51 protein-coding genes (1 of these 51 running past the window's edge) are annotated in these 57,329 nt (G+C 70.6%); 17 read left to right on the forward strand and 34 right to left on the reverse strand.

Annotation, left to right across the window (positions count from 1 at the left end; all coding sequences use genetic code 11):
* Positions 1–169: 169 nt before the first annotated feature.
* On the forward strand, positions 170–598 hold the full coding sequence (locus HHL19_RS35190) for a hypothetical protein (protein ID WP_169094482.1): 429 nt from the start codon (positions 170–172) through the stop codon (positions 596–598).
* Between the two features lie 191 nt (positions 599–789).
* Here HHL19_RS35190 and HHL19_RS35195 read toward each other — a convergent pair whose 3' ends face one another.
* On the reverse strand, positions 790–1,299 hold the full coding sequence (locus HHL19_RS35195) for a hypothetical protein (protein ID WP_169094483.1): 510 nt from the start codon (positions 1,297–1,299) through the stop codon (positions 790–792).
* 181 nt (positions 1,300–1,480) lie between these two features.
* Positions 1,481–1,741: a hypothetical protein gene (locus HHL19_RS35200; RefSeq protein ID WP_169094484.1), complete on the reverse strand. Its 261-nt coding sequence runs from the start codon at positions 1,739–1,741 to the stop codon at positions 1,481–1,483.
* Between the two features lie 242 nt (positions 1,742–1,983).
* Here HHL19_RS35200 and HHL19_RS35205 point away from each other — a divergent pair, with 242 nt between their 5' ends.
* The 4 genes from HHL19_RS35205 to HHL19_RS35220 are packed head-to-tail and all read left to right on the forward strand — an operon-like array spanning position 1,984 to position 4,166.
* A complete protein-coding gene (locus tag HHL19_RS35205) occupies positions 1,984–2,667 on the forward strand; it encodes a sigma-70 family RNA polymerase sigma factor (protein ID WP_169094485.1) in 684 nt (227 codons plus the stop codon).
* On the forward strand, positions 2,651–3,055 hold the full coding sequence (locus tag HHL19_RS35210; RefSeq protein ID WP_169094486.1) for a hypothetical protein: 405 nt from the start codon (positions 2,651–2,653) through the stop codon (positions 3,053–3,055). The genes HHL19_RS35205 and HHL19_RS35210 overlap by 17 nt, the downstream gene beginning before the upstream one ends.
* Positions 3,052–3,942 carry a hypothetical protein gene (locus HHL19_RS35215; RefSeq protein ID WP_169094487.1) on the forward strand — a complete coding sequence of 297 codons (891 nt, stop codon included), beginning with the start codon at positions 3,052–3,054 and terminating at the stop codon, positions 3,940–3,942. Before HHL19_RS35210 ends, HHL19_RS35215 begins: the two co-directional genes overlap by 4 nt.
* Positions 3,943–3,953: 11 nt before the next feature.
* Positions 3,954–4,166 (forward strand): hypothetical protein, encoded by a 213-nt coding sequence (locus tag HHL19_RS35220; protein WP_169094488.1) that lies wholly within the window; start codon positions 3,954–3,956, stop codon positions 4,164–4,166.
* A 143-nt stretch (positions 4,167–4,309) separates the two neighbouring features.
* On the opposite strand, the gene HHL19_RS35225 is transcribed toward HHL19_RS35220, so the two are convergent.
* The 3 genes from HHL19_RS35225 to HHL19_RS35235 form a co-directional block, all read right to left on the reverse strand.
* Positions 4,310–4,705 (reverse strand): hypothetical protein, encoded by a 396-nt coding sequence (locus HHL19_RS35225; protein ID WP_169094489.1) that lies wholly within the window; start codon positions 4,703–4,705, stop codon positions 4,310–4,312.
* 280 nt (positions 4,706–4,985) lie between these two features.
* On the reverse strand, positions 4,986–5,438 hold the full coding sequence (locus HHL19_RS35230; RefSeq protein WP_346768576.1) for a single-stranded DNA-binding protein: 453 nt from the start codon (positions 5,436–5,438) through the stop codon (positions 4,986–4,988).
* A 113-nt stretch (positions 5,439–5,551) separates the two neighbouring features.
* Complete coding sequence (locus HHL19_RS35235; protein ID WP_169094490.1) at positions 5,552–6,592, reverse strand: peptidoglycan-binding protein; 1,041 nt, start codon at positions 6,590–6,592, stop codon at positions 5,552–5,554.
* A 179-nt stretch (positions 6,593–6,771) separates the two neighbouring features.
* Here HHL19_RS35235 and HHL19_RS35240 point away from each other — a divergent pair, with 179 nt between their 5' ends.
* A complete protein-coding gene (locus HHL19_RS35240; RefSeq protein WP_169094491.1) occupies positions 6,772–7,335 on the forward strand; it encodes a matrixin family metalloprotease in 564 nt (187 codons plus the stop codon).
* Positions 7,336–7,337: 2 nt separating this feature from the next.
* Entirely contained in the window at positions 7,338–7,829 is a 492-nt protein-coding gene (locus HHL19_RS35245) for a hypothetical protein (protein ID WP_169094492.1), read from the forward strand.
* 22 nt (positions 7,830–7,851) lie between these two features.
* On the opposite strand, the gene HHL19_RS35250 is transcribed toward HHL19_RS35245, so the two are convergent.
* A complete protein-coding gene (locus HHL19_RS35250) occupies positions 7,852–8,487 on the reverse strand; it encodes a hypothetical protein (protein ID WP_169094493.1) in 636 nt (211 codons plus the stop codon).
* A 17-nt stretch (positions 8,488–8,504) separates the two neighbouring features.
* Positions 8,505–9,137 carry a hypothetical protein gene (locus tag HHL19_RS35255; protein WP_169094494.1) on the reverse strand — a complete coding sequence of 211 codons (633 nt, stop codon included), beginning with the start codon at positions 9,135–9,137 and terminating at the stop codon, positions 8,505–8,507.
* 427 nt (positions 9,138–9,564) lie between these two features.
* Between HHL19_RS35255 and HHL19_RS35260 the strand changes: the two genes are divergently transcribed.
* From HHL19_RS35260 to HHL19_RS35290, 7 genes are all read left to right on the forward strand, one after another.
* Positions 9,565–10,164, forward strand: coding sequence for a hypothetical protein (locus tag HHL19_RS35260; RefSeq protein ID WP_169094495.1), 600 nt, complete (start codon positions 9,565–9,567; stop codon positions 10,162–10,164).
* A gap of 59 nt (positions 10,165–10,223) precedes the next feature.
* Positions 10,224–10,505: a hypothetical protein gene (locus HHL19_RS35265; RefSeq protein WP_169094496.1), complete on the forward strand. Its 282-nt coding sequence runs from the start codon at positions 10,224–10,226 to the stop codon at positions 10,503–10,505.
* Positions 10,502–11,587, forward strand: a complete 1,086-nt coding sequence (locus HHL19_RS35270) for a hypothetical protein (RefSeq protein WP_169094497.1) — start codon at positions 10,502–10,504, stop codon at positions 11,585–11,587. The genes HHL19_RS35265 and HHL19_RS35270 overlap by 4 nt, the downstream gene beginning before the upstream one ends.
* A complete protein-coding gene (locus HHL19_RS35275; protein WP_169094498.1) occupies positions 11,584–12,501 on the forward strand; it encodes an ATP-binding protein in 918 nt (305 codons plus the stop codon). Before HHL19_RS35270 ends, HHL19_RS35275 begins: the two co-directional genes overlap by 4 nt.
* A 107-nt stretch (positions 12,502–12,608) precedes the next feature.
* On the forward strand, positions 12,609–13,880 hold the full coding sequence (locus HHL19_RS35280) for a DUF2637 domain-containing protein (protein WP_240982070.1): 1,272 nt from the start codon (positions 12,609–12,611) through the stop codon (positions 13,878–13,880).
* A gap of 78 nt (positions 13,881–13,958) precedes the next feature.
* Positions 13,959–14,372, forward strand: a complete 414-nt coding sequence (locus tag HHL19_RS35285; protein WP_169094500.1) for a hypothetical protein — start codon at positions 13,959–13,961, stop codon at positions 14,370–14,372.
* Between the two features lie 117 nt (positions 14,373–14,489).
* Positions 14,490–16,196 (forward strand): hypothetical protein, encoded by a 1,707-nt coding sequence (locus HHL19_RS35290; RefSeq protein WP_169094501.1) that lies wholly within the window; start codon positions 14,490–14,492, stop codon positions 16,194–16,196.
* Positions 16,197–16,746: 550 nt separating this feature from the next.
* Here HHL19_RS35290 and HHL19_RS35295 read toward each other — a convergent pair.
* The 13 genes from HHL19_RS35295 to HHL19_RS35355 form a co-directional block, all read right to left on the reverse strand.
* Positions 16,747–17,568: a hypothetical protein gene (locus HHL19_RS35295; protein ID WP_169094502.1), complete on the reverse strand. Its 822-nt coding sequence runs from the start codon at positions 17,566–17,568 to the stop codon at positions 16,747–16,749.
* Positions 17,569–17,927: 359 nt separating this feature from the next.
* Positions 17,928–18,251, reverse strand: coding sequence for a hypothetical protein (locus tag HHL19_RS35300; protein WP_169094503.1), 324 nt, complete (start codon positions 18,249–18,251; stop codon positions 17,928–17,930).
* A 75-nt stretch (positions 18,252–18,326) separates the two neighbouring features.
* Entirely contained in the window at positions 18,327–18,734 is a 408-nt protein-coding gene (locus HHL19_RS35305; protein ID WP_169094504.1) for a hypothetical protein, read from the reverse strand.
* A gap of 122 nt (positions 18,735–18,856) precedes the next feature.
* Positions 18,857–19,219 (reverse strand): hypothetical protein, encoded by a 363-nt coding sequence (locus HHL19_RS35310; protein WP_169094505.1) that lies wholly within the window; start codon positions 19,217–19,219, stop codon positions 18,857–18,859.
* A 14-nt stretch (positions 19,220–19,233) separates the two neighbouring features.
* Positions 19,234–22,521 carry a hypothetical protein gene (locus HHL19_RS35315; protein ID WP_169094506.1) on the reverse strand — a complete coding sequence of 1,096 codons (3,288 nt, stop codon included), beginning with the start codon at positions 22,519–22,521 and terminating at the stop codon, positions 19,234–19,236.
* Positions 22,522–22,578: 57 nt separating this feature from the next.
* Positions 22,579–23,778: a hypothetical protein gene (locus HHL19_RS35320; protein WP_169094507.1), complete on the reverse strand. Its 1,200-nt coding sequence runs from the start codon at positions 23,776–23,778 to the stop codon at positions 22,579–22,581.
* A 1-nt stretch (position 23,779) separates the two neighbouring features.
* Positions 23,780–24,874, reverse strand: coding sequence for a hypothetical protein (locus tag HHL19_RS35325; protein WP_206325885.1), 1,095 nt, complete (start codon positions 24,872–24,874; stop codon positions 23,780–23,782).
* Positions 24,875–24,959: 85 nt separating this feature from the next.
* A complete protein-coding gene (locus HHL19_RS35330) occupies positions 24,960–25,931 on the reverse strand; it encodes a hypothetical protein (RefSeq protein WP_169094508.1) in 972 nt (323 codons plus the stop codon).
* Entirely contained in the window at positions 25,921–30,012 is a 4,092-nt protein-coding gene (locus HHL19_RS35335) for a hypothetical protein (protein WP_169094509.1), read from the reverse strand. The genes HHL19_RS35330 and HHL19_RS35335 overlap by 11 nt, the downstream gene beginning before the upstream one ends.
* Positions 30,013–30,288: 276 nt before the next feature.
* Complete coding sequence (locus HHL19_RS38340; protein WP_169094510.1) at positions 30,289–30,828, reverse strand: hypothetical protein; 540 nt, start codon at positions 30,826–30,828, stop codon at positions 30,289–30,291.
* 101 nt (positions 30,829–30,929) lie between these two features.
* Positions 30,930–31,523, reverse strand: a complete 594-nt coding sequence (locus HHL19_RS35345) for a hypothetical protein (RefSeq protein ID WP_169094511.1) — start codon at positions 31,521–31,523, stop codon at positions 30,930–30,932.
* 71 nt (positions 31,524–31,594) lie between these two features.
* A complete protein-coding gene (locus HHL19_RS35350; RefSeq protein WP_169094512.1) occupies positions 31,595–32,020 on the reverse strand; it encodes a hypothetical protein in 426 nt (141 codons plus the stop codon).
* The gene (locus HHL19_RS35355; protein ID WP_169094513.1) at positions 32,020–32,298 is read right to left on the reverse strand and encodes a hypothetical protein; all 279 of its coding nucleotides are present in this window, start codon (positions 32,296–32,298) and stop codon (positions 32,020–32,022) included. The genes HHL19_RS35350 and HHL19_RS35355 overlap by 1 nt, the downstream gene beginning before the upstream one ends.
* Before the next feature lie 141 nt (positions 32,299–32,439).
* Here HHL19_RS35355 and HHL19_RS35360 point away from each other — a divergent pair, with 141 nt between their 5' ends.
* Complete coding sequence (locus HHL19_RS35360; RefSeq protein ID WP_169094514.1) at positions 32,440–33,225, forward strand: hypothetical protein; 786 nt, start codon at positions 32,440–32,442, stop codon at positions 33,223–33,225.
* Here HHL19_RS35360 and HHL19_RS35365 read toward each other — a convergent pair.
* From HHL19_RS35365 to HHL19_RS35420, 12 genes are all read right to left on the reverse strand, one after another.
* Complete coding sequence (locus tag HHL19_RS35365) at positions 33,222–33,758, reverse strand: hypothetical protein (protein WP_169094515.1); 537 nt, start codon at positions 33,756–33,758, stop codon at positions 33,222–33,224. The two genes, HHL19_RS35360 and HHL19_RS35365, sit on opposite strands and share 4 nt — an antisense overlap.
* Positions 33,758–34,090: a hypothetical protein gene (locus tag HHL19_RS35370; protein WP_169094516.1), complete on the reverse strand. Its 333-nt coding sequence runs from the start codon at positions 34,088–34,090 to the stop codon at positions 33,758–33,760. Before HHL19_RS35370 ends, HHL19_RS35365 begins: the two co-directional genes overlap by 1 nt.
* A 16-nt stretch (positions 34,091–34,106) precedes the next feature.
* On the reverse strand, positions 34,107–34,973 hold the full coding sequence (locus HHL19_RS35375; protein ID WP_169094517.1) for a hypothetical protein: 867 nt from the start codon (positions 34,971–34,973) through the stop codon (positions 34,107–34,109).
* Positions 34,970–35,500: a hypothetical protein gene (locus tag HHL19_RS35380; RefSeq protein ID WP_169094518.1), complete on the reverse strand. Its 531-nt coding sequence runs from the start codon at positions 35,498–35,500 to the stop codon at positions 34,970–34,972. Before HHL19_RS35380 ends, HHL19_RS35375 begins: the two co-directional genes overlap by 4 nt.
* 145 nt (positions 35,501–35,645) lie before the next feature.
* Positions 35,646–36,107: an IPT/TIG domain-containing protein gene (locus HHL19_RS35385; RefSeq protein WP_346768575.1), complete on the reverse strand. Its 462-nt coding sequence runs from the start codon at positions 36,105–36,107 to the stop codon at positions 35,646–35,648.
* A 118-nt stretch (positions 36,108–36,225) separates the two neighbouring features.
* Positions 36,226–36,969: a hypothetical protein gene (locus HHL19_RS35390; protein WP_169094519.1), complete on the reverse strand. Its 744-nt coding sequence runs from the start codon at positions 36,967–36,969 to the stop codon at positions 36,226–36,228.
* A gap of 38 nt (positions 36,970–37,007) precedes the next feature.
* Positions 37,008–38,249 (reverse strand): hypothetical protein, encoded by a 1,242-nt coding sequence (locus tag HHL19_RS35395; protein WP_240982071.1) that lies wholly within the window; start codon positions 38,247–38,249, stop codon positions 37,008–37,010.
* On the reverse strand, positions 38,246–38,521 hold the full coding sequence (locus HHL19_RS35400; RefSeq protein ID WP_169094521.1) for a hypothetical protein: 276 nt from the start codon (positions 38,519–38,521) through the stop codon (positions 38,246–38,248). The genes HHL19_RS35395 and HHL19_RS35400 overlap by 4 nt, the downstream gene beginning before the upstream one ends.
* Positions 38,522–38,603: 82 nt before the next feature.
* Positions 38,604–39,902, reverse strand: coding sequence for a phage major capsid protein (locus HHL19_RS35405; RefSeq protein ID WP_169094522.1), 1,299 nt, complete (start codon positions 39,900–39,902; stop codon positions 38,604–38,606).
* Positions 39,903–40,124: 222 nt separating this feature from the next.
* Positions 40,125–42,056 carry an NUDIX domain-containing protein gene (locus tag HHL19_RS35410; RefSeq protein ID WP_169094523.1) on the reverse strand — a complete coding sequence of 644 codons (1,932 nt, stop codon included), beginning with the start codon at positions 42,054–42,056 and terminating at the stop codon, positions 40,125–40,127.
* Between the two features lie 60 nt (positions 42,057–42,116).
* Positions 42,117–42,329: a hypothetical protein gene (locus tag HHL19_RS35415; RefSeq protein ID WP_169094524.1), complete on the reverse strand. Its 213-nt coding sequence runs from the start codon at positions 42,327–42,329 to the stop codon at positions 42,117–42,119.
* 12 nt (positions 42,330–42,341) lie between these two features.
* Positions 42,342–42,917, reverse strand: coding sequence for a hypothetical protein (locus HHL19_RS35420; RefSeq protein WP_169094525.1), 576 nt, complete (start codon positions 42,915–42,917; stop codon positions 42,342–42,344).
* Between the two features lie 1,051 nt (positions 42,918–43,968).
* Here HHL19_RS35420 and HHL19_RS35425 point away from each other — a divergent pair.
* Both HHL19_RS35425 and HHL19_RS35430 read left to right on the forward strand, forming a co-directional pair.
* Entirely contained in the window at positions 43,969–44,451 is a 483-nt protein-coding gene (locus tag HHL19_RS35425; RefSeq protein ID WP_169094526.1) for a MarR family transcriptional regulator, read from the forward strand.
* A complete protein-coding gene (locus HHL19_RS35430) occupies positions 44,451–44,777 on the forward strand; it encodes a replication initiation protein, RepL2 (RefSeq protein WP_240982072.1) in 327 nt (108 codons plus the stop codon). Before HHL19_RS35425 ends, HHL19_RS35430 begins: the two co-directional genes overlap by 1 nt.
* Before the next feature lie 166 nt (positions 44,778–44,943).
* Here HHL19_RS35430 and HHL19_RS35435 read toward each other — a convergent pair whose 3' ends face one another.
* Positions 44,944–45,192, reverse strand: coding sequence for a hypothetical protein (locus HHL19_RS35435; protein WP_169094527.1), 249 nt, complete (start codon positions 45,190–45,192; stop codon positions 44,944–44,946).
* A gap of 11 nt (positions 45,193–45,203) precedes the next feature.
* Positions 45,204–57,329, reverse strand: the 3' portion of a protein-coding gene (locus HHL19_RS35440; protein ID WP_169094528.1) for a UvrD-helicase domain-containing protein. Its footprint extends 1,575 nt past the window's final position; the window shows 12,126 of its 13,701 coding nt (coding positions 1,576–13,701); the start codon falls outside the window, past its right edge; its stop codon occupies positions 45,204–45,206.

Here is a 57,329-nt window from a genome sequence, read left to right on the forward strand (position 1 = left end):
TGAGCCCGACCTCCGGGTCAACATGAGCCCGGGGTCGGGTCAGGTTGAGCCACTAACCGTCACTGATCCACCACAGAACCCTCAGGGAACCGTCCGTCCCTCCGTAGGTTCCACGGCAGCGGGAGAGGACGGAGGGACGGACAGGGTCCAGGCGCCTGGGGAGAACCAGGTGGGGGTGACCTTCCTTCAGCAGTTGGGGACGGCGGACCCGCGGCTGATGATCACCGGCAAGCCGCTGCGGGATCAGGGGAGTGTGGTCGAGGCGCTGTTCGCGCTCGGCTGGCCCGAGCGCATCGTCTGGGAGGTCCTGCAGCGGCCGCTGCCGCAGCCGCTGCGCAAGGACCCCAGCGCGATCATCGCCAAGCGGCTGCGCGACATGCTCGAGGCTCCGGTACCGGTGCCTCGCCAGATGACGCAGGACGGCGAGATGTGGGAGGAGGACCGGCCGACGCCGACTCCGCGTCAGTACCGGTCGGGTGACTCGGTACTGGGCGCGCGCTATGAGTGCGACGGTGACGAGGGCTTGTGCGGCCGTCCGGTGGCGGTGCAGGGGGAGTGGTGCGTCGTGCATGCCCACGAACACGAGCCGGCGTGGTGAACGGCCAGGGCTTCGGGGGCGCCGGGGGAGCGGGGCAGCAGCCCCGCGCCGTGCGAAGGTACGCGGGGCCCGCCCGAACGGCGCCCATCGGGAGCGACACGGCGACCGTACGACGCCTCGCGTGGGTGCGCCTGTCCAGCGGAGCCTTCCCGGGGATCTTTGGTCCCCGGGCGGAGTACGTCGCGCGGCGGTCAGGCGGAGCGCATGCGGTTGGCGGTGTCGGCCATGGTCTCGGCGACGTCGAGGGTTTCGTACCAGGCGACCGGGAGGTCGCGGTCGTGGGTGTCGACGATGGCGTAGGGCTGGAGGCGGCCGGCGACGACGACGTTGTCCTGCGGGCGGTAGGCGGCGCGGTAGCGGCCCGCGGGCCGGTCGTCGTCCTCGGGCCGCAGCCGCGCGAGTCGGCCGAGAATGCGGGCGGTGTCCGCGGCTGGGGGAGCGGGGCGTCGCCGTCCGGGCGGCTCGGGCAGGTCCTCCGGCCGGACACCGAGCCCCCGCAGCACCTGGGGCAGGACGCCGAGGAAGCGCGGGAAGATGTAGGCGTTCTGCTCCTCGGGGGTTCCCACGTTCCGGGTTCCCAGGCGGGTGTACAGGGTCAGCAGTTCGCGCAGCGCTTGGGCGGCGGCGGTCTCGTCGTTGCGGGCACGGGCGGCGTGGATCCGCGCGACGAGCACGCTGCTCTCCTGGGTGAACTCGGACACGAGTGGCTCCTACCCACCTCGAGGATCGGGACGCGCCACGCTACTACCCTCAGCTCTATGGATAACGGGCCTGGGCGACCCCCTCTCCTAGGTGATTTCGCGCGCCCAGGCCGCGCGCCTCGCGGCGCGGCTGACAAGAAGAGGGGGTCGCCCAGGCCCGTTATCCGAAAGATCTGTCAGGTCAGGTCCTCGGGGGGCGCTGGGGAGCCTGGTGGATCCGCATCACGAAGGCCTGGTGCTGCCCGGGCTCGGTCCGTGTCTTCAGGACCCCTCGCCGGCGGCCCTCACGGAGCACGAGGGACAGGCAGTTCGTGGGCAGGCCCAGCTCTCGCAGCTCGGCCGCCACCTTCGGCACCAGGACCCACTGCTCGTAGGGAAGTCTCATCAGCGCCTCGTCGATCCTCTCGGCGGGGATACGGGCACGGGCGGGCGGGCGGGGCACGGGCGCTCCTCGTTTCGGTGGGCGCGCATCGGGTGCTCTCCCGAGGGCGCCGGGGGTCGCCAGATTACGTTATACCAAGGGAAATTGACTATCGGTCAACCGTTCGATGTCGGGCGGTGGATGGCCGGATATGCTGCTGGGGCGCCAGAGTGGAAGATGATCCTCCTGTGCCTGGTCGGGGGGCCTGGGCACCTCGTCGCACAGGTGGCGCCCGGCAAACGCACTGGGGGGACAGCAAAGCCGTGACCGAACCAACAGCCACCATCGACCAGCTCATCGCCCGTATCACCGCCCGAGGCGCAGACGGCCCCGAGGCCATGAACGCGCTCTACTCCCGTCTGCAGTCGACCGTGCACTACTGCGTCCTGCAGATCGTCAGGGACCCGCACCAGGCCGAGGACCTGGCACAGGAGGCGTGGCTCAAGGCGCTGCAGCACATCGACAGCTACCGCCCGGGGACGAACTTCGTCGCCTGGATCAAGGCCATCGCGAAGAACACCGCCCGCGACCACCTGCGTAAGGAGAGCCGGCGCCCGGCCGAAGTCCTGCACGCCGACCACCTCCAGCTCGACCGGCCCCGCCCGGGGCTGTCGGTCGACGAACAGGTCGAGAGCCGCCAGCTCGCCGCGGCCGTCGCCACGCAGATGAACCGGCTGAAGCCCGACCAGCACACCTGCTTGCAGCTGCGCTTCCTCTACGGTCACAGTCCGGCCGATACGGCGCTGATTATGGGCCGGACCGAGGGTGCGATCCGCGCGCTGACGGTACGGTCTCTCCGCAGGCTCGCCCGCGTCTTGCCCGACGGAGACTCCGCCGCCGAACTGGTGGAGGAACTGCTGAGCATCGCCGCGGGCAGGGGACGAGTCGTCGGTGTACGGATCACGACCACACAGGAGAGGGCGTCAACGCATGTTTCGACGCGCTGACAAAGGCGAACGTGCTGGCAAGGGCGAGCGCCTCGAGCAGGCGCTCGAGGGCACCCTGGCCCCGCAGGACCCCGAGACCCGCCGACTCATGGCGGCCGCCGGCTCCCTGGCCCCGTCCTTCGCCCGCGACCCTGCCCGTATCGAGCAGACACGCCAGTCCGTGATGGCGGCCTACCTCCGGACCTTGAACCCGGAGCCCGCCCGCGACGAGGCCGGCAGTGACGACGGCCTGGAGCAGGTGGACCTCCACCGCGCCGAGGTCGAGCTACCCGGCGGGGGCCGGGTCGTGATCTCCGACATCGAGGAGATCACCCCCGAGCGGCTCAACGAGACCACCGCGGCGATGGCCGAGATACTCGCGCGCAGGGCGAGGGACCGACAGAGTTGAACGGCCGCCCCACCGAAAAGTTCGACATCGTCGTCGAGAAGAAGTTCCCCGCCGACGTCGCGCTGATCAACCTGAACGGCGTGCAGACCCTGTTCCTGCGGCCGCAGACGTTTCGTTCCGCCGTCGAAAACGTGCGCAACGCGGTAGCTGGGGTCACCCTCGAGGCCGCGGAGGCGATGATCCGGGAGCAGTGCCCGGAGTTCGTCGACATCGACAACCTGCTCGGCACGTCCCTCCCCGCGCCGCCCCCCGTGGACCGCACGCCCGCCCCGTCGGCGCCCGACGTCGCCAAGCGGCGGCCACCGCGGCGCAGCGGCGTCCGGCGCCGCCAGGCGCTCCTCGTCGCCGCGCTCCTGCCCGCTCTCGCCGCGAGCTGGGCCCTGGGCCGGTACACGCACGTGATCGACGCCCCGACCGCCGCCGGCAGCCCGAGCAGCGCCCCCGCCCCGGCCGGGACCGCCCCAGGAGCGCCGGCCGCGCCGTTCAAGGACAAGAGGTTCCAGTTTTTCTCCGATATCAGCAGCATCGACTGCAACCCCGTCAGCACGCTCGCGGCCGAATGCACGGACGCAGACGGCATGGTCATGTCCACCAAGGCGGCGACCGGGCCCGACTCGACCGTCTTCACCTTCTCGTACGGCAGCGAAGGCATCGGGCTGCGGGTCTTCTACGACGAGGAGTACGCGCGCACCTGGGCGCGCCAGGACGGCTCTCGGGAGATGTATCCCAACCTGCGGCAGGACGGCCGGTATGTGCTGTGGGGGACGGACAAGGAGCGGATCGGGGAGTACACGAAGCTCCTGCAGGAGGCGGACCGGGGAGGGCACTCGGACGCTTCCCGGGCTCGGGACCGAAAACCGTTTGCCGCGCCCCCTCACCCTATTTGAAAATGAATCCCATGAACGAGATACAGGTGAGCACCTCCCCCAGCGCGACCGGCACCAGTCTGACGGTGTCCATCCCCCAGTCCGTCCTCGACGCCCTCGCGGCGAATGCGCTCTACAAGACCCCGGTCACGGAGCGGGCGACGCCCGAAGGAACCGATCCGGTCGGGATCGACCAGATCACCATCACGGTCTTCCCGGACGAACCGGAGGACACTGACGGGTAGATGGCCCGATGCGCGGGAGCCCCAGCCTATTCGGCTGGGGCTCCCGCGCATTCGCCAGTCGGCCGTGGCCTTGTGTCCGGGGGTTGAGGAACAACCGTGTCGGACCACTGCCGCACGATCCGGCACGGTTGTTCCTCAACCCCCTACCACCCACTACCGCCCTCCAGGGGGTCCGGCAGCGCGGCCCTAGCCGCGGCCACGTCTGACCAGATCTCGGGAAGGCGGCCGTGCCCCGGACCGTCGTGCACGATCTCCCCGGCCCGCACGAGGGTGATCACACCGGGCCCGGCATCCCGCGTCGCCCACGGCATCCACAGGTTCGAGCCGTCGAACTCCCCCGACGGGTCCTCCTGTACGTCCGGATTGGTGAGCGGGTAGTCGTGCATCACCAGGTTGAGGACCAGCTCCCCGGACGAGTATGGCCCGGCGTCCAGCACCACCCGATAGACGTCTGACCAGGCGACGCCGAAGCCAGCGGGCCCCCGCCACACGATCAGATGATCTCCCTCCACGGGCGGATAGCCGGGCAGCACGGCCAAGTTGTTTGCAGTAGTCATACCGGCCCAACGACGTCTCCGGACGCTCGTCACGCCAGCCGGCTGGCAACCCGGGGCCTCACCCCGTCCGTCATCTTCGCCACGTTCATTGAGACGAGCGGCGCACGGCTCGCCGGCTACAGCGGACGCTCGCCAGATACCCGGAGACCGGATAGCAGGACACCGCTCGGTAGGAGCTGGGAGTTGAGGAACATCCATTTATCTGCGGCAAGGCCGTTGGCGCCGGTTTCCGGTCTGCTGTTCTCCAACCCCCAGCTTCGGGTCAGAAGGGCGGTTCGTCGCGAGCCGCCCACGGATCGTCGGCGGCCGGACCGCTTTGGGTCGGGGCGGCCGCTGGCCGCTGTGTGCTGCCGGTGGTCTTGGTGACCTTGGCGGAGGCGTTCTTGAGGCTGGGGCCGACTTCCTCGACGTCCAGCTCGAAGACGGTTCGCTTGACGCCCTGGTTGTCCTCGTAGGACCGCTGCTTGAGGCGCCCCTGGACGATTACGCGCATGCCGCGCTGGAGGGAGTCGGCAGCGTTCTCGGCCACCTGGCGCCATACGGAGCAGGTGAGGAAGAGGCTCTCGCCGTCCTTCCATTCGTTGGTCTGGCGGTCGAAGACGCGAGAGGTGGACGCGACGCGGAACTTCGCCACGGCGACGCCGGAGGGGGTGAAGCGGAGCTCGGGATCGTCGACCAGGTTGCCGGTGACGGTGATGACGGTCTCGCCTGCCACGGAGGGCCTTTCGTGTGAGCGTGGAGGTCAGCGCAGCGGGCTGGCCAGAGAGGTGACGCAATGCATCTCAACTCCTTTCCAAGATGAGATGAGATGCATTGCATGGGGCGGGGTCAGGAGAAGAGGAGCTTCCAGGTCTTCGGGCCGGGCAGGCCGTCGGCGCCGGATCCCTTCCAGCCCTGCGCGCGCTGGAAGGCCTCGACGTTCTTGCGGTCCGCCTCGCTCCACTTCGGCCCGGGGCCATCGGCGTAGTGCTTGCCGAAGCCCTTCTTGACGAGCTGCTTTCCGAGCAGCGTGATGTGCGCGTTGTTCCGGCCGGGGCCGAAGCGGGTGGTGCCGGGGAAGGGCGGGGCCGGCGTGGGGGGCTTGGCCGGCAGGGTGCCGAGGAGCTTGCGGAGGGAGGTCTCGCCCGGGACGCCGTCGGCGTCGTCGCCCTTGTAGCCCAGTGACTTCTGGTAGGCGGCGTAGTTCCGGGTGTCGGCGTCCGTCCACACGGGGCCGGGCCCGCTGGTGTAGTTGGTCCCGAAGCCCTTCTTGACGAGCGCGCGGCCGACGGTGGTGACGTGGCTGCCCTTCGCGCCGTAGCCGTAGACGAGGCCGTTGATGGTGACCCGCTTGCGGGAGACGGAGCCGTTGGGGAGGGCGCCGCCGGGGGCTGGGGCCGGGGTGTAGTCGTCGGCGGGCATTCCGGCCTTCACCCACGCGTACAGGTGCTCGCCGGGGCAGGCGGTCGCGAAGCCGTCCTTGTGGCCGCGCTTGGCGAGGGTGCGGCCGGTTCGCCGGTTGGCCTCCTCGTACAGGGCGCGGCACGCGGCGAGCGCGGCCTTGCTGGGCTTCTGGTCGCCGCCGATGGCGACCTGGACGCCGATGCCGGAGATGTTGTGTCCGGGGCAGTGGGCGCCCTGGAGTGTCCAGCCGCGGCCCTCGTAGATGGTGCCGGCCTGGTCGATGACGAAGTTGTAGCCGACGCCGGCCCAGCCTTTGCGCAGGTGCACGGCCTCGATGGCGCGGAGGACGGCGTAGCCGGTGCGGGTGATCTGGTGCGCGCCGTCGTAGTGGATGTAGAACTCGGTGCGCTGCGTGAGCGGGACGGTGTCCGGGGTTCCCTTCCAAGGGGTGGCGCCCCAGGTGGTGCGGGAGATGATCGAGACCATGGGTGGTGCCCTCCGATGCTGGTGATCTGGAGGGCGCACCGTGGCGTGAGCGGGTGCCTTGTGTCGCGTGCTGGCCATCCCGGCCTTGGGTGACGACGGACCAGAGGATGCCTCCCCTGGAGAGTGACCTCCGCACCTACCACCACTGACACCTGTGAGTAACCATTACGCTCCGCAGCGTGAACAATCGATCGTTACCGCTCGCGCTCGCCGCGGCGGCCTGCCTGACTCTGACCGCTCCTCCGCCGGCGTACGCGGCCGTGCAGCCCGCGCCGTGTGTCGGCGGCGCGACTGAGACCAAGGGCTTCTCGGCCGTTGACGACGGAGAGATCCGGTGGACCGACAACACCGCCTATGACGACGCGCGTAAGTTCGCGATCTCGGCGTGGCAGTACCGGGGCTCGAAGATCAAGGTGGTCGCCGATTCGGCGATCACCTCGAACGACCTGGAGTTCAAGGACGCCAACCTCGGCACACGGGACACCGACCCTCTCGGCCGCTACGAGCGCCACGGCTCGATCGGCGCGACCGACTACATCGTCTTCAACAAGCAGAAGCTCCGTGGCGCGTCGAAGGAACGGATCCGGTACGTCGCGCTGCACGAGCTCGGGCACGCGCTCGGCCTGTGCCACAAGGCCGACAACGTCGTCTCCCTGATGTGGAAGAACGCGCCGTCGCCCGGTTACGAGATCACGTGGATCCCTGACGTCGACAAGGCCAACTACAAGAAGCTGTGGGGCTGACCATGAACAAGAACGTCATCGGGGCCACCGGCCTCGCACTGGTGGCCGCGATGGGCATCGGCGGCTACGCCTACCTCCAGCAGGACGAGGATGTGCACGTCGAGGCGTTGTGCAATCCGACGCAGACAGATGCGGCCGAGGCCGCCCGTGCGCAGAACCTCGCCCTGGTCGACGTCGTCGAGCGCGGCCGGCTCGTCTCCAAGGGCCCCGACGCCGGCATGCAGACCTTCAAGGTCCGCACTCTCGCCGTCTACAAGGGCACCTTGCCCACCGAGGCGGAGGTCGGTCTCCCGGAGGCCTCGGCTGTCAAGCTGCAGCCCGGCAGCCGCTATGAGGTGTCCGTCCTCGGGCCCGAGGACGGTACGTGGATCGCGCGCTTCACCCGCCCGGTTCCGGCCGGGAAGACGGCCGATGCGCTCGCCGCGCACTGGAAGACGGAGATCGGCAAGCAGTTCGTGGAGCCACCGTGCTCCGATACGACCACGGCACCGTAAGCCTGGGATCGGTGGCAGAGTGTTAGTCGACGACTTCGGCGTCGATGACTTCGGGTCCGCTCTCGAGTTCGGGGAAGACGACCGAGAACAGGGACTGGTCCAGGCGCTCGGCGATGGCGTCGAGGTCGACGGCTGATTCGTCCTGGTTGCTGGTGATGTCGCCCAGGCCGGTGATCTCGACGGCGATGGTCGCGTCCTTGCCGTACTGGTCACGGTGCTGTCGTTCGAGGTACCAGGCGTCGGCGCGCCAGTCGGGGGGTGTGCGGTCCTCGGTGGTCTCCTCGACGATCTCGCCGGAGACGGGGTCGCGGAAGCGGCGGGTGACGACCTTGGTGACGATGCCGCCGTCGGCGACGCGCCGAATGTTGGCCATGGCCCGGGCGGCGGCCGTGGCGCGGGCGGTGCGGACCTTCTCGTACAGGGCGGCGTACTCGCTCTCGGCGGGGTCGGGTTCGTCGCCGGCGGCCCGGGCGTCGGATTCGGCGCGGCCGCGGGCCATCCACGCGAGGAAGGTGGAGCGGGAGATCCCTGCCATCTCGGCGGCGAGTTCGACGGCGATGCCCGTACGGGAGGCGCCCACGAGGCGGGCTTCGACTTCCTCGGACAGCAGGCGGGGGCGGCCGGCGGCCCGCTTGGCCCGGCGGTCCTTGCGTGACATGGGGTTCCTCGGGGCGGTCAGCGGTTGGCGGTGAAGGCGTGCCCGCAGGCGGGGCACGTGGTGTGGGGGGCGCGGCCGTCGTCGTCGGGGCTGAGCCCGGGGTCGTGCTCGTCGTCGGGCAGGTGGAGGAGCGGGGGTTCGTCTTCGCGGCCGCCACCGGGGAGGGTCTCGGGGTCGATCTGGGCGAAGAGCTTGTCCATCTCGTCGGAGGGGATGGCCAGGGAGTCGAAGAGCTCTGCGTCGCCGGTGGCGAGGTCCTCGAGGATCTCGGCGAACGCGCGAGGGTCCCAGCCGCCCTCGCCCGGGAGGCGGTTGAGCTTGATGGCCAAGGCCTCGGCTTCGGCGTCGGAGCGGGAGGCCCAGCCGCGCAGTACGGGGACAAGCCAGCCACCGTCCTCGTCGATGACGACGCCGCTGGGGGCGCGCATCCCGCGGGCCTGCATCTCGATCAGGGACTCTCGGCGGCCGTGGCCGTGGAGGGTCTTGTGGGTGCGCTCGTCGACGACCGGAATCTCCACCAGGCCGTGCATGTCGATCGACGCGATCATGAGCTCGAGATCATGCCGCTTGGGGTTACGGTCGGCCGGCGTCAGGTCGGTGAGCGGGATGTAGGCGGTGAAGCGCGGGGCGTTGGCGAGCGTCTCGGTCACGGCGTGTGCGGTCCTCTCCCAGTGCGGCAATGTCCGGCGGCGGGCGAGGGCTGCGAGCCCGCGGACTTCTACCGCAGCGCCCCGCCTCGCGCGCGGGGCATGCCGTCATGGCGTCCCCTCGCCCGTCGCCGGCCGGCGCCGCCCTCGTTCCGGATGGGGCGGAGCCGGGGCCACGCAGTCCTTGGTGACGTCGCCATGGGCTGCAGGGCCGCGCGGAAGGTAGGGGGCGGGATGAGCTTGTGTCCCGCACTACCACCAACATTTCCGTTGGTATAGCATTCTTCTCGGCTGGGAGAGCACTCAGCTGCTTGGGCCTAGGTGTCACAGAAATCGGGCCGGCGACGTATCTATATGCGACGCCCTCGAGACACCCCGCCCGGGAACACCGTCACCTGGGCCATGGCGTCCAGGGCAGAGAGGAACACCCATGTCGAACGACGCCTCCGACAACGTGCAGTCGGACGAGCCCGTCGAGCTGTCCCTCCAGGACATCGGACTGCGCGGAGCCCTCACGCGGGCCATCAAGGAGCACCAGCTCAAGGAGCTCGGCCCGCACGTGGAAGCGCCGCTCCAGCGGATGCTTGCCCTCTTCCAGGAGGGCGGGCAGAGCGATCTGGTCGTGCAGATCGATGGTGAGACGGTGGGCAAGTACAAGGTCAACCAGACCCGGGCCCACTTCGAAGTGGCCGATGCCGACGAGTTCCTCGCCTTCGCCGAGGAGCGGGGCGAGGTTGACATCGTGATCACCGTGAAGCCGTCGTTCAAGGCAGCGATGCTTCAGCGGGCCCGACGGGTCCCCGGGTCGGACACGGTCTTCGACAGCGAGACGGGCGAGGAGCTGCCGGGCATCCGGTTCGTCCCCGGCGGCAGGGCCACCGGAACGGTCACCTGGACCTGGGAGAAGCACCAGGGCGTGGAGATCGGGCGCGAGGTCCTGATGAGGGCGGCCCAGGACGGAAGGCTCGACCACCTGCTGCACGCCGTGCCGGAGCTGATGCCCGCCACGCCGTCCGCCGACACCGAGTGACCGACGCCCGACGGGCCCGACCCTCGGCGGCCGGGCCCCTTCCCTCAGGGACCTGCACCATGACGACCCCTCAGGCGGCACAGGCCGCCCCGAAGCTGTCCGACCGCGCCCGCCTCGCCCTCATCGCCCTCGGCCTCCACGAGGACGGCGAATGGGTCGACTACCCCTCACTGTGCGCCCGCCTCGACATGAACTCCCACGAGGTGCGCAGAGCGGTCGCCGACCTCTGCGCGGCGGGGATAGTCCAGCGGCGCCGCCGGTATGGGCGCACGCCGGACAGGCGCCGGACGAACCTGACGTTCTTCCGGCTGACCGCCGACACCAGCCAGGTGAGCGCGTGAGCGTCTCCGCCGGCGGCGGCCTGCGGCACGAGCAGAACCGCCCGCCGTTCCTGTTCCTGGAGTCCAGCACGGTCCGCGACACCGGCCTCAGCTTCCGCGCCCTGGGGGTGCTCGCGTTCCTCGCGGACCAGGCCGAGGGATGGAACGTTCGGTCCGAGCAGCTGAGCCGGGGCGAGGGGCGGGAGGGGCGTGCGGCCGTCCGTTCCGCACTGCGCGAGCTCGCCGAGGCCGGGTACTACCGACTCGAACGCCGCAGGCTCATCGGCGGGAAGCACGTGATGGGCACGGCCATATCCCGGGTGCCCCAACCGGAGTGGGCGCGGCAGCACGCCCTCTTCAGCGCGGGCCAGGACTCGATCGTGCCGATTCCCGTGGTGGAGCAGGAGGACGGGTCTTTCCGCGTCATCTACCCGGACGGCGGCCCGGGCCTTGAGGTCGACGGCGCGCCGTTGGAGACGGAGCAGCCCGAGGACAAGCCACAGCCGCCCGTCGCCGCGAGGAAGGCGCCGCCTGCGGTCAGGACGAAGCCCGTCGCGGCGCCCAAGCCCTCCGACGCCGGGCGGCCGTGGACATCCCCGGAGTGCGCGAGGTACCTGGGGATCCAGCCGGCGGAGTGGCGCAAGTTGGTCAGCGACGGCTACGTCCCGGAGCACACCGGCATGAAGGGTGCGAAGACGAAGGTCTGGAATCCCGAGGTGGTCAAGTTGGTGGACCTCAAGGAGATCCACGCCAAGCGGGCCAGGCTCCTCCAGGCCGCGAGTGCCGTTGCCGACTGGTGGTGGAAGGACGCGGCGGAACACATCGGCCCGTACGTGGGACGGGCCAACGGTTACCTCGCGGTGCGCGGGATGATCGAGAAGGCGCTGCGGGCGAACTACACCCAGATGCAGTGTGCGAAGGCGCTGCGGAAGGTGCGGCAGTACGTCCCGAGCGCTCAGCAGTGGCAGAACGCCCTGTCTGCGATGTCGGGCCACAAGGGGGCCGTGCCTGGTGGGCGGGAGACGTACGACGACGCGGCCACCTGGGGCGTACAGACCGGCGGCGGTGACCCTGCCGGGGCCACGTTCGACTTCACGACATGAGCGAGAGGAGCGATCCGATGTCCGTGGGCGCGGAAGTCGCCTTCCGGCCGCAGCCGGAGAGCAGCGCGGAAGTCGCGCTCTCCGGTCCGGCGCGGGGGTTGAACAGCTTCGCCGGCATCAGCGAGCACGTGATGCGGGTCCTGCAGCGGCGCGGCGTCGACATGGCGGTGCTCGGCGTCCCGCCGCAGCCGGAGCCGGAGGACGGTCTCTGGGAGGACGTGGCCGTACCTCAGGCGCGCGCCCATCTGAACCTGTGGCGCCAGAGCATCAGGGACGCCTCCCAGGACGACTACCTGCGGTTCCGCTTCCCACGTCGGGAGGGGGAAGAGCCGCTGGCCGACGGGTTGCAGGCGCTCGACGAGATGCAGCAGCCCGACTTCCTCCGCAGCTGGCTCGACGCCCTGGTCAAGGCGAAGGCGCAGAAGAAGCGGCCGGAGCTGCTCAACCTGATCGTGCCGGGGAACATCGGCAGCGGGAAGTCGGCGCTGGCGTGCGGGGTCGGCAACGAGGCGGCCGCCCGGGGGCTGTGGGTGATGTATGTGAAGCATTCGACATACCTGACGTGGCGGCGGCCGGACTCCGCCCCCCGCGGCATGTCGGCGTGGGAGGTGCAGAAGCGGTTCGTGGAGTGCGATCTGCTGATCCTGGACGAGGTGTGCGGCGGGATGAACTCCCTCGCCACCGACTTCGTCGAGCGGGAGTCGACCGACCTCGTCGACGCGCGCGGCGCCGCCGGCCGCCCCACCGTCTACACCACGAACCTGCGCGGCCGCAGGAAGCCGAACAGCGGTGCGGGCGTGGTCATCGCGGACATCCTCGGCGAACGGTTCGTGTCGCGGCTGGAAGACCGCGCCCACGTGCTGCGGGTGGTGGGCCCGGACCGGCGCACGCCCAGAAAGCAGCTCGACTGGTAAGAAGCCGTGGTGGGGCGGGCGCGGAAGGCGGAGCACGCTATATCGTTTAGGCCATCCGGAAGGCCATGAGCATACGCCGACCGGGTGGCCGAACGAGAGGACGTGTCTTGAACCCGACGTTGCTACCTGCCCGCGCAAACCAGGAGCAGGAGACCACCGCCAAGCCCGCTGTCCCGCCTCTCAGCGGATGGGAGCGGCTCGGTGCGGGCCTGACCGTGCTGGGCGGCGCCGCCGTCGGCGGGCTTGGGTTCTACGCGTCCTTCGACGGGGTGTCAGACGCCGCCGCGGCCTGGGGGTTCAGCGACCCGTGGGTGCTGCCCGCGGCGATCGACTCTGCGATCCCCGTGTTCACCGTCGCCGGCCTGCTGCTCATCCGGATGGGCATGCCGCTGTGGTGGGCGCGGATCGTTCCCTGGGCCCTGAGTCTGATCACCTGTGCGCTGAACGTCGCGGTCGGCACCACCCTGTGGTCGAAGATCGCGCACGGCTCCATGGCCCTGCTGTGGGTGGCGGTCTCCGAGATAGCCGCCCACGTGTACGCCGCGCGGATCGGGGCGTACACGGGGCGCCGCCGCCAGATGGACAAGGTGCGGTGGGCGCGCTGGTTCCTCTCCCCTGTACCGACTTTCCGCCTGTGGCGCCGCATGAAGCTGTGGGAACTCACCTCCTACGACGAGGTCCTGCGTCTCGAGCAGGAGCGGCTCTTCTACCGTGCGCTCCTGCACGGCCGGTACGGGCGGGCCTGGCGCAGGAAGGCGCCCGTCGAAGCGGTGCTGCCGCTCCAGCTCGTCAACGCCGGCATCCCCCTGTCCGAAACCGCGCACGCCGGACTGCGGGCCGCGGACATCGAGCCGACCGGCGTCTTCGCCCGCCCCGTCGATCCGGTCGAGACCCTGCCCGCCCCGGCCCCTGCAGCCGAGACCGCACCCGTCGAGGACACGCTCTTCGACCGGGACGAGACGCGGGTGCCGGTCGCGGCAGCCGTACCGGCGGCCAAGGCCAAGCCCCGGCCTCTCACGGTGACCGTCCCCGCCGAGGAGCAGGCCCCGGCGGCACCTGCCGCGCAGGAGCGACGCGCACTCGGGGAGGAGGCGTACGCGGAGCTGGTTGCCCAGATGCCTGCGTGGAGCAACGAAGAGGAGCTGCAGCGGGCCATCGCGTGGACGCTGGACGGGGGCCACCGGGAGCTGTTTTCGGGGCCGCTGACGGGTGCCGAGATCGCCAAGGTCCTCGGTCAGCACGAAGCCACCGGCCGCAAGGTCCGTACGCGCTTGGTCAAGACACATGCCGCTCAGCGGAACATCGCTCTGCCACCGCGCCCCTCGATCGACGAGATCTTCCAGGCCTTCGCCGAGGCGCGGACGTCCGCTCCTGCATAGGGCATCCTGCCTGTACCCCGTACCGAAGCGGTGGGCCCCGTTCATGGGTGCCCGCCGCCCGCATGATCGGACCTTCCCATGACACCGGAGATCCTGGCCCGGATCGCCGCCGCCCGTACCGCCCGCGACCTGTCCGACCTCGCCAGGCAGGAACTCGCGACCGCTGCTGAGCCGCTCAGCCCCGCTGCGCGTATCGAGCGGGCGCGCCGGCTGCGGAAGATGATCGTCGCCTACGTCGATCAGGTCGTGCTCGCTGAAGTGCTCGGCGGGGCTTCCTGGGGGGACGTCGGGCAGGCATTGCGTCCGCAGGACCCGGAGTCGGTCCGCGAGGAGTACGAGGACGCGGTGACCGAGTGGGAAGCGACACCGGAGGAGGCGCTCGAGGCTGCGGCCGATGGGTTCGAGGCGTTGGATTCCTGGTACTCGCGGCACCGCGAGGATCACGATCCGGCGGTGCAGAAACCTGTGGGGGACCTGCTGAACCGGCATTGAACTGCCTGCCCCGACAGGTAGAATGATGTACCGATGGAAACGGCGAGAGGTTAACCCCTCCGCCGGTCCATCCTCCGCGGGAGAGCACCCGGGGAAGACCGAAACGAGGAACACCAGATGCCGAGCATCGTCGCGCCTCAGCGCGTCCGCACGCCCCGGAAACCCACCGGCCTGCCCAACCCGCCGATCATCCTGCTCACCGGTCCCGAGACGACCGGCAAGCGGTACGCGGCCGCCGAGGGCTCGGGCTCCGAGCTCATCGGGACGACGTACTGGATCCAGGTCGGCGGCACGTCGGGAATCGCTGACTACTACGGCACCGTCCCCGGCGCCCGGTATGAGATCGTCCCGCACGACGGGTCGTTCGAGGACATCCTCGACGCAATACGCTTCGCGGTCACCCAGCCGCCCGCGGAGGACGGTCGACGGAACATGGTGGTCATCGACGACGTCTCCAACGTCTGGGACCTCCTGAGCGACGAGGTGGCCCTCGTCAGCCGCAGCCGGGCCGAACGTCGCGCGAGAGCCAGCGGGGCACCCGCCGCACGCCCCGACGACCCGTACGTCGACGAGGAGCGCGACCTGTGGGTGACCGCGAAGGAGCGCTGGGGATCGATGCTCCACCTCCTGCGCAAGCATACCGGCCCGTCCCTCCTGATCGCGCGGCAGGAAATCGTCACCGTCTACGACCACGACAAGCCGACCCCCTACACCACCCGGAAGATCCGGGCGGAGAAGGGCATCCGAGCCGCCGTCGACGCCGTAGTCGAGTTCCACGGAGTCGGAGAGTCGTACATCACCGCCCTGCACGTGACGTCGCCTCACGGAGCCCTCCGCCCCGGCTGGGACAGATTCGAGGGGGTGGACCGCCTGCTGCGGCGCATCGGTTACCCGAACACCGCAGAGACGCGGACGGCCACCGAGTCCCGCCCGGAGGCGTATCTCGAGGCGTACGTCCGACGCACGTACGAGCAGAACCGGCGGGAGGCTCCCGCTCAGCGTGTCCGGCACGGGCGGGGCCCGGACGGCCCTCACATCGTGACGATGGTGCATGAGGCCATGAACGACCCGAAGGACCCGGCCACCCGGCTGCAGGCGATCCGGGAGGAGTGGGGGAACCAGTACCTGCGGGAGGTCCCCACCGAGACGAAACTCTGGGGACCGATGAACGCCGCCGACCTGATCACCAAGGCTCTCGGGCATGTCTCCCCGCAGGATGAGGGGAACGGCTCTAGTGGCACGGGCGACCAGGACGGCACGCCGGCGAAGGAGTCCTCCGCTGGTCCCACCCCGCCTGAAGCCGCGGTGTTGACGGCGACGAAGCTGGAACAGCGCGTGCAGGAGACCACGCAGCCGGGGCCGCCTGAGCGCGGTGTGGCAGAGGGCGGGACCCCTCCCGACCCTGAGCCCGCGTCCGAGGACAGTGCGCCTCCGCCGCCGGACCCGCAGGCCGAAGAGCCGCCGCCGAGCGAGGCCCCGGAGGAGATCAGCGCAGCCGAAGAACCACAGGACCGTCCCGTCCAGCGTCGCCGTCCCGCTAGCCGGCCACGCGGGGAAGCCACCGCTCTCAGGGCGCTGAGGGGCGAGGCGGAGGTTCAGGCCCGGCTGCGGATGATGACGGTGGGTGAACACCTGGGGCCCATCGCCGCGGAGGGCGATCCGGACGTCCTGGTGCTCAAGAACTTCCTCGTCTCCCATCGCGCCCCGCTCATCGAGCAGCTCACGCGCGATGGCGAGCACGAGCTCGCCGAGTTCTACGGGAGCGTCGGGGAGATCAGTCTCGAGATCACGAAGCGGTTCGAGTCCTACTTCAACCGCGGGTGAGGTAGGCGCGCCGCCAGGCTTGCGACGGGGCGCGGCGCGCCACCGCGCAGTGGCGCGCGGCGCGCGTGGCTCTGGCGCGCGCGTCGACCGATGGGGGTGGGGGCCGCGCGCGCTGGGCGCCAACTTGGGCGCGCGCCGGCCCGCCGAGAAGGCGCACCGGCACGCGCGGCGAGGCGCTCCGGCCTCGCTCGGGCGCGTGCCGTACCCGGCCCTTGAAGATTGCCGGCGCGCGCCGCAGGACACCGGCCCTCTGACAGTGGGCGCGTCCCATCCGGGGCGCGCGCCCCACTGCCGACGACGGGCGCGCGCCTTCACCTCTCACCGTAAGCACACACAGGGCTCTGACCAGCAAATATTGCTGCTCCTGGCTCCGAGTCGAGCTTGCTTCTGGCGCGTGCCCACGGCGCGCTGGGTGTCACCAGCGGGCGCATGGCTTGATGGCGCACCGGGGCGGCGCGCGCGACCCAAGGCGCGCGTCACGGCGTGCGGGAACGACAGAGGGCGCGCCCTGAGGCGCGCCCTGGTGGAGTGGTCGTGCGTGAAGTGCGCGCTACCGCACGGCCGGCCGCGCCGCGCGACGAACGGCGCGCTGGTCCTGGCGCGCTTGCTCCTTGTCGGCGCGCGCCTGGGCGCGGACCTCGCGCAGAAGCGTGAGCAGCTCTTCGGGGTGTTCCTTCCCGAGAAGCTTCAACGCCTGGAGCCGGTGGTTCGGCTCGCTGGGCATCAGGCCCTTGCGCGCCTCGGCGTACTGGACGCCGTAGCGGAGGAACTTCATCTCGATCCGTACTCGCTGGCGGAAATTCTCGAGCCTGGCGTCACGGGCGGTGCGGCTCTCACCGGGGGCCGGTTCGGCGAGGAATTGTGCGGGCTCCTCAAGCATCAGGCGGCAGACTTTGTCGGCCCTGGCGGCTACTTTGTGTGACCGGAAGGCGAGGGCCTCGACACGGGGAGAAGTGGGCTTCGGGACGGGCTCGCCGAGGATGAAGCCGGTGAACCGGTCGATGAAGGCGTCGTCGCGGAGCGCGGCCAGGGCCTTCGCGTGCTCGTGTGCCAGGTCGTCGACGATGTCCTGGAAGGGCGGCATCGCGGCCTTGATCTTCTCGCGCCATGGGGCGATGCGGGCCTGCTGCTCCCGCTTGCTCTCGTCGTCGCGCTTGGGGTTGAAGAACTTCGCGCGCTGTGCCGCGAGCTCGAGGGCGTCGAGGACGCGAGGGGCGAGCCGGGGCGAGGTGAGCGCGGCATGCTGTACGTCTCGCGGGATGCGCCGGCCGGTGCCGCCGGTGACGTAGCCGACCACCTGCTCCATGAGCTTGTCGTCGGCGAGCCCGGAGAGTCGTCGGATCTCTGCCTTCACCTGTTCCGCATCGGCCATGTGCTTGTGCTCCTCCGCTTCGGGCGGGCCCGTGCTCGCGGGCGTTCAGGGGGTGCGGGTGAAACAAGGTGAGGTGGCCGTACGGCCGCGAGCACGTGTGCCGGATCGTCGCAGGAGCAGGTGCTCCCCGGCCCCGAGTGCTCTGCACGCACCCGGTTGGTCGACCCCATGTGGTCCGGACCCCGCCTTGGTGAGGAACACCTGCCCCGTCGACACGGACCTCGAGAGGCCGTGGACACGGAGGGGGCGTCTTGAACCCGGGGTTCGAGCCGAAGTCTCAAACGCGTCTCGCGGTGGCTGTACGGCCACCTCGCTGACGATGGTACCCGGCGGCCGGCGCCGCTCAGGCGCCGTAGGTTCTATCCGGCCTGCTGGGGCGCCTTCGGGGAGGTGATCGTCTCGATCGCCGGGGCGACCCTGGTCGGCTTCCAGATGAGGCTGTAGGCGGCCTGGGCGGCAACGACGACGGACAGGACGGTGACGGTGGTCAGCTTCCCGTTCTGGAACTGGGCCCAGCCGCCTTCGGACGCGACGGTGACGAGGCCGGTGAGGACCGAGAAGGCGACCGCGACGGCCTTCTTGCGGCTGGCCGACCAGGTGCGGCGCTGGATCACCGCGGTGATCAGCGGGAGCAGAGCACCGACCTGGGCGCCGGCGGTGATGGAGTTGAGCGTGGCAGACATGGGGTTGCCCTTCATGCGGTGGATACGTGACGGGCGGACTGTGCGGGGGGCCGGAGGCTTGTGTCGCGCGGTGCCTCACCCGGCGGTGTCGTCGAGGTCCTCGGCGATCTCGGCGGGCGGGGGCGGGGCCGGGCTCTCGTAGAGCTTGACGACCAGAGCGCGGAGCTGGTGGATGTACTCGACCGCGGCGGCCTTCCAGCGGCGCCACTGCCGCTGTTCCTCCTCCAGGCGCTCGACGCGGTTCTCGAGCGTGGTGACCCTCTCGAGGGTCTTGGCGTTGGTCTCGCGCTGCTGCTCGAGGAGTTGAGTGAAGCCGGTCGTCACTGCCTCGACCGACGCGACAAGGGAAGCGGAGTTCGCCAGTCGCTCGTCGGTGTCGTTCTTCCTCTTGCTCTGGCGGTGCACCATCCAGCCGCCGCCCAGCACGCCGATCAAACCGAACAGAGGGGTGAGGACAGGCGCCAAAGAGATGAGCCACTCCATGAGCGCCTCCTCCGTCAACGATCGTCAGTAGGGATGCGCGGGAGCCGGGGATGTGAGTCCCGCGGCTCCTCGCATCGCCGTACGGTGCACGACCGGCTTGCTTGTGTCCCGGCGTGGGCTGGCTACGTTCCCGAGGGCTGGTCGACGACGCCGGCGATGAGGTTCCAGGTGCGGCGGACGGCGTCGAGGAGCTGGTCGTCGGTGACGGCGGCCTGGGAGCTGTCGGGATGGCCGTCGATGCGGCCGTCGGCGGCGGCCGCGGAGATGAGGGGGTCGGTGGCGAGGGCGGGGGCGTAGCCGGGGCCGGTGAGGTCGGAGGGGTTGAGGACGCTGCGGGCGAGCGCGGAGCGAAGGGGGTAGCCGTGGGTGGCGGGGGCTTCGGTCAGGACCTCGCGGGCGACGCGGGCGAACGCGGCGCGGACGCGGTCGGCGAAGGCGGGGCTGCACATGAGGGCGTGCTCGTCGACAAGGGCGGAGGTGGGCATCAGGGCCTTCCGGGCTATTTGGTGTAGGTGACGCGGAGCTGGGGCGGGTAGGTCTGGCCGACGCCTCGGGCGCGGCCGTAGTAGGTCTGGGTGGTGCTGTTCGGGTCGAGCGCGACTCCGCGCCAGGACGTAGAATCAAAAACGGATGTGATATCAACCCATTTGCCCTGGTTACGGGACCAGGGGATGGTGATGAACTCGGAGTCGCAGGAGAAGGTGCTCGGCCGGGAGGCGTGCTTGTGCGCCTTGATGACCGCGGTCCCGCCGGAGTTGTAGTACCAGTGCTCGTAGTACAGGTAGAGCTCGACCTTCCTGATGACGGCGCCGGAGAGGTCGCTGGTGAGCGCCGCCGGGAAACCGATCAAGGCGGCCTGCATGCCGTTGGTGGAGCTGTAGTAGCCCTGGATGCACTGGTTGCCGTAGTACGAGTTGTACGAGCTGCGGTTGGCGTAGGAGCCGGACCAGGAGGCGGCGTAGGTCTTGGTGTAGTTCTTCTTCGTCGGGGTGGCGGTGCCGCCGCCGGTGTTGTAGACGCCGGTCTCCGGGACGTACGGGCCGATGTCCTCGATGTAGAAGATGCCCGGGTAGGGGCCGGCGCCGAAGAGCCGTACGGTCTGGCCCGCCGGTCCGTCGCGCACCCAGAAGGAGATCAGGAGACGGTGGAGGCCTGCGCCGAAGGCGGCTCCGGACCGGATGGTCTCCAGGCGGATCCGGTCCCATCTGCCGGTGGGGCAGGGGCGGATGACCGACTGGATCTGAGTGGAGTTGATGGAGGGGGTCGAGGCTCCGCCGTCGCGCAGGGCGACCACGATCTCACCTCCGGCCTCCGAGGGGTCGGCGTAGCAGTCGAAGACGACCCGGTACATGCGGCTGGAGTCGGCCTCGAAGGCGAGCTCGACGTAGCCGTACTCCGTGCTGGCGGCAGTCACCGCGGTGGCCATGTAGTCGACGGCGACGAGGCCGCGTCCGTACTGGTTGAGGATCCGCGACAGCGGGTCGCCGGCGATCTCCAGGGTTCCGGCGACGGAGAGGTTGCTGAAGCCGGCGTCGCCGTTTTGGTCGATGGTGGAGACGGGGCGTCCGGCGTTGGAGAGGGTCAGGTAGTTGGGGCGGCCGGTCATGAGGGCCACGGCTTCGTCGCCAGCGTCGTCGAAGAGCTGAAGTCCCTGCGGGGAGAGCTCGGCGCGAGCCCCGGCGGCGGAGGAGGCCAGGACGATCCGGCAGGAGACGTTGTCAAAGGTCACGGTGCCCACGGTGGAAGCCGCGGTGGCGCAGAAGACGCGGACCTGCGTGGTGCCGGCCGGGGCGGCGGCATCCGGTACCCCGGAGAGCTGCTGCCACGATCCGCGTACGGGGCTGCTGGTGGAGATGGTGCTGTGGCCCACGATGGCGCCGTCGGCGTCCAGCCACCGCGCGAAGAGGACGACGCGGGAACCGGACCAGTTCGCCGACAGCAGGTAGTCGGCGGACAGCCACACCTTCTGGCCGGGCTGAGCGGGGGCGGTGGTCAGGGCCAGGTTGCGGTCGACGGCCGTGGCGCTGGTCGCGTCGACCTGGAGCGCCTTGGGGGTGTCGTTGCCGGGCGAGACGATCGACCAGTACGGAGAGGCCTCGGCGCGCTGCACGCTGGTGGCGCCCTCGAAGCTGGGGTCGGCGATGAGGTTGCCGTCGGTGCCGATGGAGAGCCGGTCGGCACTGAGCGCTCCGGCCTTGACGTGGGTGGCGTCGATGATGCCGGCGGCGATCTTCGTGGCCGTCACCGCGTTCACGGCGAGCTTGTCCGTGGTGACCGCGAGGGCGTCGATCTTCTCGGCGGTCACGGCGAGCGCGGCGATCTTCTCCGCGGTGACCGCGAGGGCGGTCAGCTTCTCGGTGGTCACCGCTCCGGCGGCCAGGGCGACGGTGTTGACGGCGCCGGCCTTGATCTCGCGGGCGGTGACGGCGTCGGCCGAGATCTTCCCGGCGGCGACCGCGTCGGTGGCGAGCGCGGCGGTGGTGACCGAGCCGACGACCAGGTTCGTGGAGTCGACGACGCCGGTCTTGAGGACCTCGATCGTGACAGCGTCGACGTCCATGACGCCGCTGCCGCCCGTCGTTCCGCTGGCGAAGTTCAAGAACAGCAGGGGGGAGATGAAGCGCGTGTCCGCGTGCATCACGCCCGGGGCGCGGGGGTCGGTGGCGGTGCCGCCGGTGCCGGAGGCGCCGGGCGCGGCGCGGCCGCGGAGGTAGCCGGTGTAGACCCTCCAGCCGGAACTGGGCGGCTGGACAGCGTTGGACGCGGCCACGTAGTGGCCGGAGGCGTAGAGGTTGGCGCCGTTGCGGTTAACCAGGGTGATGCCGTCCGCCGCGATCCCGAGCGCCCCGATGTACAGGGTGTCGGTGCCGCTCGCCGAGCCGGTGAGGGTGCGCACGCGTACGGAGATCCGGTACAGGACATCAGGATCGTAGGGGACCTGGACGGTGCCGCGGACGACGGTGTAGCCGGTGGCCCTCGCCAGCGTCCGCCCAGTGGGCGCGTCCGTGGCCGGCAGGTGCTCCCAAGAGGCCCCGGCCGCCTGGTTCAGGACTTGCCACGCCTTCGGGTCGCCCATCGCGTCGACGTACCGCTGGGTGACGCCGTCGGCGAGCGCGCCGCCGAGGGCGTTCATCGTGACCGCCCCTGCGGCGAGGGCGGCGTCGGTGACGGCGCCGAGCGCGATCTTCGCGGAGGTGACGGCGTCCTTGGCGAGCTTGACCTCGCCGATGATGCCGTCGAGGAGGTCCTGGCCGACGGCCTGCCGTGGGGTGCCCGGGACGGCGGCCGACGGCGGGCCGGTCGCCTGACCGGTGTTCTGCCCGACGAGCCGGACCCAGCGCGGGGCGTAGCCCTCCAGGGCGATGGTGGTGCTGCCGCCGGCCTGCGCGGTGATCGCGGCCACCTGCGTGGCGAGGCTCGGTACGAAGTCGGCGGCCGTACCGACGTGGACCTGGACGAGCGCGAAGTCGGAGGGGGTGTCGTACGCGTCCGCCCAGGTGCCGTCCCAGCCGACGACGAGACCGGCGAGGACCGGCTCGACGACCGGGGCCGTCGGGGTCGGCGGCGGGGCGGGGTTCACCGGCACCAGGGCGACGCCGCCGTCCGGCTGGACGCCCACGCTGCCCTTGAGCTCGCCGGTCTCGTCATAGATATCCATCGCGCCGCCCTCGATGGACGTGTGCGACGCCTGCGTGCTGCGTTCCAGCGCCTGGACGCGCCGGGTCAGGTCGTGGAGGGTGCGTGCGAAGTCCGCCGCGCCCGTGCTGCCCTCAAGGATCTTGACCATGGGCGGGCATGGTCCGGGCGGCCGGCCCTAGTGTCGCGTCCTGGGCGGGGCGGCGAGCTAGTAGACGAAGCTGTCCGAGCGGCGCAGGTCGAGGGTGATGATGCCGTCGGCGGAGACCTCGTCGGCGACGATTCGGTGCCAGACGTCGATGCTCCCCACCCACGGCACCTGGACCTGGACGCGGATGTCGTCGCCGAGCTGCCAGCTACCGAAGCGCGCGTTGGGGTGGTCGATGACCTGGATCCGGGGGATCTGGATGGCCTTCGTCCGCCCGGCGAGCTCGGCGCGGCCGCGCTTGGACAAGGCGGTGGACGAGGCGAGGGTCTTGTCGGTGACGGTCACCACCCGTCGCAGCCGCCCGTCGTAGGCGGCGACCTGCGCGCGCGCCATCTTGCGGCCCTCGCCCTTGCCCAGGACCACGGCCTCGTTGGCGTACTCGTCGCCCATGCCCTCCGGTTTGGCGATCGCGATGATGTTCTCCGCGTCGGCGAAGCGCAGGTCGGTGCGACGCCGGCCGAGCCGCGGCTTCCCCAGACGCAGCCGGTGCGAGATCGTGTTGCCGGTGGCCTTGGCCCAGAAATGCTCTTCGCGCCAGTCGAAGGGCGTGAGACGGGTGAGCGTGTCGATGACCTGCCCGCAGTCGGGGTTGTCCCACCAGGCGAGCTCCCACGGGTCCGAGCCGTCCCGGGCCCCGAGGAGCTCGCCGAGGTTGTGGGCGTCGACGATCAGTCCGATGTCGCCGTAGGGGCGGGACTTGATGTGAGCCCAGACGTTGCGGACCGCGGCGTACACGTCCTGGCGGGGGCCGCCGTAGGGCTTCGGAGGCTTGGGCATGCGCTGCTTGCCCTTCTTCCCGTCCACCCACCCGTCATGATTCTTATCCTTTCCGGCATAGGGGTCCTTCGGGGTGATGAGCTGGCCGGAGACCATGTAGCTCTCGTACGGAATGCCGTGCGCGTACGCGGTGAACCCGGCGCAGCGGATCGTCGCCTTCTGGTCCTCGTACGAGGTGTGGGTGACGATCCCGCCCCACCGGATCGCCCCGTTGATCTCCAGGTACAGCTTCGTCCCCCACTCCTGGATGATCGGCTTGCCGTCGGAGCCGATCATGCGCTGGTACTCGGGCTCGATCGTGCCCATCATCGAACCGGGCCCGGACAGCTCCCGCCGGGGGTTCGACGTCAGGGACAGCGGCACGTCCCAGTCGAGGATCGTGCCGCCCAGGGCCCGCTGGGCGATGAATCGCCACCTCTCCATCTCAGACCCCGCCCTCCAGCCCGGGCTCGCCGGCATCCGGCAGATCCGGCAGCTCCTCGGGCGGCTCCTCTCGGAACGGGGCGTCCAGGAAGAGGGTCCCCATGGCCACGGCGGGCTCGGCAACCTCGGTGTCCGGGGTCTCCGAGAACTCGACCTCCAGGGTGAGCCACGAGCTCTGGTCGACCTGCACCTGCCCGTTGCCCGCGGCCGTCAGGCGCGTCCACACCTCCAGCTCCTGCGTGGTAGAGCGCAGCTCGGCCGCGATCAGGAACTCACCGGACAGCAGGACGGTGCGCCGCCGGACACCCGAGCCCTCATCGTCGCCCAGGGGGACGTCCGGGCCCGGCAGGCCGGCGAACACCAGCCGGATGTCACCCGCCACCGGGCTCCCGGAGACCCGGAACCCGGACACGGACAGCTTTGCCGTCATCCGCGTCGCCCACACCGGGACGTCGAACCGCCAGGTCGTCAGCTGCCCGGGCCACTCCTGCCACGACCCGTCGAGGTAGCCCAGGGTGGTGGCCTCGCCCAGCCGGGCCGTCCGCATCCCCCGCTCCTGCCGCGGGTTCGCGATGGCACGCAGGTCGGTGATCATCTGCTGCGTGATCGCCGCCGTGTTCGCGGGGATGTCGATACGCGCGAGGACGATCGCCGAGTCCCGAGGAGCGAGCGTCGCCAGATCCCGCCCGACCGTCGTCGACGGCACCCCCGAGATCACCCGCGTGAACAGATACGGGCCCGCCTCAGGGTCCGCGGGCAGAGCCCAGCCCTCGCCCGCGGGATAGGGATTCTCCACCCGCGCCACGATCAGGTCGCTGCGCGGCTGCGCGCCGGTGGCCGCGATCGGGATCGTGTCCGGCACCGGCAGCCGGCCCGCGTACGCCTGGTACGTCGCACCCACAGCCCGGTTGAGGATCGCGCACGCACCCGGGGCGACCTGCACGCTCGCGTCGGGCTGAGTCAGGGCGCGCACCACCAGGTCCCGCGCGCCCACCACGCCCTCGTTGCTGCCGAACGCCGCGTACGCCAGCAGCCGCGCCGTCTCGGCGGAGTGCAGCGCCCCGCCCTCCGTGAACCACGGGACTCCGTCCCACATCTGCGTCTCCTCCATCGATCCGTCGAAGGCGCGCAGCGTTCCCCAGGGGAACACCTAGCGTCTCGCGGAGCGAGGAGCCGGGGCACTAGATGTGGGCGAAGGCGTTCCGCCACTGGATCGTCATGTAGGCGCTCGGGTCCGGCAGTCCCGTGCACTTGAGCTCGAAGGTCTGCCGGCCGGGCGGCAGCACCATCTCGTCCAGGCGCGGGGAGCCGCGCCGCATCAGACCGGCGACCGACGCGCTGCCGCGCGTGACGGTCGAGATCCAGGGGCGGGTCTCGACGGCGATCTTCTCGCCCCGCTTGAGAGTGAGATCGAAGTGCGCCGTCCACCACCCCTTCAAGACGACGGCGGGGTTGGTAATCGGGCCGTAGATGGTGATGTACGGCCACGCCGCCTTGTTCCCGCCGTTGTACACGACGCCCGGCGGCTCCCCAGGGGTCACCGGCGGGAGCGGCGGCGGCGAGGGGAACCCTCCGCCGATGGGAGAGGACAGGCGGGGACCGAAACCGCCGGGCTTGGGGATACTCGCCCAGATCAGCGGCACCCGCTCCATCTGCTCGACATCGTCGTACGCAGTGTCGTCCACGCACGCGAACTCCGCGACCACCGGCGTCAGTCCCTGTCGGGTGAGCTGCGACCCGACCGCCGCCCACTTCCGGGGGCGGCCGTAGAACCGGCGCTGCCGGCCGCCCTGGGTCGTCGACAGCACAGCCGAGTGTCCGTACCGCACCCGCAGCGACTCCGCGTCCCAGGCGCGGGCGAACGCCGACAGGCGGCTGAGGCCGGCCGCGTGCCGACCGTGCTGCGTGCTGGAGGCGCCAACACCGTCGACGGCCATCTCGAACGTGATGGTGTTCGAGGCCCGGTAGTCGCGGCCGAACCGGATGCCGTCGCCGCGCGGCAGCACCATGTCGCCGTTGTCGCGGCTGCCGAGGGTCATCTCGTACGGCTTGGTCAGGTAGCAGCCGGTGCGGAAGGTCCCGAAGGTGAAGTCGGCGCCCGGGTGCCACCGGTAGCTCGGGTACCAGAGCCTCCACTCGCCCTCAGCCGGCATGTATTCCTCCAAGTCGGATGCGTCGGAACTCGAACATGGCGTCCGAGATCGCCTCGCCGGGGGTCATCGGCTGGCTGGTCATCGTCAAGTTGAAATCGCCGCCGACGAGCGCGGGGGCGGGTCCCTGGACGCGCGTCGGGCGCGGCATGGTGGGGGCCGCAGTGCCGTCGCGGTGAAGCCGTGTGGCGCCGTCGGCGTACTGGCGCATCGCGCCGTTGGCGAAGTAGACGACCCGGCCGCCGAACATCCGGGCCACCTCGTCGAGGATCGCGGTCGAGCGCTGGCGCTTGGACGGGGCGAGAGGGATGTACGCCTCGCCGCCGGTCTCCGGCTCGGCCCACAGGCGCCACTCACCAGGCCGCGCGATCTGCGCGATGTGCCGCTCGGTACCTCGGGCGAAGGCGTGCAGGCGGTTCCCGAAGGAGTTGATGCCGCCGTTGGCGAAGGCCGTGAGTCTGGAGGCGGTGCCGTGGAAGCCGCCGTTGGCGAACCTCACGATGCCGCCGTCGGCCTTCTCCACGACGGACGGCTTGCCGACCGAGTGGTACTGGACGGTGACGTGGACCGTCCTGCCGGTGAGCGAGTTGATGCCGGACTGGATCGCCTGCACGTTCGCGAGCGGGTCCTGGTTCGGCACGGTGATCTTGACGGTCTTGCCGCCCTTGTCGACCTTTTCGATCTTGAAGCCGAGTTCCTCGAGGGCCTTCTGCGCGACCTGCGTGGGGGCCTTGACCTCGATCGACTTGCCCTTCATGTCCGCGACCTTGTCGCGGACCGCCTGCAGATCGCCGGCCGCCTGCTTCACGACCGCTTCGACGGTGACCGTCTTGCGGTTCGGGGCGTTCGCGATGTCCGTGGTCAGGGCCTGCAGGTTGCCTCGAGCCGCGTCGGTGCGTGCCGAGACCTCGACGTCCTTCGTGCCGGGGATCCTCTGGACCTGGAAGCCGAGGTTCTGGAGCTGCTGCGAGACCTCCGCGGTCGGCGCCGAGATCCGGATGGCCCGGCCCCTCTCCAGGTCCATGAGCTGGGTACGCAGGGCGAGGAACTCGGCGGTCGCCTGCGGGACGCCGCCGGTCGTCATCACGGTGGTGACGGTGGAGGGGACGAGCCCGAGCTCGTTGACGAGCTTGGTGGCTTCGGCCGTGGGGATGTTGAACGCCTCCGCGAGGGCGATCGCCTTGGCGCGGGACTGCTCCATCGCGCCCTGGCTGCGGGTCAGCGCTTCCGACATGGGCATAAGGCCCTGCTCGGCGGCCTCCTGGTAGCGGACGGTGAGCGCGAGCGCGGAGTCTTTGAGCTGGTTGAGCTGCTGGTTGAGGGTCTGACCGTTGCGGGTGGCGGTGTTGACCTCGCCGCTGCTCGTGACGAGCGCCTTGCCCCAGCCGCCGGTCTTCTCGCTGGCGGCCGACATCGTGTCCTGGATCTCGAGGAACTGCTCGTTGAGGCGGGCGGTGGCGTCGTGCACGGAGTCCGAACCGCCGCTCAGCGCGTCCAGGGCTCGCTTCAAGGCCTCGGTGCGTTCGTCGGCGCTCTTGGTCTTGTCGCTGTAGCCCTGGACCGCGGACGACAGCCGGTCGTACGCGGTGAGGCCCTTGTCGCCGGCCCCGCTCATCGCCTCGCCGAGTTCCGCGTTGCGCTTCTGGCTCTTCTCCAGCTCCCCGCGGACTGTCGCCAGAGCCTTCTGCGCCTGGGACGCGGCGATGCCCTGCTCGTCGAGAGCCTGCACGGGGCCGCGGGCGGTATGCACCCACGTCTGGTGCGCGTCCGCGGTCGCCTGGAGCTCCCTGTCCAGGTCCTCCAGCGTCTTGCCCTGGCCGAGGTAGGCGTTGGTCAGGGCTCCGATGCCGATGCCGGCCTTCTGCATCACCTCGACGAGGCGTCCCTTGCCGTCGGCGAGCTGCGTGTCCTGCAGGAGCATCGCGGCCTGGGCGCGGACGTTCGCGTCGATCGCGCCGCCCGATGCGGCCAGCGCCTTGGCGAGGGAGTCGACGCGTTCCTTATGCGCCCGCGCGGCGCGGGCTGCGGCCTCCTGCCGGGAGGCGAGGTAGCCGAGGCCGATCGTGATCCCGGTGATGGCGATGCCGAGGGGGCCGCCGAGAGCTGCCGTCATGCCGCCGATCGCGGTCATCGCGGTGCGGTTCGCGGCTTTGATCCCGCGCATCGCGCCGCCGAGCCCACGTCCTTCTGTGGCCGCGGTGCGGTAGGCGGTGCCCATGCGGTTCCACAGCGAGACCTGCGGGCCGAGCTGGCCGGGGCCGAGGCTTCCGCGGAGGGTGTTGCCGACGTTCCGCAGCGACGTCCCGGCAGCGGTGACCTGGGTACCGAAACGGCGCATGAGGTTCGTGATGCCCGAGACGACCTTGAGGGTGAGCATCAGGCTGAGGAAGGCTGCCAGGACGGTGGTGGCGCCCGGAATTGCCGTCATCAGGCTGTTGAACACGCCCAGCAGGCCACTGAACGCCGTGAGGAGCAGCCCCAGGCCGAGGCCTGCGTCGGCGACGCTCGCGATGGCGGTGGCGAGGTTGGAGATGAGGCTGATGATGGCGGGGCCGACGCTCTGGCCGAGGGCGTCGAAGAACCGGCCGACGGCGGGCATCAGCTCGAGGCGGATCTGCTGCACCAGTTTCGTGACCCCGCCGTCCTGCATGGCCCGGCCCAGGCCCCGCATCATGTCACCGAACAGCAGGTTGATCTCGTGGAAGGCGGGGGCCGAATCTGCGAAGAACTGCTTCATCGCCTTCTGGCCGGCGCCTGAGGTGGCCCACCGCTCGAAGCGCTTCATGGCGCCCTCGAAGCCGTTGAGTATCGCGTTGCCGGTGTCCGTCGCGGCCCGGCCGACGCCGCCGAGCCCGCGGATCAGGCTGCCCGAGGCCCGGCCGAGTTGCGCCGCCTTGTCGCCGGCGTTGTCGAGGAAGCGGGCTAGGGAGCCGGTCTCGCGGCCGGCGGCCACCGACGCCCGCATCCACTGTGTGGCGCGTTCGGTCGCCTGGCCGACCCGTTCGGTGAAGGGGCCGGCAGCGATGAGGAAGTCGAGAGAGGCGCGCCCCAGGTTTCCCAGCGAGCCCGTCATGCTGCCAAGGACGCGCGAGTTGGTGGACGCGATCGTCTTGAAGTCGCGGCGGAAGATCCCGGAGCGCAGGAACTGCGAGCCGCGCTCCGCCGAGCGTCCCAGCTGTTCGGCGGTGTCGCCGAGGGCCTTTCGCAGGAGGGGGAACGTGGCTGTGGCGAGGGGTTTGATGTCGTCGGCGACCCGGGAGAAGAACCGGTCGCTGACAACCTTTCGGACGCCGGCCCACGCGGTCTGGAGCGAGCTGACCGCGGAGACGGCCTTGCGGGCCGACGGCGAGAGCTCGTCCATCGCGGCCTTCAGCTTCTCCTGCTGCGCCTCGGTGATCTTGCCGTCCCGGGCGAGCATGTCCTGTGCCTTGCGGGTCTCCTTGAGGGCTTCCCCGAAGCCGCTGAAGGCGATCTTCGTGGCGGCGGCGGCAACACCGGCGGCGGTGATCAGCCCTGGGATCGCGCCGAGGACTCCGACCGCGGGCGCGGCGGCGGACACGAGCGCGGTGAGTCCCGCGCCGTACTGGCCGAGGAGGGCGACAGCGGGCTGCGCCAGGGCGACGAGCGCGCCGAGACCGAGCATCCGCAAACCGCGGCGGCGGCCATGGGGAAGGCGCGGGGTGACGGGGACCGTGATCGGGTTGCGGTCGGCTTCTGTCTGGGCGCCTGCGATGATCCGGCGGACCCAGTCCAGCAGCCCCCCTCGTTCGCCTTCGGCTTCGTCGGTGGCCCGGACGGGGACGCTCAGGTCGACGTTCTCGATCCGCCGCTGGAGGCCCTCGATCGTGCTTCGGATCCGGTCTTCGTCGATCTCGACTCGGATCTTCGCGGTGATGCCCTTGGACGCTTCCTTGACGGTGTCCTTCAGGCGTCGGCGCAGTCCCTTGCTGTCGACCTCCACCGCGATCTGGGCGGCCAGGCCTTCGGCGGCCGTCTCGACGGCCGTGCGCAGCTTCCCCGCGAATCCTGCGAGGTCGGCGACGACCGGCACGTCGAGGCGGCCGGCCTGCAGGCCTTCAGCCACTGCGGATCATTCCTCTCTGCATGGAGGCCGCCAGCAGTTGCTGATGGCCGTTCATCGGCGGGGCGGACTGGCCGGAGCCAGTGGGGGCGGGGTTGGAGTGCGAGCTCGCGGGCGTGTAGGGGCGGGGCACCGTGCGGGGTTCGCTGCGGCGGCGGTCGGCGGCCAGGAGGGCGACTTCCTCGATGAGCTGCGCCAGGAGCTCGGTGGTGACCGTCCATCCGTGCGCGGGCCCGGACTGGACGCGGGAGTCGTCCGGTAGGCCGTCGAGCAGAGCGATCAGACGCCGGAGCCCGAGGAAGTCGGGGTGGTCGGGCCGGAGCCAGAGTCGTCGGGCGTCGAGCTGGTGGTAGCGGGAGAGGTCGGACTCGACGTCGGCCCACCGTTCTCGGAGGAGCCGCCCAGTCCCAAGAGCTTTCCCACCTGCACCCCGTAGATCTTGGTCAGCATGGTGGTGAGGAAGATGTAATCCTCCAGGCCGGGCCTGGTGGCGATGAAGTCGGCGTACTGCGCCTTACCCAGGAGCTTGGCGAAGGCCTCGCGGACCGCTTCGAGGAACAGCCGCGGCAGGCGCGGGCGGCGGAAGACGGCCGTGACGATGTCGTTGATGCCGGCCTCGCCGCCGGTGGCGCTGAAGATCTCCCCGATCAGGCCGAAGAGGTCGAGCTCGTCAGACAGGAGCGGGTCGAGCGTGTCTGCCGGCAGCTGCGCCGGGAAGTACAGGTCGAGGTCCTCGGTGTAGCGGACGGCGATGCCGTGGGGGTACTGGGTCTCGCGGCGGGCGGCGACGGCGTCGATGGCGTACGTGATGGTGGACATGCGGGGCGGGCCTTCCTCGGTGGTGTTGGTGGGCCGGTAGCGGCAGCGCGTGGACGGTCGCAAGCGGGGGTACTTGTGTCGCGCGCTGCCGCTGACGGGGGTTACGGCACGGGCGCGAAGGCCGGGTCGTCGGTGAGCGTGTACCAGGCTTCGAGATCGTCGCCACCCTGCACAGCGAGGCGCAGGGGGAGCGTGGCTTCCTTGGCCTTCGCGAGGTCCGTGGCGACGCCTTCCATCTGCATCGTGCGCGGGAACATGTAGCGGTAGTGCTTGGAGCCGTCGGCGATCTCGATGCACGCGGCGGTCTCCGAGCGGCCGCCGATGCGGGGCGGAACGAACTTGTAGTGCTTCGGTTCAGTGGTGCCGCCGCTCGGGGTGACCTCGGTGATCGTGCCGCCGCCGTAGACGGCCCGGAAGTTGGCGCCGGACCACTGCTGGAGGTCGATCTCGATCGTGGCCGCGTCGTCCGTCTGGAAGATGCGGGTCGGGAGGGAGGCCTGGTGGGACTTGACGGTCTCGAAGCTGGGTTCGGTGTTGAACTTGAGGCTGTCGGGGTTGGTGTAGCCGACGGCCTGCCAGCCGGCGGGCATGGCGACGGTGGCGTCGGCCGGGGCGGCCGTTCCGACCGCTGCGAGCCACAGGCGGGCAATCTGAGGGATGACGAGCTGGTTGGGGTTGGCGGTCTCGCCTGCCATGGCGGGGCTCCTCGGGGTTTGGTTCCAGGGCCGGGTCAGCATGGGGAGCGGACCGGCTTTGCGTCGCGTGGCTATGGGTGGAGGGTGACGGCGAGGTTCATCAGCCACCGGGGCTGGCCGTCGACGAGGGGGCTCCACAGCAGCAGTCCGGACGGTCTGACGTCGCTGACGACCGGCCGGCCGGGGCGTCGGGGCTGCTCGGCGAGCTCGAGGGTGGCCGTCGCGCAGCGCAGAAGAATCCGGCGGAGTTCGGCTTGTCCGGGCCAGCCGCCTGGGTCTCCGTACGCCTCGAGCGTCACCTCGGGGGTGATGCCCCAGCGCAGGTCCCGCAGGTCGCCGCCGGCTCCGGGGGAGACCCGTAGGTGGGGCCATGGGGCCTCCTGGATGCCGGAGACTCGGCCGGGGCCGCCGAGAGCTTCGGCGGCCTCCGGGTGTTCCTGCAGCCAGGCGAGGACGGTTGATACCGGGTCCGCGTCCGCGAGGGTGAGGGCGTTCATCAGGACCGGGGGGTGTAGCCCTGCACGCGCAGACGCTCGGCGTACTCCGGGGAGACGAGGATCTCGTCGCCCGGCGTGTAGTGGGTGCCGTCGACCTCGAGGTGGTGCGACAGCGTGATGGTGACCGGCGCCTCGAAGGGGTTCACGGCCGGACCGACAGGCCCGGCGAGGGCCGGCGGTCGCGGCGCGGGAGCGGGCTGGGTGACGACGTCAGCGTCGGAGGGCTGTTCCACGGCAGTGGGGGCGGCGGGCTTCTTGGTGGTGGTGTTCGTGGCCATGGCCCGCACTGTGCACATGCCGACCGCTAGTGTCGTCCCATCGCAACAGCTCAATGAGGGGGGTCTGTGGCAAGGCAGCGTCTGCTGTCCCTGGTGACGCGGTGGATTCAGCTTCCGAAGCCGATCCGGAGAGTCGCCTGGGTGGGAATTCCGTCCGGGATCGTATGCGCGGCTCTCGGAATCGTCGGAGACGGACTTGGGTGGTGGGACGACCGTAGCTTCCTGACGAACCTGCTCTCGAGCTTTACGGGCTTGCTCATCGGTGTCCCCTTCGCCTTGGTGGTGCTTTCCCATCTTGGCTCGCTGCAAGCCGAAGCGGTGGCTCAGCAGGCGGCCCGCCGTCGAGGCCTGAACACGGCGCTTGAGTTCGAACAGATCGTCCTCAGTGGCTTCCGTCAGCTTGAGCTCGATGACGCGTACGCGGACCTCATTCGTCTGCGCACCGCCAACCAACAGTTCCGCCAGGCGGTGCATGCTTGGCCTAAGACTCCCTCTCCTGCTTCTTCCCTTGCCGTCTCAGAGACTTTCGAGCGCAGGCACGATGCGATCCAGGCGGCCTTCACTTCACGGGCCAACTCCTTCGTTCCTTGGCTGACGAGTGTCAGCGAGGTCTGGCATCGGCTCGACATGGAAGTCCGCCCGCGGCTCGAGGATGCCGGCGTGCAGTGGATGGCTCGTGCTGATCATGTCGCGCTCAGGTCGGCGGTACGGGTGCTGGATGGCCGTGTCAACGGGCGCCTCATGAGTAACCAAGGAGGTCCTCGTAGGAGCCTCGATCGCCATGTGCGTGGCGAACCCGTCACGGAATCTGCTCTCGAGAAGGCGATCGAGCACCTTCGGGACGATGCGGATGCTGCTCACGAGGTCGTGGTCGCCCTCATCACGATCCGGAAGTCGTTGCCGGCGGTCAACGGGGTCGCACGTTAACGACGGGCGGCAACAATTGCGGCTGCGCGGGACATGAAGAAGGTGCCGTCGGCACGCAGGTTGCCGGGGTAGACCGTGCCGACTTCGGCTTCGACAACCAGCGGGGCCCGTACGGAGACGGTGACGGTCACCTTCTTGCCGGCCACGATCGGCTGACCGGTGTTGATGTGCTGGGCGATGCCGTCGGGGTCCCGGTGCACGGTGCACCGGCAGTTCTTCAGGTTGGCGACCGCGCGGGAGGACTCGTCCTTGGGCCGGATCATGTAGGTGTGGGCGCCGACGCCGCGGTGCTTGATGTCCCAGTCCATCGAGGTGAGCTTGAAGCGGAGGTTGTCGGGGACCTCTTGGCCGTTGGCCTCGACGTGGGTGGGGCGGACCTTGTTGTCGCCCATGGTCACCCACTTCTTGACGGGTGGGGCCAGGCGCTTCGCTTCGACTTCGACCTGCTGGGCGATGCTGCGGACGGCGGGGGCGACCATGCGGGCGAGCTGCTCCTCGAGGCCCTTGGCGGGGGTGAACTTCGCGCCGGCCATCAGGGGGTCTCGGGCGGGTTGCGGGTGGCGGTCGCCTGGACGTAGTCGACGGCGGGGCAGCCGGGGACGGCGTGCAGGCGGGTGGTGGCCAGCGTCCAGGAGCGGCCGGTCTCGTCGGTGACGGTGTCGCCGCCCGCGACCGGCCAAGCGCGTGGGTCGAGCCGTACGGTCCATGTGCCGTCGGGCTGCTCGAGGACCGACCCGGGCCAGGTGCCGCGGGGGGCGGGGCGCTGGTTGGGGTTGGGCGGCACGGGGACACCGTTGGTGTCGCGCGCCCAGGGGTGGGCGAGGACGTGCACGGTGAGCGTGGCGTTCGGCAGCACGACGGCCATAGGTCTTCTGCTCCTGTCAGCGGCCCCGGCCGCGGCCGGGGGAATAGGGCCAGGGCGCTCGGGCGGGGTTCTGGACGGGCTGGTAGAGGAGGCGCCGCCAGCGGGCCAGGCTGGTCAGGGCCGGAAGGGCTCCGGCCTGACCGGCGGCGGGCGCGGGCTCGTAGGAGATCGCCTGTCCCTCCGCGCTCACGGAGGACACCCTGCGGCCTTCGCCGCCGGCGGCGCTGCCGGGCCGCTGTCGTTCCGATTCCGCGGCGTGCGCGGTCACGTAGCGGACGACCGCGGTGTTGGCGGCCCCGTCGAAGCCGACACGGAAGTCGACGTCGTATGTGCCGTCCCCGCGCGGGCGGTAGGAGCTCACCTCGGCCTGGTCGTCCATCTCGACGGGCCAGGTCTCGACGTCGTCGAGGTCCTCCTCGCGCTGCCATCGGGGAGTGAGGCCGGTGTGGGTGACGAGCGTGGGGACGATGGGCTGGCCGAGGTAGCCGACGACGTCGGCTTGCGCGTTGCGGATGGCGGTCAGGAGGGCGTCGCGCTGCTCGGCGGTGAGCGGGAGGGGGATCCCGATGTGCTCCGCTACGGCCTCCGGGGAAGTGACGGTGCCCAGTCCGAGCGGCAGGTCGAGGCGGACGGCCTGGTCGCGGACGGGCGCGGCGCCCTCGCTCGGGATGAAGGCGACGGACGCCCAGTATCGGCCGGGCGGCACGTCGGGCAGCTCGAAGCGGTACACCCCGGGGCGCAGCCGGATCGCCGGTTCGGTGGTGGCCGCGACGAGGGTCGTCCTGTCGGGGCCGTCGTACAGGGACAGGCTCGTCACCTGGCCGCCGGCCGGGGCGGGGTCGTAGTACGCCCCGGCGTACATCGGTTCGTAGTCGTAGGTCACTCCGCCCCCTGCTGGTCGGCGGCCGCGGCAACGCACGCGGCCTGTGCGACGAGGCGCTCGCGGATGCGGGCGGCGATGCTCTCGGAGACGTGGGCGCCGGCGGGCTGCAGGAGTCGGTGGACGGGGGTGCTGTGCGGGCCGAGGTAGGTGCTCTCGACCAGGCGGACGGTGCAGATGAGGATCGATCCGTACTCGGTGAGCTGCCTGAAGACGGCGTCGATGTCGGCGGGCGGGAGTCCGGTGGCGTCGTCGAGGATGACGTCGGCGAGGTGCGCGTCGTCGGGGATGACTTCGGTCGGGTGGGCGTAGAGGGGGGCGGCGGGCGCGGGCGGTGCTTCGTGGGTGACCGGGGGCTCGAGAGGGGCGGCGTCCGGCGGCACCGGGGTATCGGCCGCCGCGGTGTCCTCCTCGGCGGCCGGTTCGGCCGGGGTGAGCGGGGCGGCGTCGGTGGCGGTGTCCGGCGTGGCCGCCGGCGGGGCGGTCTCGGCGGCCGTGGTGGTCTTGCGGGTGCGGGTGGTGCCTGCCATGGGTGGCTCCCTGTCGGGCTGGTGGTCTGGATGGCGCGCACCTTGCACACCGGGTGTTGCTTGCGTCGCGTCCTGGCGCGGTGCGGCAGAACGGTGAGGGTGGCCCCGCGTCGTCGGGGACGCGGGGCCACCGTGGGGTGCTGGATCAGGCGTAGGTGAAGGCGGCGTTCTTGGTGGTGTTGCCGGAGTCGGCGGCCACGACGACGTTGACGGCTCCGGCCGCACCGGCGGGGGTCTTGACGCGCAGTTCGGTGTCGGAGACGACCGTCAGCGTGGTGCCGGGCGTGGCGCCGAAGTTGACCGCGGTCACGCCTGCGAGGCGGGTGCCCTTGATGGTCACGGTGGTGCCGCCGGCGGCGGGGCCGGAGACGGGGCTGATGGTGGTGATCGTGGCCGCCGGCGCGAAGAGGCGGTCGATCTCGGACTGAGGCAGGACCGTACCGGCCTGGTGAAGCAGGTGGAGCCGGGAGCCTTCGGGGCGTCCGTCGCCGGGACCGTAGGGCTTGGTCTCGTAGACGTCCGCGGTCAGACGCATGAGGGGGTCGGTGACGGCGGTCGCGGGGAACGTCGCCTTCTTGATGAGGGTGCCGTCTTCCTTGTAGAGCACGGTGGTCCTTCCTGATGGTGGTGTGGGTGGAGGGCAGGGGGTGGGGTGGGCTTGGGTCGCACGGCGGCAAGGGACCTGGCCAATTGGACTAAAACGATCTTGGTCGGCCTGGTGGCGGTCACGGCCGGCTGTCGCGGAACTGCTTCCCGGGGCCGCGGCGGCGCTTGTCCCGCTCCCGCTGGAGCTCGCTGAACCGCTTGCCGGCCTGCTTGGTCTTCAGGTGCTTGATGTTGTTCGCGGGAAGACCGACGCGCCGCGGCCCCAGGATCGACACGAGGTCCCCAAGGTCACCGCGAGAGGTGTAGCCGGCCTCCTCAACCGACGCCTCGTCGGGGAAGACGTCGACGTGCCGCTCGGTCTCGAGGTCGATGAGGTGGTCCCAGCGCCCACCGAGGGAGAAGACCCACTTGAAGTTGGGGGGCGGATTGGGCTTCACGTGCTCGAGGAACATCGGAATGCTCTTCGTGTACGCGTAGAACGTGACGTCCGGGGTGGCCCGGAAAATGCGGAGCCAGGCCTGCAGGTACTCCACGCTGAAGAAGTCGCCGGCGTCGTGGCAGCGAACGAACTTGCCGCCGCGGTAGCGCTTGTGCTGGAGCTCGGCCTTCATTGCCGCCTCCCAGCCGGGGAGGTCGTCGAGCACCATCATGAGGTTCGCTTCGTGCGCGGCCTTCACGGTGCGGAAGCGGTAGGTGCCCGTTCGGGCGTAGCAGAGCGGGGCGCAGGCCGATGCGCCCGGGCAGGTGTTGTAGTTACGGCCGTCGGGGAGCTTCCCGGCCCACGCCGGAAGGGTCCACTTGTAGGTGTCGGCGGAGGAGCCGTCTTTGTAGGTGGTCAGGAGCCACCGTCGTCTGGGTGTCATGCGGGGACCGTGCAGGCGCCGGGCGGCTTGCGTCGCGCTCAGAGGATCCGGAGGTCTTCCCAGCCGTCCGGGCCGACGCTGAAGACGAGCAGGCCGGCTTTGGAGACCTCGCCGGACCGGACGGCGAACCAGTCGGAGCCGTTGTCGAGGGGCGGGGCCTGGAGCCAGAGCCGGCCGGCGCCCATCTGCTGGGCGCGGAAGTGGTGGAAGTGGCCGGTGAGCAGGATGTCGGCGTCGGCGATGGGCTGGCGGCCGAAGGTCTGTCCCCTCCACCAGTCGCCGACCTTGTCCGGCCGGGGGAACTGGTGGCCGTGGGCGAGGCCCACGATCTTCCCGGCGACGTTGAGGCTTACGGTGTCGCGCCACCGTTCCGGCATCACGAAGTTGACGTGGCTGTAGGCGTCCGGGTTGCGGGCGAATCCGTCGGCGACCTGGGACATGACCTCGATCCCCCAGTCGTCGACGGGCGGCCCGACGGCTTCCTTGCCGCGGCGCACCCGGGCGTGGTTGGAGCCGCAGGTCGCGGCGACGACGCGGCCGAACCGGCCGGCGAGGCGGTCCAGGCCCTCGAACGTGATGCGGCGGTGGATGCGGACCATCTCGGTCAGGGCCAAGTCGTTGGTGAACATCTGCGAGGCGACGTTCTCAAAGCCCTCGATGCAGTCGCCGGCGTCGAGCCAGTAGGCGGCGGTGGGGCCGCGGCCCACCGTCTTGAGGTCGCGGATGTGGTCGTCGAGGCGGTCGAACCGGTCGGCGACGCGGGCGATGAGCTCGGGCGTGCCGCCGTCGCGGCCCACCTTCCCGGCCTGGGCGTCGGCGTAGGCGACGACGAGGGCGCGCTCAACGGTGTCGGCGGCAGTGCGCGGCTTGCGGCGGCGGCGCATCGCGTCACGAACGAGGGCGTCGACGTCGCCGGCGGACATCCACGCGGGCGCGGCCGGCTCGATGACGTACCGGCAGCGCCACACCGCGCGGGTGACGGCGTCCTCGCCCTGGGCGTCGCGGTGCCAGGCGGCCGGGTCGTGCTTGGCCTCGACCAGGCGGACGCGGAACCCTTCGGGGACGGCCAGGCCCATCTCTTCGACGCGGGCCCGCCATTCCGCCTCGCCGGCGGGGTGCTCGGGGGCGGGCGGGGCGGTGACGACGATGGTGCCGCCGGGCTCGTAGCGCACGCCGCTCTCCCAGCCCTTCGGCGCCGCCGGATGCACGCGGCGGGCCTCAGGGGCGCGGCTGTGCTCGGCGGGCTCGAGGAGGGCCTGGAGGCCGTCGGTCAGCTTCATCGCTCGCACCTGCATCCGTTGGGCTCGCCCCGCCGCCGATGACGGCCAACGGTGGGTGCGGTGATCTGCACGCCGTGCCGGGCGAGGGTCTTGGCGATGTGCGACGTCTGAACCGTGGGGTTGTCCAGCACGGTGCGCAGCAGCGCGGCGGTATCCGCGTCCACGGTGTCCAGGTAGGCGGCGACACTGCAGCGGGGGCCCTTCTGCGGGCCGGGGTCAACGGTGAGCGCTTCCAGGTCGGCAGCAAGGCCGGCGAACTGCTTCTCGATCACCAGGTCCTCCGTCGTCGTGATGGTGGTACGGGGGAGGGGGCGCACCCGAAGGCCCGGGCGCGCCCCCTCGTGGCCGGGTGGCTTACGGGGCCGGGGTGGTCCACTTGCCGATCACGAAGGATTCCGGGCGCGGGATCTCGAGCGCGAGCCGCTCGTCGGCGCGGAACGTGATCAGACCCTTTTCGTAGTTCTCGGCGTTCTCCGAGGAGACGGTGACGGAGACGTTCTCGCGGTCGTGGAGCTGGGCGCCGAGACCGAACGCGCCGATGAGGAAGTCGCTGTCGGCCATCGCGGTCGTCTCGACGACGTTGAGCCGCCAGACCTTCTTCTCCGCGCCGATGGCGACGGCGATGGCAACGCGGAAGGCGCCGTTCTTGTCCTCCTCGACCTCGACGTGCTCCCACATCGTGGGCGACAGGACAATGCCGGTCGGGTCGTACTCGGCCAGCAGCGCCTTGGTGATCGCGCGCCGGATCTGGACGGAGTACTGGTCGGAGGCGAAGCCGGTGTACTGCTGCACACCGGGGGTGTTGTAGATGCCGGTCAGGGACTGGCCGTCACCGACGCTGTGGAGCAGATCCCAGTCCTCCGCGTACTTCACACCCTCGACCATGCGGGTGTTGATGAACGTCTTGAGACGCGGTTCGTCCGAAAGCACATTCTTGTGGGCGTCCAGGAGATGGGAAATTTCTGCGACCGGATACAACGTCGGCGTAAGGGTCAGCTTCGACCGGGGGGCCCTACCCCAGGTGTCGGTGTCGGCGCCGGTCGCCGGCGAGGTGCCGTCGGCGGCGTACCGCTCCTTGACCTGCCGGGCCGCGTTGGTCCAGCCGGTCTCACGGGCGCCGTAGAGGACGGCGTTCTTGGTCGTGGACTTCGGGAAGAGGTCCCGCACGTGCATCTTGCGGAAGGGGCGCTCGGCGATGCCGAGGTTCTGCGCGGAGCCGAGGACCTGGTGGGTCACCGAGCCGGCGGAGAGCGAGAAGATGGACTTCCCCTCGATGTCGGCGCGGATGTACGGCTTGTCGCGGAACTCGGACTGGGTGGCGCGCTGGTAGGAGCCGGACTCGACGAACAGGTCACCGAGGGACTTCTCCTCGATGCCGGGGGTCTGGCCGTAGTGGGTGGCCGCGGCCGGCGGGCGCTCCGGCGCCTCGAGGTACTGCTTGATCTCGGTGAGGCCCTGCTCGGCGTCGATGAGGGACTTGATCTCCTTGGCCTCGGCGGAGACCTTGCGGAACGCGGCCGCCTGTTCGGGGGAGACGACGAACTGGCCGCCGTCCTCGACCTTGAAGGTCTGGCTGATGGTCTCGGCCTCGGCGGACTTGGTCTGGAGCGCCTTCTGCAGTTCCTTGATGCGGTCGGTGGTCTCGGTGGGCATTGGGGTGGGCTCCCTGTGCTGGATGGGCGATGACGTGCGTCGCTCGCCCGGCCAGCACCGGGACGCCTCAACGCGAGGCGCATGAAACGGGGACGGGGTGGTTAACGTCGCGTGCTGCCCGTCAAGGTCGTCTCGCGTGGGCAGCTCATGGTGTTTGACCTGCGGTTTTCGGAAGGCGGCCGCGTGGCCCGGCAGTTGTGGCGGAGGCCTGAGGGGTGTCACTCAGATCCGCATGAGGGCCAGGGCGTCCTTCACCTCGTCCATGTCCAGACGGACGGTGCCCTCGTCCTCGGCGGGCGCCGGGGGCAGCTCCGGCATGTCTTCCTCGTCATCGTCCGCGGGGGCGTCAGGGGCGTCGCCTTCGTCCTCTGGCATGTCCTCCTCGTCCTCGTCCCACAGGTCGAACGCGGCCGACGACGGCGCAGGCGCATCGTCGTCTTCGGTGACGTCGAGCCCCTTCTCGGAGAGGGCGGCGATCAGCTCCCGTACGGCGTCCCGGACCCCGCCGAGCTGTTCGGGGCCGGCCGTGGTGCTGCTGACGCGGGCCGTGGCGTCGGCGAGCGCGGTGGCGGTGGGCTGTACAACGCGGGCGTCCACGTCCTCGTCAGCGGTGGCGGCGCGGTGGGCGGCGGTCCCTTCGGGCACGACGATGGTGGCGAGCTCGACCGGCTGGGGAGTGTCCAGGGTGATGGCGCCGTCGGCCGCGACCGCGTACGGGATGGAGTAGTGGCTGCTGCCGTGCTCCTCCTCGCTGTGCACGGTCACGATGACCCGGTCCGGGTAGGTGCCTTCCACGCAGGTCCAGGCGCCGTCCCGGCTGAGGAGCTCTCGGACGGCGTCGGACAGGCGGCCGTGGAACTGCTCCTGGGACTCGGGCAGGGGCGTGGACGTCTTCATGGGGCCCTCCAGGGGGATCGGCTGGCTCTTGGCCTCGAGGACCGTGGAGCGGGCGGACTTGTGCTCGACGCGCGGTACGGCGCGCGCGGCCTGTACGGCGGCGCGCGCGGACTTCTCCTCGGTGCGGGCCTCGCCGCCGCGGGTGGCGTCGATGATCGCCTCGAGGACGTTCGGGACGGGCGGGGCGGCGGCGAGGCCCTGGGGAAGAGCTGCGCCGGCGAGGAGCTGCCACGGGGTGTCGCGGCATTCCGGCCGCAGGAGCGGCATGTCGGGCAGCGCGGTGATCGGCCACCAGGCGGTCACCTCCGTGGCGTCGCCGGTGGGGTCGTCCGGGTTCGCGGTGGGGCGCTCGCTGTGGGGGGTGTTGATCGGCACGGCGGATTCGGTGGGCGTGACCGCGACGTAGCCGCGGTAGATGCCGGTCGGGGCCGTCCAGGAGCCGACGATGTTCGTGCCGTCGGGGAGCGTGGCGCCGGTCTCCTCGTTCCATTCGCGGACGGCGGCGGAGGCTGCGTCCTCGCTCTTCTCCAGGTGGCCGCCGGGGAACTCCCAGGTGCCGGCGGCGGGGTCCTCGGGGTCGAGGGCGCGCTGGATCATCAGGACTCGGCCGGTGTCGGCTGCCTTGAGGGCGAGCCCCGCGACCTTGATGGCCTGGTCGCCGGCCAGGAGCGTGTCGTCGACCCTGCTGTAGGAGGGTGCCGTCTTGTGCTCGAGCTCGAGGCTGCTGCCGGGCCCGGCGGCAGCCGACTTCACTTCGAGGGATCGGGTCAGCGGGTGTGCGCCGTGCAGGACGGGTGAGACCTCGTAGAGGTCGAGCTGGTGGATGACGCGAACGCCGTCGCCGCGGCGGCGGGCGCCGCCGGCCGGGACGCGGTAGCCGATGGAGAACGCGGCCTGCTTGTGCTCGTGCCACTGCTTGACCTGCTGGTAGGCGTCTCGTCCCTGCTTGGTCTGCAGGTTGTAGTGGACGGTGGCGACCAAGGCGCCGGCTTCGGCCGGCCAGTCGGGGACGTCAGCGAAGCGGGGGTCGCCCGGCATCCACTCTTCGACGTGGACCACGACCCCGACCGGGTCTTTCCACTCGTGGTGCCACACCGTCTTGACCGGGCGCTTGGCCAGCGTGGCGGTGAAGGCCCCGGGGAGGATGAGGTCCTCGACTTCGTCGACCATGCCGGTGACGGCGTAGATGGCCCGGCTGCTGCCGCGCGGCATGACGGTCGGGCGTTCGGATCGGGTGGGTGGAGCGGCGGTCGGCACGGCGGGAACCTCCGGCGGGTGGACAGTGGGGCCGCCGGGCACCGTGCCGATCGCGCGTGGTTACTGTCCTGCGGTGGTCGTCGCGTCTTCCGTCGCCTGCGTCTCGGCCGCGGATCGGGCCTCGAGCCAGCCGCGGATCCAGTAGCGGTAGCCGAAGCGGTCCTCGACGCCTCCGAGCTGGTTGTAAGGGGACGCGTCGGAGGGGTTGCCCTGGGCGTACGCGGCCTTCCCTTCACCGATGAGGCCGAGAGCCGTCTGGCGGTTCATCTGCACGATCGGCGCTCCCTACTGGCTCGCGAACAGCGGGTCTTGTGCACCGAGGCCGTCGTCGGCGCCCTGGGGGGCGGGGTCGGCCGACGCGCCCGGATCCTGGTTGGAGTCGGGGCCGTGGGTGCGGGTCATCTGTGCTCCGTCCACATCGGTTGCCCACGCGTCGGGGTCGCTGTACCGCCAGACCTGGCCGGTGGAGTCACGTACCCATCCGGTCAGTGTGCCGTCTGTCGCCCGGTCGAGCCAGGCTTGCTCTCCGTCGCTCCCGGAGTATCCGGCGAAGGCGTTGTCGGGGTCGCTCTCGTCACCCTCGTTGTACAGGTCGCCGCCCCAGGGACGCGAGTCGTCCTCAGGAGGGACCGTCTCCGACTGCTCAGCGGTGTCAGCGGTCTCTGCCGTGTCGTCCGGGGATGAGTCCAGTGGCTCGTCTTCGTCACCGGTGGGGTCGTCCGTCGGCGCGGCCGGCTCATCGGGGCCTGGGGGAGGGGGCTGTTCGGTGTCGTTGGTGGGCGGCAGCTCCTCCTCGTCGTCCTCGTCGAAGGGCTTGCCTGTCGACGGGAGGGCCTTGATGGCGAATCCATATCTGGTCACGGGCGGAGCTTGCACGGTGCCGCGGGTAACGTCCCGCGGAGGTCTGTGTGCAGGCCCCGGATCCGATCCTCAAGAAGTCGCCGAACGCGTTGCTGCCGACGGCCGTACCGCAGGAGCCTCCTGGCTCCTGCGGTACGGCGCATGACCACATCACGGCAGCAGCCAGCTCCCCATCACCCACAGGCGGGCGATGCGGTCGCCTTACGTGTCCGCACCCGTGACAGCGGGGGTACAAGCGCCCAGCCGCGTTCCGGGGCCGCCTGACGCCCGCTCAGCGCCCCCGACCCGCTCCTCCCGCTGCCAGCGCTTTTCAGTCGTCCCACAAGTCCCGCAGCCGCCATGGAACGTGGCTACGGAGGATCCTGGACCTTAGGCGGCCTATCGGACCCACCCCGAACGACCCTCAGATGAGGAGATGCTTTCGGTAACCAGTACTCGTGAAGCCCAGCCACAGCCAAGCAACCACAGCGTGTGGAGAGCTGGAGGACGGCGTACGGAGGTACCTCAGCCTACCCGTGACCTCCTCCTGGATTGATGGGGAGCGCCTTCGCGAGCACCGGCCCCCCGGGCCGGCGCGGAGCAGGGGCAGGCGTCGCTGAACGACGGCTGTAGGGCACGCGCTCGATAGCGGCGGGTCCAGTGCCTCAGCGCTAGCGCCCTGCGAGTGGCGATGTCCCCCAACGGTGGGCAGCGGGGCCATGTCCTTGTCGCTGCTGCCTCGTGCGCGGGAAGCCTCCGAGTTGAGGTTGTTTCGATTGCAGTAAGAGGGCGGGATCCCCGCAAGCCTCTGACCTGCGAAAACGTTGATTTCGACCCGACTGGTGAGTCGGGTAACCCGATCCGGGAAGCGGGTTACCCGACTCTGGAGTCGGGATGACACGATCCTGGAGTCGGATCACTTGACGATGTGCGATGCGCAGGACGCGCTCTGATCCGACCCTGTGAACGGATCACTTAGCGATACGGTAATGTTCATCTTGGTAAGTGACCCGTTCCTGAAGTCGGATCGCTTCACCGGAAGCACACCGACTCGGGAGGGGCAGAGCCGCAGATGGCACAGGAAGCCGCGGAGGTCCTTGCGCTCGTTAACCGGGAGACCGGTGAGGTCAAGGAAATCCCTCGAGCGCCGTACGCCTTCGACGGGCAGCACATCAACGTCGGGATCCGTAAAGGGCGCGAGCTGGCGTCGGCCGCCTCGGGCCTGACGGACCGGGAGTTCCGGGTGGCGGTTTGGTATTGGTTCGCCACCGAGGAGTCCCAGGGTGCGGTGCGCAAGACGCAAGCCGAGATTGCCATCGAGCTGGGCATGAGTCCCGACGCGCTGGGCCGCGTGATCAGGGTGTTGAAGAAGTCGCGCATCCTGCTGGAGAACGGCAGCGTGGGCCGCACGAAGTTCTACCGGTGCACGCCCTACCTGGCCTTCATCGGCAGCGGGTTCGCCCACCGGGACGCGGTGAAGGACTGGAACCCGCCGGAGACCAAGGTCAGGCAGCCGCGCAGCCGACAGCGCACGAAGAAGAAGGACGAGAGCTGATGCAGATCCACGATGCGAAGGACGTGCAGTACCTCCTTCGGAAGACGGGCGAGGCGAAGCTGAACCCGAACCAGCGGATCGTGGTCATGCTGTACGCCTCCTCGTCGCAGAGGCCGGACGGCACGGTCGAGACCCAGGCGACCGAGCTGGCGAAGACGGCTGGGATGACGCCGCCGGTCCTCTCCCGCACCAGGCGCGAGCTCGTTGACGCCGGCTGGCTGGAACCCACCCAGAAGTTCGGACGAGTGCAGGTCTACCGGCTGGTTCCCGGCATATTCGCCGACCGGGGCCTGGCCGGGCGACACCTGCGGGCCGTCAGCGGATAAGACGCAGAGAGCACAGCGATCCGATCCGGGAGTCGGATCACTGCTCGATACGCGAGGGTCGGGAGACAGCTTGTCTCCCGACCCTCCGCCATGCTCGCTCGATTGCATCCCACGCAGATCGGCCAAGATCGTTTTTGCACAATTGGGCAAGTCCCCTGGAGCCCAGTCAGGGAGCGGCCGCACCCATCGAATTGATCACGTTCGTGCTCCGCCGCAGGACCTCGAGCACTGCCTTCGTGTCGTCCCCCGAGACAACCTTCATGGGGCCGGCCGGGGACAGGGCGATGCGCTCGCCCATGTGAAGTTCTATGAGAGCCGCGGCCCGGCGTGACCCGATCACCGGACGGTCGGCCCGCCCGGTGATCTGCACCCTGTAGGCCGCGCCGTCGTCGAACACGCCGGTGACGGTGAGCACCTTTTGCCTCCTCATCGCGTGGCGAGTAGGCCCAGGAGGAAGGCCCGAAGGTCGTCGTTCTGGTACCAGTCGCCGCTGAACATCGCCTGCATGGATCGGGCGAGGATGTCGCCTGTCTCCGGTTGCGTCTGCTGCTGCCGCTGCAGGAGCCGATCCAGGGCGCTCGGCTGCCGGCGGCGGGCGCCGGGCCGCCCGGTGTGAGTCCGGGTGAACCAGAACGCGCGCTGCGCGGCGTCCAGGTCTTCAAGGTGCTGGGCAAAGTGCTGCGCCAGGGCGTGGCTCGCGGTTCCCAGTCCCTCGTCCGCGAGGTCGACGACGGTCACCCTCTGCCCTTCCGCCTCGTAGCGGCCCTGCGTGCCGTTCACGGCCGTCAGGCGCCGTGCCCCGGTGCTGGACAGCCACGACCGCGGGACGAGTCGCTGCACGCCGCGCACCGCCCGCTCCGCATCCGGCTCAGTGTCCGGGCCGAAGACGAACGCGTCCGCGCCCTGGGGGCCGACATCGCGGATGTCCGCCAGCGCTGCGGCGACAGCATCGGGCACCGCCGTGGCGTACCGGCCGCGCAGGTCCTCGTACTCCCGACGTGCGGCCATGAGCTCCGCACGAGCGGCCGTGATCTCGATCTCGAGGTCCTGGTCGTCCGGGATGGTCGCGCTGCTCCGGGCGGCCCGGAGGTTGACCAGGCGTCGCTCGCTCGCGGCCACGTAGTCGTCCGCGTGCTGCAGGGTCTCGTGCGGACTGTCGCCGAAGTCGTCACCGAGAGCGGCGGCGAGGCGGCGGGTCACGTCCTGGTCGACGTCGCTGCCGGCGGCCCGGAGCGCCGCGAGGTGGCGGAGCGCGGTCAGGCCCGGCCCTCCGTCTGCGGCTCGGTCCGGTGCCCACTCGATCCGGTCGGACATGCCGGGCAGGCGTCCGGCGGCGAGGCGGTCCCAGGTCGTGGGGCGCCAGAACGTGACCCTCTGCTGCGTCTGGCCGAAGCGGCCCGGGGCCGGCATCAAGCTCGCCCAGTGGGTGACCCGCTCGGACAGGGCTTCGCCGGTCGCGTCCGGCAGCTCGAGAGCACGTAGACGAGCCAGGCGGCGGGACTCCGGCCACTGCCGGACGCGGCGGGCCATACGCCCGAGGAAGGCCCGCAGGCGAGCGAGGCGCTCGCGCGCGCCGCGGTACTTCTCGGCGATGGCACGCGCTGCCGTCTTCACCAGTTCCACGAGGCGCTTGGCCATGCGGATCAGAAGGGCGACGACCTGGGCGAGGAGGCCCGGCTGCCGGCCGGCCGTACGGCCGCCCGCGCGGGACGCGATCCGGCGGGCGGTGCCTCGCCGGGTTCCGGCCAGCTGCTGGGCGAGCAGGGCGGCGACCTGGGTGGCGTCGCCCGGGTCGATGCCCGCCGCGAGAAGCTCCCGCAGGAGGGCGTTCACCGCTCCGTTCACATGCCCCGTGACGGCGCGGTTGATCTCCGGGTCGGTGCGGGACGTGTTGGCGGGGCGGTTGGCCACCTGGGCCGGGATGAGCCGCAGCAGGTCCCGGGCTCGGGCCGCCAGGTCCTCGTTGCTCTCGTCGGGCAGCGGCTCGAGGTCGTTGATCGTCCGCAGCGCGGCCCGCACCGTGGCCTTGTGGGCGTCCCTGCGGGCCTCGTGGAGCCGCCTCTTGGTGTCGGCCAGTTCCGGGTCCGACAGGCCAAGAGCGTCGAGCGCCGCGTTGCCGTCGCGACGGACCTCCTGGCGGGCGTCGCGCAGCGCCTCGGCGGTGAGGCGCTGCCCGATCTGCTCACGCAAGGCATGGACGTCACCGGGTGGTTCCGTGCCGGCGATGGCCTCCTGGATGATGCGGGCGGCCATGCTGCGGACGTGCTCGCCAACGAGCCGGTCGACGTCCGTCTGCGGCGCCGGGTTCGGATCGCGAGGCGCTCCGGCCTGGGGCAGGGCAGGGGTAGGACGGCTGCGGTCGTAGACGTTCACGGTCCGGCCGGAGTGGAGACCGACGTCGTGCACGTTGCCGTTCTCGTCCACGCCGGTGAGGTACGTCCACCAGCCGCTGCGCTGGACCTCTCTGATGATGGTCAGCCGCCGGTGCCCGTTGAGCTGGTAGCCGGCCCGATTCACGGGTGCGTCGATGAGGTCGCCGATCCGCAGGTCGCCCGGGCGGACCTGGGCGACGGGAACCTCCGGCGCCGGAGGCGCGGGCGCGGGATCGTTCGGGTCGGGCGGGGTGACCGGGCGCGGCTGGGCGGGGGGCAGCATCCACACCGGCAGTCCGCCGGCAACCACGCGGGTCTGCCGCTGCTGCTGCTCGTCTTCCAGGACGAGCCGCCGAACGCCGCCAGGACCCTCCTCGACCCCGGCAACATGGAACGGGCGCACCTGGCCGTTCTCGCCGTCGGCGAGCGCCACTGTGTCCCCCTCGCCGACCTGGGCAGCGGTCGACGGGCGGGGGCGGGCCGGGGCCGTCTCCGGGGTTCGCCCGGCGGCGCTGTCGAGGCGGTCCGCGGCGCGGAGTGCGGCACGGCCTTCCTCACCGGACGGATCGGCTGCCGCACGCAGTTGCTCCGCCAGCGCCGAGGCCTGCCCTGCGGTGACCGGCAGGTCCCTCTCGATCCTGGCGGCGGCCTGCTGGGCTTCCGGGGCGTCGTCCAGGGCGTCGGCGTGGTCGCCGACGATGTCCCGGTCCCGACGGGTGAGTTCGGGATCCACCGTCGGGCCTGTCACCGGCTCGACGGCGGAGGACGCCGCATGGACGGTCAGCTCCTCGTCCGGCTCCGGCATGTCATCGGGGCCGAGGTCCGGGACGGTGTTGCCCGCGCCCAGGGCGCGGGGAAGCACTGCGCGGGAGTCCACGTCGATCTCGCCCGTCTCCCCGGTGACCGTGTCGACGTACTGCAGGGTCACCCGGTCCCCGTTTCGCTGGGGCGTTCCAGAGATCTTGACGGGGACGAGAGCGCCATCGAGGTCCAGGAGTACGACGTCGCCATCGTTCAGGTCGGCGGACGTCGGCTCGTCGATCTCGGACACCGGCGCGGCGACGGAGACGTCGTCGCGTACCTCTCCGGCGACTTGGAGGTCTCCGGCACTGCGGGTGACCGTTCCGTCGGCGGTGGTGATGGTGACGTCGTCGCCGTCGACGCGGTCCACCGGCCCCAGGAGCCTGCCGTCGGTGTCGCTGACCACACTCTGCTCGGTCACGCGGCGGCCGTCGGCCGTCCACCCGTCAGGCCGCTGGCTGTCGGTCACGGTCACACTCGTCGGGGAAACCGTGTCCTCGTCGCGGCTGTCGTCCCACGCCACCGACACCGCTGTATCGGTGGCGCCGGTGACGGTTCCCTCGCGGCCGTTGGAGCTGGTGACGTTGCTGCCGGGGTACAGCACCTGGCCGCTGTTGTCCGCAGGCAGCCGGTCGGGTACCCCGCCGGCCCGGAGCGAAGACTGGGCGCCGTTCACCAGGGAGCTGGGCCCGGCGTCGTCCGACGCTGCGGCCCGTGCGACGGAAGCGTTCTCGGACACGAAGACGTTCCCGGCCTCGCCGGTGCCGTCCGGGTGCTCCGTGACCCGGGTCCGCCACCTCTTCTCTGTGCGGCCCCGGGAGGTGACGTCGACCAGGACCGGGCCGTTGCCGGAGACGTACCCGACACGCTGAACCTTCCGGCCCTGCCGCGTGGTCCCGGTCATGCGCACCATGTCGCCGGGCACCAGGTTCTCGACGCGAGCCCAGTGCGCCGGCTGCCCGCCGATCGGGTCCGGGACGGCTTCCGGCTCAGGCCGCGCCGCGGCACCGCGCGCGCTTTCCGGAGCGCGCTCGGGCACATCCGCAGACTCCGGTGACGGGCTCGGAGCGGACTCGGAGAAGTCCGGGTCGTTCCAGCGGCCAAGACGTTCCCGGTCGCTCTCCGGAGTCCCCAGGGCGTCGATGATCCGGCTCGCCCAGAAGGCCCGCTGCTTGAGGCCGTTGAGGGCCATCTGCTGATCGCCGCCCTGCCTGGTCTGAGGAAGGACGCCGTGCAGCCATTCGAGATCGTCGCGCGCCTGCGCCAAGTCCTGACGCAGGTCCCCGCTGGTCAGGGTGCGCGCGTTGAGCGCCTCGAGCCGCGTGAGCAACCGCTCGTAGCGGGCCTGGGCCCCCGGCTTCTTCTTTACGGCCGCTGGCAGGTCAGGGATCTCCCGCTGCTTCGACGGCGTACTCGACACGTGAACCCTTGCCATGAGCCACAGGTCTTCGCTGGGGTTCCTGGGGTCCATGGGGCCGACGCGCAGGGCGCGGTCAACGAGGGCACGGACAACCTCGTCCCGGTCCTCGGAAGAAACCATGCCGTCAACGCCGAGCGTCCAGAACGGGGTGGACTGCCACCGCGGTGTGCGGTCCGGCCGGTCCCTGTTGATGTTGCGGACCCAACCCAGGTACTGGCCGTCGAGCCACGCTTCTTCGCTCTGGTGGGTGGTCCTCCACTCGAGCCGGTCCAACGCCTCCTGCACGCGGTCCCGGTCGGCGGCTCGCTCCGGGGCCGGTACGGCGCCTTCCGCCCCGGGCTGCTGCGCAGAGCCGTCGACGGAATCGGCGGGGTCGGAGTCTGCTGCGGCCGGGGTGGCGGACGCGTTCCGCTGCTCCTCCTCGTACTGCTCTCGGGCGATGCGGTCGTCATCACGTCGCGCCTTCTTGAACTGGGCGAAGGTCCGCCGGCCGCCGTTGGCGTCGAACCACTCCTGCAGGTCCTCACTGGCGTACCGGCGCCAGCGGTCGTTCGCCGCGAGGCTGCCGCCCGAGAACAGCTCCCGCTCGTCGAACGGCACCGCCTTGAACTTGTGCTCACGTGCGAAGAAGAAGCCGTTGGTGGCCTCCACGGCAGCTTCGTAACGGGTTTGGTCGTACAGCGCGAACTCGGCCCGCAGAACACGGTCGGCCTCCCGCTGTCGGTACTGCGCGTAGGTGAGCCGCCCGTTGGCCGGGACGCCCTCGTCCTTGTCGCCCTTAACCCACCGCTGGAGCTCCTGAGAGGACAGTTCGAAGGCCCGAGCGTTCGTGTACTTCCAGCCCGAGAACACCGCGCGGGGGTCGACTCCGTCGGCTTCCGCTCCAGGGCTGAGCATGCGCCCGCCGGTGGCCTCCATCGCGGCCAGCCACCGTTCCTCGTCCAGCGCCTCCCACTCCCGGCGCAGACGGCCGGCCGTGGGCTCCGCAGGGCGGGTGATGTCGGTGTCCCCGAACTTGAGCGCCTCATCCATGGCGCGCCCCTCGGCTTCCGCTTCCGCGGTGGTCGCCGGAGGGGCCTCGGGCACGGCCTGCCGGACCCGGGCATCCACGAAGCCGTCGCGGCGGTCCATCTCCTCTCCGACCCGCCGCATGTCCTCAGAGCTCAGCCCCTGCCGGAAGGCGTCCTCAAGCACCTGGGTGCTCAGCGTGGTGAGGTCCTCGGGCAGCTCGAAGCCGCCGGCCCGCTCCCGTTCGTAGTCGTCGCGCACCGCGCGAAGCGCCTGGGGAAGCGTGCGGCCTTCGCCGTCGCGCCAGGCGCTGATGCTGGCGGCGCCCCAGGGGCGGTTCCAGTCGAAGAGGTCGCCGTTGCGGTCGGCGATCGCCTCAATGCGGCCAGCGAGCTCGCGCGCCTCCTCCGGGTCGTCGGTGTCCAGGGTGATGCCCGGCAGGTTCGTGCCGTTGAGGGACTGCGCGAACTTCCAGTGGTTGCCTCCATCGCCCCGCGGTTGCAGGAAGGTGGCGATGCTGCCGCCGGGCGACAGCGTCAGACCGTCCCGGCCCGCCATGTCGGCAAGGTAGGCGCGCCGCTCGGGGGTGTCATCCTGCGGGGCAAGGTCTTCACCAGTGCGCCACGCGGCCCGCAGGGAGTCCACATCGGCGTACCGGGGCGAGGCCGGTGTCGCAGCGGCCGCCGGGCCCGCAGCACCATCGGCACCGTCTGCGCCTGCGGCTTCGGACCCGTCGGGCTCCGGGAAGTCCAGGCCCTGGACGTCGGGCCCACCGTTTCCGCTGCCGTCTTGATCGCGGCGGCCGCGGCGACCACCGCGGCGTTCAGTCTCGGAGCGCTCGGCACCGTCCCGGCCTTCGCCTCCGACCTCGTCGGGGGCCGGCGAGGGAGTTCCCCCGCCGCTGCCGACGCCGTCGGGGCCGGGCACGTCAGACTCGTTGTCGCGCCGGCTCCGCCGGTTCTCCTCGTCCCCCTCCTCGCTGTCACGGGCCCCCGCGCTCTCGTTGCCGGTGTTCTGCTGCTCCTGGTCCTCCTCACCGCGGGCAATGCGCGCCGCACGACGGAACAGGTCGGCCGCGCGCTCGCCCTGCGGGCCGGCGAGCTCGTACTGCTCGGCGAGCGCTTCCATCCGGTCGGCGACGTCGCGAAGCTCCGCCTCCCGGTCGTCCGACGGCTCGGCGCGCCCCAGGCGCTCCTCGAGCTCCTGCATCTCCGGCAGGGACTCGCCGCCCACCACGTTCATGCCCTCGCCGAACACGGCCCGTGCACGGGCGGCCCGGTCGTCGTCGTTCGTGGCCGGGGTCTCTTCCCGGGCGAAGACGTCGTCCGGGTGGCTGAGGAACACGGGGCTGAGCGCGGAACGAGAGCCGTCGAGATTCTCGACGGCCATGACGAGAGTGCCGTTGCTGTTGTGGGTCGCACGACGCACCCGAACCGGGTCCCGCCAGCCCAGTGACAAGATCGACGAGACCGGTACGCGGATGACGTCGTTCTCGGCCACCGTGGCCCGGTCGCCGAGAACCCAGCCCGCGGGCGGCGTTCGCCGCTCCTGCTTCTGCGCGCGCATGTCGACGTTGCGCACCAGGGCGAAGGCGGCCTCGTCCCGGCTGCGGTGGAAGTCCGGGTCCCGGTCCCCGTCGGAGTTGACCCACTCCCACTCCCGGCCCAAGCGGCGAATGCTGCCGGCCTGTCGGCCGTCCACCGACACCGGGTACGACCCATCCGCCTGCCGTGTGCCGTACACGACCCGGGCGAGCGCGGCCTCCTTCTCCTGCTTCTCCTTCTCCTTCCTCTCCGCGTTCCGGCGCGCGACCTCACGGAGCCGCTGCTCCTCCCCCAGCTCGCCCCGTCGGCTGGCGACCGGCTGGAGAGCGAACCAGACACGGCCCTCCACACGCGGCCCCTCGCCCGTCGGGCTCACGTGCCGGTCCTGCCACGCCTGGAGCTCCTCCAGCTCGGCGTTGATCTCCTCATCGCTCATGTCCGCCGGCCGCGCCTCGCGGATCGGCGCCGGCGGCGCCTTCGGAGCCTCGGGAGCGGAGTGCTGAGCGGTGGACTGCCCGGGGCGCCGCCAGGCGTCCCACTGCTCCTCGGTGAACCGTTCGACGAGCCCGCGGGACGGCATGACGACGGTGTGCTGGGAGATGTCGGGCTCCCACTGCTGTCGGTCGTCGTTCCAGCTGCGGCCCTGGTAGGTGACCAGCGTGCGGCCACCGGAAGCGGAAGAGGCGCCGCGGAAGTGACCGAAGTACGGGCCGAGGCCTCCGGCACGGTAGGCCGGGCTCACCGCGTCGAACCGGACGAGGTCACCGTCCTGGAGGTCCCACGGACGGAACAGGGTGCCGCCGTTGGGGCCGTCGCCCTGCGGCTCGGGCTCTCGGTCGGGGAACTCCGCGAGCGCCCGCTCGAGGTCCTCCCCGAGCTCCAGAAGCTGCGTTCGTACGGTCTGGGCCTCCTCGGAGTCGGGAAGGAGGTCCCGGGTCAGCCGCTGGGCGATGTAGTCGAGGCTCTGCCGTACGCGGCGAAGGTCCTCGCGGGCGTCGCCGGTCGGCGGGTCTCCGGCGAGGATGCCGTCGAGGGACTGCACGACCTCCTCGTAGTCGCTCCGGATGCGGCGCACAGCGTTCTTGTCCTGGGCCCCCAGGCCGGACAGCTTCGGCAGCTTGGGGAGGGCGGGGAGCCGCTCGCGGAGCACACGTGCGGCCCCGTCCTCGTCGCCGGGGAGACGCGGAGCCGGCGGCGTGGTGTCGGGCTGCGGCGCGGCGCCCTCCTGCCCGTCGTCGACGGCGGCCGGGCGGATGCTCTGCAGGGTCTCGCGTACCTCTGCCTGCGGCAGACGTACGGCTCCGTTCCCCTCCTGCGGAGGGGCGAACCGGCCGTCGGCCATCGCGGCGTCCAGCTCTTCCGGGCTGGCCACGGGCAGGCGAGGCTTGCCCTTCCCGTCCAGGCGAGTCACCTGGGCGGCGGTGATCTGGTCGGTGCGGCCCTCGGGCGTGCGGACCATCAGGTCGTAGTCTCCGACCGTCTCGACGGTGCCCCGGATCACGCTCTCGCCGTCTTCTGACCAGAAGCTGACGTCGCTCCCCGCGCGGAAGTCGGTCAGCTTCCAGTCCCGGGTGTACTGCCCGTCGGGCTCCTCGAGCGGGTCCGGCTCCTGAGTGACGTCGAAGACCCACCCGAGGGAGCTCGCGTCAAGGACGTCGGTCGCACGGGTGAGTGCGACATACGCCAGGCGCAGCTCCTCGTCCTCGGGGATGGTGTCCCAGTCGATGTTGCCCTCGGGCGTCTCCTTCGGGCCGCGCCAGTCGTCGGCGATGCGAACCCGCTCGGACTCCAGCCCCTTCGCCTTGTGGGCGGTAGAGACAAGGAGGTCGTGGGGTGCGGCCTGGTCGACGATCTGGCCACCGCTCGCGGTCTCCGGGGCGGTGTACCAGGTGTCGATGTAGCGCTGGACCTTCTGCATGACGGCGGCGCGCTCCTGGTCGGAGGTGCGCTTCTTGCCGCGCGGCGGCGGGTAGCCCCAACGCTTGGTCGCGGGATCCCAGCCGAAGCCCTGGTCCTTGTGCTTGAGCCACTCCTTGGTGGCGTCGAAGTTGCGGTCGCCGAAGCTGAACTTGACCCAGATGTGCTCGCCGTCGTCCTCGATCAGCGGGCGGGGCATACGGGCGGAGTCGAGGAGCGCGTCGAGTTCCGCGCTGTGCTTCTCCATCAGCTTGAACATCGAGTCGAGCTGCTTCAGGCTCCGGTCAGCCGCAACCTCCTCCCGAATGTCGTCCCAGGACATGCCGTTGAACCGGGCGAGGTCCTGGTGCGAAGTACGCTCGCCGCGCTGCAGCGTCTCGGCGGCCTCCAGGAACTTCTGAAGGTCCTGCAGGCCGCCGGCAACGGCGACCTTTCGTCCGGCCTTCAGGCCTTCGACCGCTCCGAGGACGGCGCCCGCGTTCGTACGGGCGATGAGCATGGTCTCGTCACCCGGGATGATCTGTTCGCGCCGGGAGTTCTTCCGGTCCCAGCCCTTCAGCCGCATCCTGCTGCCGAGCAGCAGCAGGAACCTGTTCCCCGCGTCGGCTACCTCGTCGCCGAAGCGGAACGTCTGCGTGAGCGTTGCGGTGGCGTCCGCGGGCAGCCGCCCCAGGGCGTCCGTCGCCCCTCGGAACCCGTAGATCGCCTGATTGGAGTCGCCGACGGCCACAACCTGGATGCCGGCCGCACGGACGTTGCGGACGATCCCCTCCATCACGGGGTTCACATCCTGTGCCTCGTCCCAGAACAGGACGTCCGCGTCCGGCACGCGGCCGGACAACGCCCACATCTTCACGGTGTGGTCGAACGACAGAGGAAGGTCGAACTCCTTGGTGCGCGCTTTTGGGTCGGTGAGGTTTGCCCACATCCGCTCCGCGAGCGGCTTGACCGCCTGGAAGACGGCGTCCCGGTTGGAGATCCCGTCGGGCAGGTGGTGCACGGCGAAGTCCGCGTCGTCGGACTTCGCCCACTGCTCCAGCAGCCGGTTCGCCAGGTGCGCGGCCCGGCGCGGCGACAGCGTGTCGCTTCCGGCCGGAACGTTGTCGCGCCACCGCATCCGGTCCGCGATCTGCTGGTCGTTGAGCCGAGGCCACTTCAGCCGGTCAAGGAGGTCACGGTCGACCATGCTGTTCGCGTACGCGTTCGCCGTGGTCGGGGTCAGATTCGACGCGTACTCGCCGCGCTGCTGCGCTTCGATCGCCTCGTTGGCGACGGACCTGTTGAAGGCCAGGTACAGGATCTTCTTCCCGGGCATGCGCCGGGACAGCATCTTGAGCGTCGTGGACTTGCCGGTGCCGGCCAACGCCATGACCCGCATGTCCAGGCCGCGCCGGGCCGCGCCCTCGATGATGACCCGCTGCTCGTCGGTCGGCGGATACTCCTCCCCGGCGGCCGCGACGGCTTCGACCGATGCCCAATCCGCGTCGGAGTAGCCACGGGGCTTCGCCGGCGGCAGCTCGTCCACGCTCGAGACCGCACCGCGGCCCTCATCCTGGTTCAGGCGGTACCCGGCGACGCGATCCAGCAGGATCTCGCCGCGGGTCGGCTCGACGAGGTTCCCGTCCTTGTCGTACTGCGGCGTCGGCTGCCAGCGGTCGCCTTCTTCCCGGCGCAGCGCCCACAGCCGCCGCTCAGCGCGCAGGCGGTATGCCAGCGCCAGCGGGTCCGTGGCCGTCTCCAGGGCGCCGGTGACATTCTCGAGGCGCTCGATCTCAATGGCGAGCTCGTCCTCGTTCAGGTCCTGCGGCTCGCGCTCTTCGAGCGGCCTGGCCGCTCCCGTCTGCGGCGGGACCGGCGCAGCTGCGGGTGCCCCGCCTTCCTCCAGGGCGCCGCCGTCCTCTTCGGCGCCTTCGGGCTCCGCCTGATCCTCCTGCGCCGCCGTGTCACGGCTCTCCTCCGCCGGATCCTGACCAGCCGTACCCTCCGCGGACGGCCCGCTGCCACCCGCGGCCGTCTCCTCCCGGGTATCGCCCGTCGGCGCCGCGGGGGCCTCCTCGTCCGGGCGGAGAACCCGCAGCTCCTCGTCCGGGCTGAGGAAGTGCTCCTTCCCGCCCTCGGACACCACGCGCACCCGCCCACGGCTGGTGCGCAGCGGCTGCTCCCGCACGGTGTGCGCGCGGCCTTCCGCGTCCACGAACCGGTCGCCGGCCTGGAAGTCCAGGGGCTTACGGGTCTGTACGGGCCGCAGCTTGCTGGTGTCACGGCCTTCGGCGGCGGCGAACATGTCGGGGGTGCCGAACTCGTCGTCGGGCCGGTCGAGCGGGTTGTCCGGGTCCGGGACGAGCTGCACCTGCTGGGGCTGCTCGATGCCGAAAAGCCCGTCGGGGTCCGCTGCAGCGTCCTTCGGCTTCGGCTTCTCCTCCTTCGGCGCCCGCCCCGCCCGCCTGGCTTCTTCGGCCTCGAGGACGCGCATGCGGGTACGGTCGACACCCGGCAGCTCGCCCTCGGCCATCTCCCGCTCTACCAGGGCGACGATCTCGTCACGGAGCTCGGCGTCCTCCATGGACGACGGCGCCTTGGCGTTGCGCACGGCCGCGGTCGGCTCGTTGACCTCGTCGGGCGTCAGCGTGACTCGCTCGGAAGCCTGCTCCGCCTCGCCGTTCGGCGCGGGTGCATCAGCCGCCCCGGATTCCGGGGCCCGCTGCCCGTCGCCCGAGTCCTCGTCGGTGCTACTGCCCGGCACCGGACCGTCAGGGGCAGTCTCACCGTCCACGCCGTCGGCACGGTCTTCGCCCTTCTTCCGCTTCTTCTCCCGGATCGCGCGCGCGTTCGCGGCGAAGCGGTCGGCGTTCGCGTCCAGGCGCGTCTCGACGCTGTTCAGCGCGTCGGCCAGCTCCGGGGCGACGTTCTCGGTGTCGAGGGCGTGGAGAGCGACGAGGGCGCTGCGCATCGCCTGAGCGTTCTGATCGTGCCCGTCTGCGCCCCTGGGGTCGCCGGTGACCCGGGCCATGTGCTTGGCGAGCGCCTGGTACGCCTCCGGGGCTCCGTCCGGCCACTGCCGTTGGGCGAGCTCATCGGCCTGGCCCCAGGCCTTGAGGAGGTTCTTCGCCGCGCGGCTGGCGTACGTGCTGTTGGGATGCTGCTGCGACGTCTCCGCGATGTCGCGGACGACGTCCTCTCGCCGGCGGCGGGACTTGGGGACAACGTGCAGCTTCTGCCCGTTGGGGACGCCGAACTGGTCGATCTCCCGAAGGCCACCCAGAGCCCGTGTGGTGAAGGTGCGGTGTGTCCGGGTCCGGCTCACATCGGTCACCACCTGGCCGAACTGGCCCTGCGCGATGACGTCGCCGACCCGGACGTTGTCCGCGCGGACTTCTTCCGGCAGGGCGTCCAACGATGTCGCGGACCGGAAGACCCGGCTGGGCATGCGCAGCACGTCCACGGTGTCGTTGGACGCGATGGGGGTGCCGTCCGGGCCGGTGAGGGTGGC

It is taken from the genome of Streptomyces sp. R302 (assembly GCF_012927245.1).
Taxonomy (GTDB): Bacteria; Actinomycetota; Actinomycetes; order Streptomycetales; family Streptomycetaceae; genus Streptomyces.

What these genes read in the sequence shown, in the direction of transcription:
- HHL19_RS35210 (WP_169094486.1), top strand. Translation starts at nt 2,651, where the DNA reads ATGTTTCGACGCGCTGACAAAGGCGAACGTGCTGGCAAGGGCGAGCGC.
- HHL19_RS35220 (WP_169094488.1), top strand. Translation starts at nt 3,954, where the DNA reads ATGAACGAGATACAGGTGAGCACCTCCCCCAGCGCGACCGGCACCAGT.
- HHL19_RS35235 (WP_169094490.1), bottom strand. Translation starts at nt 6,592, where the DNA reads ATGGTCTCGATCATCTCCCGCACCACCTGGGGCGCCACCCCTTGGAAG.
- HHL19_RS35245 (WP_169094492.1), top strand. Translation starts at nt 7,338, where the DNA reads ATGAACAAGAACGTCATCGGGGCCACCGGCCTCGCACTGGTGGCCGCG.
- HHL19_RS35250 (WP_169094493.1), bottom strand. Translation starts at nt 8,487, where the DNA reads ATGTCACGCAAGGACCGCCGGGCCAAGCGGGCCGCCGGCCGCCCCCGC.
- HHL19_RS35260 (WP_169094495.1), top strand. Translation starts at nt 9,565, where the DNA reads ATGTCGAACGACGCCTCCGACAACGTGCAGTCGGACGAGCCCGTCGAG.
- HHL19_RS35265 (WP_169094496.1), top strand. Translation starts at nt 10,224, where the DNA reads ATGACGACCCCTCAGGCGGCACAGGCCGCCCCGAAGCTGTCCGACCGC.
- HHL19_RS35275 (WP_169094498.1), top strand. Translation starts at nt 11,584, where the DNA reads ATGAGCGAGAGGAGCGATCCGATGTCCGTGGGCGCGGAAGTCGCCTTC.
- HHL19_RS35285 (WP_169094500.1), top strand. Translation starts at nt 13,959, where the DNA reads ATGACACCGGAGATCCTGGCCCGGATCGCCGCCGCCCGTACCGCCCGC.
- HHL19_RS35290 (WP_169094501.1), top strand. Translation starts at nt 14,490, where the DNA reads ATGCCGAGCATCGTCGCGCCTCAGCGCGTCCGCACGCCCCGGAAACCC.
- HHL19_RS35295 (WP_169094502.1), bottom strand. Translation starts at nt 17,568, where the DNA reads ATGGCCGATGCGGAACAGGTGAAGGCAGAGATCCGACGACTCTCCGGG.
- HHL19_RS35300 (WP_169094503.1), bottom strand. Translation starts at nt 18,251, where the DNA reads ATGTCTGCCACGCTCAACTCCATCACCGCCGGCGCCCAGGTCGGTGCT.
- HHL19_RS35305 (WP_169094504.1), bottom strand. Translation starts at nt 18,734, where the DNA reads ATGGAGTGGCTCATCTCTTTGGCGCCTGTCCTCACCCCTCTGTTCGGT.
- HHL19_RS35310 (WP_169094505.1), bottom strand. Translation starts at nt 19,219, where the DNA reads ATGCCCACCTCCGCCCTTGTCGACGAGCACGCCCTCATGTGCAGCCCC.
- HHL19_RS35315 (WP_169094506.1), bottom strand. Translation starts at nt 22,521, where the DNA reads ATGGTCAAGATCCTTGAGGGCAGCACGGGCGCGGCGGACTTCGCACGC.
- HHL19_RS35320 (WP_169094507.1), bottom strand. Translation starts at nt 23,778, where the DNA reads ATGGAGAGGTGGCGATTCATCGCCCAGCGGGCCCTGGGCGGCACGATC.
- HHL19_RS35325 (WP_206325885.1), bottom strand. Translation starts at nt 24,874, where the DNA reads ATGTGGGACGGAGTCCCGTGGTTCACGGAGGGCGGGGCGCTGCACTCC.
- HHL19_RS35330 (WP_169094508.1), bottom strand. Translation starts at nt 25,931, where the DNA reads ATGCCGGCTGAGGGCGAGTGGAGGCTCTGGTACCCGAGCTACCGGTGG.
- HHL19_RS38340 (WP_169094510.1), bottom strand. Translation starts at nt 30,828, where the DNA reads ATGTCCACCATCACGTACGCCATCGACGCCGTCGCCGCCCGCCGCGAG.
- HHL19_RS35345 (WP_169094511.1), bottom strand. Translation starts at nt 31,523, where the DNA reads ATGGCAGGCGAGACCGCCAACCCCAACCAGCTCGTCATCCCTCAGATT.
- HHL19_RS35350 (WP_169094512.1), bottom strand. Translation starts at nt 32,020, where the DNA reads ATGAACGCCCTCACCCTCGCGGACGCGGACCCGGTATCAACCGTCCTC.
- HHL19_RS35355 (WP_169094513.1), bottom strand. Translation starts at nt 32,298, where the DNA reads ATGGCCACGAACACCACCACCAAGAAGCCCGCCGCCCCCACTGCCGTG.
- HHL19_RS35365 (WP_169094515.1), bottom strand. Translation starts at nt 33,758, where the DNA reads ATGGCCGGCGCGAAGTTCACCCCCGCCAAGGGCCTCGAGGAGCAGCTC.
- HHL19_RS35370 (WP_169094516.1), bottom strand. Translation starts at nt 34,090, where the DNA reads ATGGCCGTCGTGCTGCCGAACGCCACGCTCACCGTGCACGTCCTCGCC.
- HHL19_RS35380 (WP_169094518.1), bottom strand. Translation starts at nt 35,500, where the DNA reads ATGGCAGGCACCACCCGCACCCGCAAGACCACCACGGCCGCCGAGACC.
- HHL19_RS35390 (WP_169094519.1), bottom strand. Translation starts at nt 36,969, where the DNA reads ATGACACCCAGACGACGGTGGCTCCTGACCACCTACAAAGACGGCTCC.
- HHL19_RS35395 (WP_240982071.1), bottom strand. Translation starts at nt 38,249, where the DNA reads ATGAAGCTGACCGACGGCCTCCAGGCCCTCCTCGAGCCCGCCGAGCAC.
- HHL19_RS35405 (WP_169094522.1), bottom strand. Translation starts at nt 39,902, where the DNA reads ATGCCCACCGAGACCACCGACCGCATCAAGGAACTGCAGAAGGCGCTC.
- HHL19_RS35425 (WP_169094526.1), top strand. Translation starts at nt 43,969, where the DNA reads ATGGCACAGGAAGCCGCGGAGGTCCTTGCGCTCGTTAACCGGGAGACC.
- HHL19_RS35430 (WP_240982072.1), top strand. Translation starts at nt 44,451, where the DNA reads ATGCAGATCCACGATGCGAAGGACGTGCAGTACCTCCTTCGGAAGACG.